Annotated in this window: 56 protein-coding genes, 1 tRNA gene and 3 pseudogenes (1 of these 60 running past the window's edge); 34 read left to right on the top strand and 26 right to left on the bottom strand. The window is 54.1% G+C overall.

Features of this window, described 5'->3' with window-relative positions:
• On the top strand, window positions 1–323 hold the 3' portion of the coding sequence (locus AB4N33_RS12110; RefSeq protein WP_476457423.1) for a DUF2214 family protein. 130 nt of this gene lie to the left of the window's left edge; only the last 323 of its 453 coding nucleotides appear in the window; its start codon lies off the left edge, out of view; the stop codon is at window positions 321–323.
• 115 nt (window positions 324–438) lie between these two features.
• On the opposite strand, the gene csrA is transcribed toward AB4N33_RS12110, so the two are convergent.
• Window positions 439–630: a carbon storage regulator CsrA gene (csrA, locus tag AB4N33_RS12105; RefSeq protein WP_008028241.1), complete on the bottom strand. Its 192-nt coding sequence runs from the start codon at window positions 628–630 to the stop codon at window positions 439–441.
• 250 nt (window positions 631–880) lie between these two features.
• On the opposite strand from csrA, the gene AB4N33_RS12100 reads away from it, so the two are divergent.
• Window positions 881–1,246, top strand: a complete 366-nt coding sequence (locus tag AB4N33_RS12100) for an SPOR domain-containing protein (protein ID WP_476457422.1) — start codon at window positions 881–883, stop codon at window positions 1,244–1,246.
• A gap of 95 nt (window positions 1,247–1,341) precedes the next feature.
• Here the strand turns inward: AB4N33_RS12100 and AB4N33_RS12095 are convergent, their stop codons facing one another.
• Both AB4N33_RS12095 and AB4N33_RS12090 read right to left on the bottom strand, forming a co-directional pair.
• On the bottom strand, window positions 1,342–2,031 hold the full coding sequence (locus tag AB4N33_RS12095; RefSeq protein ID WP_476457421.1) for an endonuclease: 690 nt from the start codon (window positions 2,029–2,031) through the stop codon (window positions 1,342–1,344).
• 4 nt (window positions 2,032–2,035) lie between these two features.
• On the bottom strand, window positions 2,036–2,326 hold the full coding sequence (locus tag AB4N33_RS12090) for a DUF1654 domain-containing protein (RefSeq protein ID WP_476457420.1): 291 nt from the start codon (window positions 2,324–2,326) through the stop codon (window positions 2,036–2,038).
• 160 nt (window positions 2,327–2,486) lie between these two features.
• Here AB4N33_RS12090 and AB4N33_RS12085 point away from each other — a divergent pair, with 160 nt between their 5' ends.
• The 8 genes from AB4N33_RS12085 to AB4N33_RS12050 all read left to right on the top strand — a co-directional run bounded on the left by AB4N33_RS12085 (window position 2,487) and on the right by AB4N33_RS12050 (window position 10,207).
• Window positions 2,487–2,945 (top strand): hypothetical protein, encoded by a 459-nt coding sequence (locus AB4N33_RS12085; RefSeq protein ID WP_460139720.1) that lies wholly within the window; start codon window positions 2,487–2,489, stop codon window positions 2,943–2,945.
• Between the two features lie 309 nt (window positions 2,946–3,254).
• Window positions 3,255–4,211, top strand: a complete 957-nt coding sequence (locus tag AB4N33_RS12080; RefSeq protein WP_460116674.1) for a sugar ABC transporter substrate-binding protein — start codon at window positions 3,255–3,257, stop codon at window positions 4,209–4,211.
• Window positions 4,212–4,266: 55 nt separating this feature from the next.
• A complete protein-coding gene (locus AB4N33_RS12075; RefSeq protein ID WP_476457419.1) occupies window positions 4,267–5,820 on the top strand; it encodes a sugar ABC transporter ATP-binding protein in 1,554 nt (517 codons plus the stop codon).
• Entirely contained in the window at window positions 5,817–6,794 is a 978-nt protein-coding gene (locus tag AB4N33_RS12070; protein WP_460116671.1) for an ABC transporter permease, read from the top strand. Before AB4N33_RS12075 ends, AB4N33_RS12070 begins: the two co-directional genes overlap by 4 nt.
• 3 nt (window positions 6,795–6,797) lie before the next feature.
• Window positions 6,798–7,817 carry a LacI family DNA-binding transcriptional regulator gene (locus AB4N33_RS12065; RefSeq protein WP_476457418.1) on the top strand — a complete coding sequence of 340 codons (1,020 nt, stop codon included), beginning with the start codon at window positions 6,798–6,800 and terminating at the stop codon, window positions 7,815–7,817.
• Between the two features lie 18 nt (window positions 7,818–7,835).
• Entirely contained in the window at window positions 7,836–8,747 is a 912-nt protein-coding gene (rbsK, locus tag AB4N33_RS12060) for a ribokinase (protein ID WP_476457417.1), read from the top strand.
• Window positions 8,744–9,148: a D-ribose pyranase gene (gene rbsD, locus AB4N33_RS12055; RefSeq protein ID WP_460116666.1), complete on the top strand. Its 405-nt coding sequence runs from the start codon at window positions 8,744–8,746 to the stop codon at window positions 9,146–9,148. The genes rbsK and rbsD overlap by 4 nt, the downstream gene beginning before the upstream one ends.
• 36 nt (window positions 9,149–9,184) lie before the next feature.
• The gene (locus AB4N33_RS12050; protein WP_476457416.1) at window positions 9,185–10,207 is read left to right on the top strand and encodes a nucleoside hydrolase; all 1,023 of its coding nucleotides are present in this window, start codon (window positions 9,185–9,187) and stop codon (window positions 10,205–10,207) included.
• A 30-nt stretch (window positions 10,208–10,237) separates the two neighbouring features.
• Here AB4N33_RS12050 and AB4N33_RS12045 read toward each other — a convergent pair whose 3' ends face one another.
• A complete protein-coding gene (locus AB4N33_RS12045; RefSeq protein ID WP_460116663.1) occupies window positions 10,238–10,450 on the bottom strand; it encodes a hypothetical protein in 213 nt (70 codons plus the stop codon).
• Between the two features lie 130 nt (window positions 10,451–10,580).
• On the opposite strand from AB4N33_RS12045, the gene AB4N33_RS12040 reads away from it, so the two are divergent.
• Complete coding sequence (locus tag AB4N33_RS12040) at window positions 10,581–10,880, top strand: hypothetical protein (protein ID WP_476457415.1); 300 nt, start codon at window positions 10,581–10,583, stop codon at window positions 10,878–10,880.
• 164 nt (window positions 10,881–11,044) lie between these two features.
• The gene (locus AB4N33_RS12035) at window positions 11,045–11,365 is read left to right on the top strand and encodes an I78 family peptidase inhibitor (protein WP_460139715.1); all 321 of its coding nucleotides are present in this window, start codon (window positions 11,045–11,047) and stop codon (window positions 11,363–11,365) included.
• Window positions 11,366–11,438: 73 nt separating this feature from the next.
• On the opposite strand, the gene AB4N33_RS12030 is transcribed toward AB4N33_RS12035, so the two are convergent.
• Both AB4N33_RS12030 and AB4N33_RS12025 read right to left on the bottom strand, forming a co-directional pair.
• Window positions 11,439–11,651 carry a cold-shock protein gene (locus AB4N33_RS12030; protein ID WP_003179963.1) on the bottom strand — a complete coding sequence of 71 codons (213 nt, stop codon included), beginning with the start codon at window positions 11,649–11,651 and terminating at the stop codon, window positions 11,439–11,441.
• A gap of 291 nt (window positions 11,652–11,942) precedes the next feature.
• Window positions 11,943–12,245, bottom strand: a complete 303-nt coding sequence (locus AB4N33_RS12025) for a hypothetical protein (protein WP_460116658.1) — start codon at window positions 12,243–12,245, stop codon at window positions 11,943–11,945.
• Window positions 12,246–12,617: 372 nt separating this feature from the next.
• Here AB4N33_RS12025 and thrS point away from each other — a divergent pair, with 372 nt between their 5' ends.
• The 9 genes from thrS to AB4N33_RS11980 all read left to right on the top strand — a co-directional run bounded on the left by thrS (window position 12,618) and on the right by AB4N33_RS11980 (window position 20,074).
• Window positions 12,618–14,540 carry a threonine--tRNA ligase gene (thrS, locus tag AB4N33_RS12020; protein WP_460139714.1) on the top strand — a complete coding sequence of 641 codons (1,923 nt, stop codon included), beginning with the start codon at window positions 12,618–12,620 and terminating at the stop codon, window positions 14,538–14,540.
• The gene (infC, locus tag AB4N33_RS12015; RefSeq protein WP_476458813.1) at window positions 14,540–15,118 is read left to right on the top strand and encodes a translation initiation factor IF-3; all 579 of its coding nucleotides are present in this window, start codon (window positions 14,540–14,542) and stop codon (window positions 15,116–15,118) included. Before thrS ends, infC begins: the two co-directional genes overlap by 1 nt.
• Before the next feature lie 34 nt (window positions 15,119–15,152).
• Window positions 15,153–15,347 (top strand): 50S ribosomal protein L35, encoded by a 195-nt coding sequence (gene rpmI, locus AB4N33_RS12010; protein ID WP_002553160.1) that lies wholly within the window; start codon window positions 15,153–15,155, stop codon window positions 15,345–15,347.
• Between the two features lie 28 nt (window positions 15,348–15,375).
• On the top strand, window positions 15,376–15,732 hold the full coding sequence (gene rplT, locus AB4N33_RS12005; RefSeq protein WP_007905879.1) for a 50S ribosomal protein L20: 357 nt from the start codon (window positions 15,376–15,378) through the stop codon (window positions 15,730–15,732).
• Between the two features lie 109 nt (window positions 15,733–15,841).
• Window positions 15,842–16,858 carry a phenylalanine--tRNA ligase subunit alpha gene (gene pheS / locus AB4N33_RS12000; protein WP_476457414.1) on the top strand — a complete coding sequence of 339 codons (1,017 nt, stop codon included), beginning with the start codon at window positions 15,842–15,844 and terminating at the stop codon, window positions 16,856–16,858.
• 26 nt (window positions 16,859–16,884) lie between these two features.
• Window positions 16,885–19,266, top strand: a complete 2,382-nt coding sequence (gene pheT / locus AB4N33_RS11995; protein ID WP_476457413.1) for a phenylalanine--tRNA ligase subunit beta — start codon at window positions 16,885–16,887, stop codon at window positions 19,264–19,266.
• Between the two features lie 3 nt (window positions 19,267–19,269).
• Entirely contained in the window at window positions 19,270–19,572 is a 303-nt protein-coding gene (gene ihfA / locus AB4N33_RS11990) for an integration host factor subunit alpha (protein WP_002553164.1), read from the top strand.
• Entirely contained in the window at window positions 19,553–19,909 is a 357-nt protein-coding gene (locus tag AB4N33_RS11985; protein WP_093218077.1) for a MerR family transcriptional regulator, read from the top strand. The genes ihfA and AB4N33_RS11985 overlap by 20 nt, the downstream gene beginning before the upstream one ends.
• Before the next feature lie 88 nt (window positions 19,910–19,997).
• Window positions 19,998–20,074, top strand: a tRNA-Pro gene (locus AB4N33_RS11980).
• 1,517 nt (window positions 20,075–21,591) lie between these two features.
• Here AB4N33_RS11980 and AB4N33_RS11975 read toward each other — a convergent pair.
• The 9 genes and pseudogenes from AB4N33_RS11975 to AB4N33_RS11935 form a co-directional block, all read right to left on the bottom strand.
• The gene (locus tag AB4N33_RS11975; protein WP_476458812.1) at window positions 21,592–22,185 is read right to left on the bottom strand and encodes an AAA family ATPase; all 594 of its coding nucleotides are present in this window, start codon (window positions 22,183–22,185) and stop codon (window positions 21,592–21,594) included.
• 143 nt (window positions 22,186–22,328) lie between these two features.
• On the bottom strand, window positions 22,329–23,765 hold the full coding sequence (locus AB4N33_RS11970) for a transposase (protein WP_476457412.1): 1,437 nt from the start codon (window positions 23,763–23,765) through the stop codon (window positions 22,329–22,331).
• A gap of 16 nt (window positions 23,766–23,781) precedes the next feature.
• Complete coding sequence (locus AB4N33_RS11965; RefSeq protein ID WP_476458811.1) at window positions 23,782–24,048, bottom strand: helix-turn-helix domain-containing protein; 267 nt, start codon at window positions 24,046–24,048, stop codon at window positions 23,782–23,784.
• A 67-nt stretch (window positions 24,049–24,115) separates the two neighbouring features.
• Window positions 24,116–24,388 (bottom strand): DNA-binding protein, encoded by a 273-nt coding sequence (locus AB4N33_RS11960; protein WP_476457411.1) that lies wholly within the window; start codon window positions 24,386–24,388, stop codon window positions 24,116–24,118.
• 90 nt (window positions 24,389–24,478) lie between these two features.
• Window positions 24,479–24,916 (bottom strand): hypothetical protein, encoded by a 438-nt coding sequence (locus AB4N33_RS11955; RefSeq protein WP_476457410.1) that lies wholly within the window; start codon window positions 24,914–24,916, stop codon window positions 24,479–24,481.
• A 712-nt stretch (window positions 24,917–25,628) separates the two neighbouring features.
• Window positions 25,629–26,861: a hypothetical protein gene (locus tag AB4N33_RS11950; RefSeq protein WP_476457409.1), complete on the bottom strand. Its 1,233-nt coding sequence runs from the start codon at window positions 26,859–26,861 to the stop codon at window positions 25,629–25,631.
• Between the two features lie 148 nt (window positions 26,862–27,009).
• Window positions 27,010–29,383 (bottom strand): annotated as a pseudogene (locus AB4N33_RS11945) (TOTE conflict system archaeo-eukaryotic primase domain-containing protein).
• Between the two features lie 328 nt (window positions 29,384–29,711).
• A complete protein-coding gene (locus tag AB4N33_RS11940; RefSeq protein WP_476457408.1) occupies window positions 29,712–30,194 on the bottom strand; it encodes a hypothetical protein in 483 nt (160 codons plus the stop codon).
• Window positions 30,195–30,243: 49 nt separating this feature from the next.
• On the bottom strand, window positions 30,244–32,049 hold the full coding sequence (locus AB4N33_RS11935) for a DUF262 domain-containing protein (RefSeq protein ID WP_476457407.1): 1,806 nt from the start codon (window positions 32,047–32,049) through the stop codon (window positions 30,244–30,246).
• A 343-nt stretch (window positions 32,050–32,392) separates the two neighbouring features.
• On the opposite strand from AB4N33_RS11935, the pseudogene AB4N33_RS11930 reads away from it, so the two are divergent.
• A pseudogene (locus AB4N33_RS11930) lies at window positions 32,393–32,621 on the top strand (hypothetical protein).
• A gap of 11 nt (window positions 32,622–32,632) precedes the next feature.
• On the opposite strand, the gene AB4N33_RS11925 reads toward AB4N33_RS11930, so the two are convergent.
• Window positions 32,633–33,679 carry a hypothetical protein gene (locus AB4N33_RS11925; protein WP_476457406.1) on the bottom strand — a complete coding sequence of 349 codons (1,047 nt, stop codon included), beginning with the start codon at window positions 33,677–33,679 and terminating at the stop codon, window positions 32,633–32,635.
• Window positions 33,680–34,161: 482 nt separating this feature from the next.
• Here AB4N33_RS11925 and AB4N33_RS11920 point away from each other — a divergent pair, with 482 nt between their 5' ends.
• The 8 genes from AB4N33_RS11920 (at window position 34,162) to AB4N33_RS11885 (ending at window position 44,066) form a co-directional block, all read left to right on the top strand.
• Window positions 34,162–35,823 carry an N-6 DNA methylase gene (locus AB4N33_RS11920; RefSeq protein ID WP_476457405.1) on the top strand — a complete coding sequence of 554 codons (1,662 nt, stop codon included), beginning with the start codon at window positions 34,162–34,164 and terminating at the stop codon, window positions 35,821–35,823.
• Window positions 35,824–35,983: 160 nt separating this feature from the next.
• Window positions 35,984–38,053 carry an HsdM family class I SAM-dependent methyltransferase gene (locus tag AB4N33_RS11915; protein WP_476457404.1) on the top strand — a complete coding sequence of 690 codons (2,070 nt, stop codon included), beginning with the start codon at window positions 35,984–35,986 and terminating at the stop codon, window positions 38,051–38,053.
• Complete coding sequence (locus tag AB4N33_RS11910) at window positions 38,050–39,333, top strand: restriction endonuclease subunit S (protein WP_476457403.1); 1,284 nt, start codon at window positions 38,050–38,052, stop codon at window positions 39,331–39,333. Before AB4N33_RS11915 ends, AB4N33_RS11910 begins: the two co-directional genes overlap by 4 nt.
• Entirely contained in the window at window positions 39,330–39,560 is a 231-nt protein-coding gene (locus AB4N33_RS11905) for a hypothetical protein (RefSeq protein ID WP_476457402.1), read from the top strand. The genes AB4N33_RS11910 and AB4N33_RS11905 overlap by 4 nt, the downstream gene beginning before the upstream one ends.
• A gap of 22 nt (window positions 39,561–39,582) precedes the next feature.
• Window positions 39,583–40,245 carry a type I restriction enzyme HsdR N-terminal domain-containing protein gene (locus AB4N33_RS11900; RefSeq protein ID WP_476457401.1) on the top strand — a complete coding sequence of 221 codons (663 nt, stop codon included), beginning with the start codon at window positions 39,583–39,585 and terminating at the stop codon, window positions 40,243–40,245.
• Window positions 40,202–42,307, top strand: a complete 2,106-nt coding sequence (locus AB4N33_RS11895; protein ID WP_476457400.1) for a type I restriction enzyme subunit R domain-containing protein — start codon at window positions 40,202–40,204, stop codon at window positions 42,305–42,307. Before AB4N33_RS11900 ends, AB4N33_RS11895 begins: the two co-directional genes overlap by 44 nt.
• Window positions 42,304–42,561, top strand: coding sequence for a hypothetical protein (locus tag AB4N33_RS11890; protein WP_476457399.1), 258 nt, complete (start codon window positions 42,304–42,306; stop codon window positions 42,559–42,561). Before AB4N33_RS11895 ends, AB4N33_RS11890 begins: the two co-directional genes overlap by 4 nt.
• 899 nt (window positions 42,562–43,460) lie before the next feature.
• Complete coding sequence (locus AB4N33_RS11885; RefSeq protein ID WP_476457398.1) at window positions 43,461–44,066, top strand: hypothetical protein; 606 nt, start codon at window positions 43,461–43,463, stop codon at window positions 44,064–44,066.
• Between the two features lie 140 nt (window positions 44,067–44,206).
• On the opposite strand, the gene AB4N33_RS11880 is transcribed toward AB4N33_RS11885, so the two are convergent.
• The 5 genes from AB4N33_RS11880 to AB4N33_RS11860 all read right to left on the bottom strand — a co-directional run bounded on the left by AB4N33_RS11880 (window position 44,207) and on the right by AB4N33_RS11860 (window position 49,327).
• A complete protein-coding gene (locus AB4N33_RS11880) occupies window positions 44,207–44,953 on the bottom strand; it encodes a hypothetical protein (protein ID WP_476457397.1) in 747 nt (248 codons plus the stop codon).
• Between the two features lie 65 nt (window positions 44,954–45,018).
• The gene (locus AB4N33_RS11875) at window positions 45,019–45,531 is read right to left on the bottom strand and encodes a ComEC/Rec2 family competence protein (RefSeq protein ID WP_476457396.1); all 513 of its coding nucleotides are present in this window, start codon (window positions 45,529–45,531) and stop codon (window positions 45,019–45,021) included.
• Between the two features lie 312 nt (window positions 45,532–45,843).
• Window positions 45,844–47,232, bottom strand: a complete 1,389-nt coding sequence (locus AB4N33_RS11870) for a DNA-processing protein DprA (RefSeq protein ID WP_476457395.1) — start codon at window positions 47,230–47,232, stop codon at window positions 45,844–45,846.
• Window positions 47,232–47,945 carry a ComF family protein gene (locus AB4N33_RS11865; RefSeq protein WP_476457394.1) on the bottom strand — a complete coding sequence of 238 codons (714 nt, stop codon included), beginning with the start codon at window positions 47,943–47,945 and terminating at the stop codon, window positions 47,232–47,234. The genes AB4N33_RS11870 and AB4N33_RS11865 overlap by 1 nt, the downstream gene beginning before the upstream one ends.
• 134 nt (window positions 47,946–48,079) lie before the next feature.
• Window positions 48,080–49,327 carry a RecQ family ATP-dependent DNA helicase gene (locus tag AB4N33_RS11860; RefSeq protein ID WP_476457393.1) on the bottom strand — a complete coding sequence of 416 codons (1,248 nt, stop codon included), beginning with the start codon at window positions 49,325–49,327 and terminating at the stop codon, window positions 48,080–48,082.
• A gap of 158 nt (window positions 49,328–49,485) precedes the next feature.
• Here AB4N33_RS11860 and AB4N33_RS11855 point away from each other — a divergent pair.
• Window positions 49,486–49,690, top strand: a pseudogene (locus AB4N33_RS11855) (IS3 family transposase); the annotation flags it as partial.
• 69 nt (window positions 49,691–49,759) lie between these two features.
• On the opposite strand, the gene AB4N33_RS11850 reads toward AB4N33_RS11855, so the two are convergent.
• The gene (locus AB4N33_RS11850; protein ID WP_476457392.1) at window positions 49,760–50,722 is read right to left on the bottom strand and encodes a hypothetical protein; all 963 of its coding nucleotides are present in this window, start codon (window positions 50,720–50,722) and stop codon (window positions 49,760–49,762) included.
• A gap of 404 nt (window positions 50,723–51,126) precedes the next feature.
• Here AB4N33_RS11850 and AB4N33_RS11845 point away from each other — a divergent pair, with 404 nt between their 5' ends.
• The 3 genes from AB4N33_RS11845 to AB4N33_RS11835 all read left to right on the top strand — a co-directional run bounded on the left by AB4N33_RS11845 (window position 51,127) and on the right by AB4N33_RS11835 (window position 52,572).
• A complete protein-coding gene (locus tag AB4N33_RS11845; RefSeq protein ID WP_476457391.1) occupies window positions 51,127–51,549 on the top strand; it encodes a hypothetical protein in 423 nt (140 codons plus the stop codon).
• 87 nt (window positions 51,550–51,636) lie between these two features.
• The gene (locus AB4N33_RS11840) at window positions 51,637–52,206 is read left to right on the top strand and encodes a hypothetical protein (RefSeq protein ID WP_476457390.1); all 570 of its coding nucleotides are present in this window, start codon (window positions 51,637–51,639) and stop codon (window positions 52,204–52,206) included.
• A 69-nt stretch (window positions 52,207–52,275) separates the two neighbouring features.
• Complete coding sequence (locus AB4N33_RS11835) at window positions 52,276–52,572, top strand: hypothetical protein (RefSeq protein WP_476457389.1); 297 nt, start codon at window positions 52,276–52,278, stop codon at window positions 52,570–52,572.
• Between the two features lie 817 nt (window positions 52,573–53,389).
• Here the strand turns inward: AB4N33_RS11835 and AB4N33_RS11830 are convergent.
• The 4 genes from AB4N33_RS11830 to AB4N33_RS11815 form a co-directional block, all read right to left on the bottom strand.
• A complete protein-coding gene (locus tag AB4N33_RS11830) occupies window positions 53,390–53,782 on the bottom strand; it encodes a hypothetical protein (RefSeq protein ID WP_476457388.1) in 393 nt (130 codons plus the stop codon).
• The gene (locus AB4N33_RS11825) at window positions 53,749–54,063 is read right to left on the bottom strand and encodes a hypothetical protein (protein WP_476457387.1); all 315 of its coding nucleotides are present in this window, start codon (window positions 54,061–54,063) and stop codon (window positions 53,749–53,751) included. The genes AB4N33_RS11830 and AB4N33_RS11825 overlap by 34 nt, the downstream gene beginning before the upstream one ends.
• A 13-nt stretch (window positions 54,064–54,076) precedes the next feature.
• A complete protein-coding gene (locus AB4N33_RS11820; protein WP_476457386.1) occupies window positions 54,077–54,376 on the bottom strand; it encodes an AAA family ATPase in 300 nt (99 codons plus the stop codon).
• A gap of 1,232 nt (window positions 54,377–55,608) precedes the next feature.
• Window positions 55,609–56,046, bottom strand: coding sequence for a hypothetical protein (locus tag AB4N33_RS11815; protein ID WP_476457385.1), 438 nt, complete (start codon window positions 56,044–56,046; stop codon window positions 55,609–55,611).
• Between the last annotated feature and the right edge of the window lie 36 nt (window positions 56,047–56,082).

Below are 56,082 nucleotides of genomic sequence, written 5' to 3'. Positions count from 1 at the left end.
CGGACAATATCTGGGGGATTTGCGCCCTGGTTCTGTTGGTGACCGGTGGGATGCGTGCTTTCGGCGGATTTGAGAAAGGCACGGATTATTACCTGCAGCAGCCGTTGTTTCACCTCAAGATGACGCTGTTCGTGTTGATTCTGTTGCTGGAGCTCGCACCGATGGTGACATTGATCAAGTGGCGAATAGCGCTGGCCCGTGGCGCGACAATCGATACCGCACGCGCGAAGTTGTTTGCGCGGATCAGTCATGTTGAAGGTTTGATGATGTTGCTGATGGTCGTCGCTGCAACGGGTATGGCGCGTGGCGTTACGTTTGGTTAACGGTTACCCACAAAAGCAGCGAGCAGCCTGACGCGAGGAATAGGGCGTGGAAGCCTGCGAATCTTTAGCCAGCCATCGTCGTCGAGTACGGGCTGGCTACTGACTGCAGCAGGATTCAGGACTGCGGTTTGTCCGGGGCGGTCAAACCGGCTTGAATGCGCTGGTAAATTTCTTCGCGGTGCACCGCAACGTCTTTCGGGGCATTGATACCGATTCGGACTTGCTGGCCGCTTACGCCCAGGATGGTGATCGTAATGTCATCGCCAATGTTTATGCTTTCACCGACTTTGCGGGTGAGTATCAGCATGGTCTTCTCCTTGATTGCTTTGTTGGGCACCTGATTCGGACAGTGCAGAGGTCGGTGGTATGTATAGATTAGTGCGAAGTCTCACGGTTTGGGTGCCTCTTTCTGACGCGCAGATGCTGCATTAATTCCCAAGGCGTAACTATACAGAGGCCGCATCCATCATTCTCGTTGTTTTCAGTCCATTTTGTGGGGCTCAACAAGTATTCATGGATGATAAAATCCCCGCTTTGAGTCTTCAGAGGGAAGCGTTGTGCGCAAATTGGCCTTGGTAATCGCAGTACTGGCGTTGGCGGGATGTGGTGAGGGCAAGCGCGTTGAAGCGGCAAAGCCGCAACCTTCGGCGGTCTCGACGCCGGCAGTCGCTTCTGCACCTCAATGGGATCTTGAGGTGCGGGGTGAAATAACCCAGGCCGTCAGCGATTTGAGTGGCTGGTTGATTGAGCACAGCTTCATCGCCAATGTGGTCAAGGAAAACGGCAAGACCCGCATCCTGATGGGGCCTTACAGCTCGAAAGCCGAGGCTGAGGCCAAGCAGGACGAGGTGCGCGCGGCGCTGACTCGTGCCAAGAAACAGAATATTGAATTGCTGGTCATCGATCGGCCGGCGGCTCAATAAAGGCGTCTTCGCTGTAGCCAGGCGATCCTTCGATTGGGTTGAAACAACAAAGGCCCCGGATTTCCAGTCCGGGGCCTTTGTTGTTTCAATCGTGTTTAACCGCAAGCTTTCATGTCGACCGGTCCGACGAACTCATTGCCGCGCCCCATCACGCACGCCACGCTCTGGTTGCGCTGCCGCTCCCAGGCTTGCACCGGGTAGGTTTTGTTCCAGGCGTCATACAGTTGCCGATCCTGTTTGGACAGGCGTAAACCGTATTGCTTGCTCATGTAGAAATAAGTTCGAGCAATCATGCCGCGAATGGATGGGCGTGGCATGACCTTCTTCGCCTTGAAATCAATCTGAGTCAGGCACGAACCATACTGGCCCGATTGCTCCGGCAGCCAGCCGAAGCTGAAATTGCTGCGGTCTCCGTTCACCTCGCCAATACTCGGCACCAGGTTGTGCAAGTCGGCTTCGGCCCTTTGATACGTCGGGTCGTGTCGCGTGCAATTCTTGCGTCCGCCTTCCTGCCAGCATTGGCGCTGATGGCCAATCTGCCAGGCCGGGACGATGTGCTCCCACTCGATTCGCGAGGCGCGTTTGGCGTTTTTACGCGGTATGTAACCGCAGGCTGAGAGGTTCACCTTGTTGCCGGTGTACTTGCACCCGCAATAGAACTCGGTGGACTGCGGGGCATACAGCTTCCAGGCGACTTTCTTGGCTTCGTTGAAGGTGCGGGGGGCGTCGGCCTGGGCGCCCACGGAGAAAAACATCAACAGCAAAACAAACCAGCGGACACTCATTGACTCAGTCTTCCTTCGGCACAACCCAGAAAATCTGCACACCACCATCGTCGCGATAAGCGAGGGTGACGTTATCGTTCTCGTCGATTTCCTCGAGTAACTGCTCCCAGTCATCCACGGGCTCGTCCGGCAAACGGAAGATCAGTGCGGCCCTGGCTTTCTGGGCGGTGGGGGAATTGATGATTTTCTGAACGCGAATGCCCATGCGTTGATAGGCTTCAGGAGAAGCGGAGGTGGTGTCCACGGAATTGTCCTTATTAAGCTGTACGTGCATACAGTATTTAACCGTAAGCATTTTCGCAACTGCTTAAAATTCAAGAAAATCCTCTGACAGCGTTTTTTTCCGTTTGGTGTAGGAAGAAGGAATTTTTATCCGCCAGTGTGGCTGTGAGCGTCGCTAAAGAATTCCGTACTCAGGTCGATGCCCTTCAAAGGATTTTTTTCCAGGAGTTCCCATGTCCCTTTCGATTGGCTTTCCCCATCCGAGCGCAATCACCATCGGCGGTAAATCCACAGCCACGATCGACGCCCTGAGCGAATCGACTTCAGGGACCTCCGCCTTGGCCCTGGGTAAGGACGAGGAGGGGGATGTCACTCAAGTGCGAACCGGTGGCGGCCCACTTACCGAGAATAAAAAAGCCGATAGCGACAGCGGGAGTGACCAGAGTGTCGCGGTGAAGACGTTGCTCAAGCGCATGCGCGAGCTGCAACAGCAACTGCGAGAGCAACAGCAACAATTGGCAGCAGCGCAGGCCGCTCCTTACCCCACGCCGGAAGCGAAGCAGGCAGTCGTGATGTCGATTCAGGGACAAATCGCCGACACCAGCAGCGCACTGCTGCAAGTGACGGCCAGCCTGGTCAAGGAAATGGCAAAGGGTTCCAGTACGGGCAACATCGTCAGCACCACGGCTTAGGTTGCGTGGTGTTCAGAGCGAGTGTAGCTCTCAGGGTCGTTGACAAATGACTACAAGGTTCGCATGTAAGATGCCGGCCGCTGTTCAAGGGAATGAGCAAAGGTTCCAGCACCACCACGGCGTGGGTTTCATAGGTTGTCGCTACGAACGCAACTCTCAGGGTCGTTGACAAATGACTACAAGGTTCGCATAGTTCGGTCTTCGCAAACGTTTGCGGGACTCCGTCGATCGCTTATTCCCTGGCGCTGGCGGTGAAGCTTACACCAGCGCAAGCGTTGCTCAGAATAATCATAAGATCGGAGTGAACCCATGAAGCTGCCATTCGCTGGACGTCTTCTTGCTGTCGCTATGCTGGCTGCCGCATCCGCCGCGCTGCCTGTCTCCTCGGCTTTCGCCGAATCCCCTGAAAAGCCCAAAGTCGCGCTGGTCATGAAATCCCTGGCCAATGAATTCTTCCTGACCATGGAAGATGGCGCCAAAGCCTACCAGAAAGAACACTCCGGCGATTTCGAACTGATTTCCAACGGCATCAAGGACGAAACGGACACCGCCAACCAGATCCGTATCGTCGAGCAGATGATTGTTTCCAAGGTCAATGCACTGGTGATCGCCCCGGCTGACTCCAAAGCCATGGTGCCAGTGATCAAGAAGGCCGTGGATGCCGGCATCACAGTGGTCAACATCGATAACCAGCTCGACCCTGCTGTGGTCAAAAGCAAAAATATCAGCGTTCCGTTCGTAGGCCCGGACAATCGCAAGGGCGCACGCCTGGTGGGCGAATACCTGGCCAAACAACTGAAGGCCGGTGACGAAGTCGGCATCATCGAAGGCGTGTCCACTACCACCAACGCCCAGGCCCGCACCGCAGGCTTCAAGGATGCAATGGAGGCGGCGCAAATCAAGGTCGTGTCCCTGCAATCCGGTGATTGGGAAATCAACAAGGGCAACCAGGTTGCCGCCTCCATGCTCAGTGAATACCCGAACATCAAGGCGCTGCTGGCTGGCAACGACAGCATGGCCGTCGGCGCGGTGTCCGCGGTGCGGGCGGCGGGCAAGGCCGGCAAGGTGCAAGTGGTCGGGTACGACAACATCAATGCGATCAAACCGATGCTCAAGGACGGTCGCGTCCTCGCCACGGCGGACCAATACGCCGCCAAGCAGGCGGTGTTCGGCATCGAAACGGCGCTGAAGATCATCAAGGGTGAAAAGGTCGACAGCGGCGCCAACGGCGTCATCGAAACGCCGGTCGAGCTGGTAACCAAGTAGTCCTTCTGGCGGCACAATGGTGCTCGCCCGTCCGGGCGAGCGCATGGAGATTCTTATGTCAGTTTCCGCACCGAACGCTGTCCTCTCGGTCAGCGGTATCGGCAAGACGTATGCGCAACCTGTCCTCACCGGCATCGACCTGACGTTGATGCGTGGCGAGGTCTTGGCGCTGACCGGCGAGAACGGCGCCGGCAAAAGCACGCTGTCGAAGATCATCGGCGGGCTGGTCACGCCGACCACTGGCCAGATGCAATTCCAGGGTCAGGATTATCGTCCTGGCAGCCGTACCCAAGCGGAAGAGCTGGGCATCCGCATGGTCATGCAGGAGCTCAATCTGCTGCCGACCCTGTCCGTGGCGGAAAACCTGTTCCTCGACAATCTGCCGAGCAATGCAGGTTGGATCAGTCGCAAGCAACTGCGCAAGGCAGCGATCGAAGCCATGGCTCAGGTCGGGCTGGACGCAATCGATCCGGACACCCTGGTTGGCGAGTTGGGTATCGGTCATCAGCAAATGGTCGAGATTGCCCGCAATCTGATTGGTGATTGCCGGGTGCTGATCCTCGACGAGCCGACCGCGATGCTCACCGCTCGCGAAGTGGAAATGCTCTTCGAGCAGATCACCCGTTTGCAAGCGCGTGGCGTGTCGATCATCTACATCTCCCATCGTCTTGAAGAGCTGGCGCGGGTGGCGCAGCGCATTGCGGTGCTGCGCGACGGCAATCTGGTGTGTGTCGAGCCGATGGCCAACTACACCAGCGAACAACTGGTCACCCTGATGGTTGGGCGTGAACTGGGCGAACACATCGACATGGGGCCGCGCAAGATTGGCGCGCCAGCGTTGACGGTCACGGGCCTGAGTCGTGCCGACAAGGTGCGCGACGTGTCCTTCGAAGTGCGTGCCGGCGAGATCTTCGGCATATCCGGACTGATCGGGGCAGGGCGCACCGAGTTGCTGCGCCTGATTTTTGGTGCCGATGTCCCGGACAGCGGCACGGTTGCGCTGGGTTCGCCGGCGCGGGTCGCGACTATTCGCTCGCCAGCGGATGCCGTTGCGCACGGTATCGCCTTGATTACCGAAGACCGCAAAGGTGAAGGCTTGCTGTTGACGCAATCGATCAGCGCCAACATTGCCCTGGGCAACATGGCGGAAATTTCCAGGGCGGGGGTCGTCAACAACGCAGATGAGTTGTCCTTGGCCCAGCGCCAGGTCGACGCCATGCGCATCCGCAGTTCCAGCCCGACGCAAACGGTATCGGAGCTGTCCGGCGGGAACCAGCAAAAAGTCGTGATCGGTCGCTGGCTGGAGCGCGACTGTTCGGTGTTGCTGTTCGACGAGCCCACACGCGGCATCGACGTAGGCGCCAAATTCGACATTTATGCACTGCTCGGTGAGCTGACCCGTCAGGGCAAGGCGCTGGTGGTGGTGTCCAGCGACCTGCGCGAACTGATGTTGATCTGCGACCGCATTGGCGTGCTGTCGGCGGGGCGTCTGATCGAGACATTCGAGCGCGACAGCTGGACCCAGGATGATTTGCTTGCTGCCGCTTTTGCCGGTTACCAAAAACGTGATGCGTTGCTCAACGAAGCAACGCCTAGGGATCTCCCATGAAAACTGCAACGCCTGGCGGTAAACGTAGCGGCAACTTCTACGGTCTGGGCACTTATCTGGGGCTGGCCGGTGCCTTGCTGGCGATGATCGTGCTGTTCTCGATCCTCAGCAGCCATTTCCTGTCGTATGACACCTTCAGCACCCTGGCCAACCAGATCCCGGACTTGATGGTGCTGGCGGTCGGCATGACGTTTGTGTTGATCATCGGCGGCATTGATCTGTCTGTGGGTTCGGTGTTGGCGCTGGCGGCATCGACTGTCAGCGTGGCCATTCTTGGCTGGGGCTGGAGCGTGCTGCCGGCGGCACTGCTGGGCATGGCGGCCGCGGCATTGGCCGGGACCATAACGGGTTCGATCACTGTGGCCTGGCGTATTCCGTCGTTCATCGTTTCCCTGGGTGTCCTGGAAATGGCGCGAGGCGTCGCGTATCAGATGACCGGTTCGCGCACCGCCTATATCGGCGACGCCTTTGCGTGGCTGTCCAATCCGATCGCGTTCGGTATTTCACCGTCATTTATTATTGCCTTGTTGATCATCTTCGTGGCGCAAGCCGTATTGACCCGCACCGTGTTCGGGCGTTACCTGATCGGTATCGGAACCAATGAGGAAGCGGTGCGTCTGGCCGGGATCAATCCCAAGCCCTACAAGATCCTCGTCTTCAGCCTGATGGGGTTGCTGGCCGGGATCGCTGCGTTGTTCCAGATTTCGCGGCTGGAGGCAGCGGACCCGAATGCCGGTTCCGGCCTGGAGCTGCAAGTGATCGCAGCGGTGGTGATCGGTGGCACCAGCCTGATGGGCGGGCGCGGCTCGGTGATCAGCACGTTTTTCGGGGTGTTGATCATTTCCGTACTGGCGGCTGGCCTGGCGCAGATTGGCGCGACCGAGCCGACCAAGCGCATCATTACCGGTGCGGTGATCGTCGTGGCGGTGGTGCTGGACACCTACCGCAGTCAACGCGCAAGTCGGCGGACCTGAGCCATGGCAACCATCAAAGATGTGGCAGCCCTTGCAGGGATTTCCTATACCACCGTTTCCCACGTGGTAAACAAGACGCGTCCGGTCAGTGAAGAAGTACGGGTCAAGGTCGAGGCGGCGATCAAAAGCCTCGACTACGTGCCCAGTGCGGTGGCCCGCTCATTGAAAGCCAAGACCACGGCCACCATCGGCCTGTTGGTGCCGAACAGCCTCAACCCGTACTTCGCCGAGCTGGCGCGCGGTATCGAAGATTACTGCGAGCGCAATGGCTATTGCGTGATCCTGTGCAACTCCGACGACAACCCGGACAAGCAGCGCAGCTACCTTCGCGTACTGCTGGAAAAACGCATCGACGGGCTGATCGTGGCCTCCGCCGGTGGGGATGCCGGTTTCGCCGAAGGGCTGGCGGGCGTGCGTACGCCGATGGTCATCGTCGACCGTGGGCTGCAAGGCGTGAGTGCCGACCTGGTACGCATCGACCATGAATACGGCGCATATCTGGCGACCCGACACCTTTTGGAGTTGGGGCATCGCGACATCGCCATGATCGGTGGTCCGGCGGACACCAGCGTCGCGCAGATGCGTCTGGCAGGTTATTGCCGTGCCTTGCAGGAGGCGGGCGTCGAAGTGGTTCACGAGCGTGTGCTGCAAAGCGACTTCACCAGCACTGGCGGTTACGGTGCTGCCGCAACCCTGCTGGAAAACAACCCGCCCACGGCGATTTTTGCCGGTAACGACATGATCGGCTTCGGTGTCCTGCGAGCCGCCGCCGAGCGCAACATTCGCGTGCCGAGCGAACTGTCGGTGATCGGCTTCGACGATATCCAGATGAGCCGCTATGTCTATCCGGCGCTGACCACCGTGGGCCAATCGATTCTGCAATTGGGCGAGATGGCGGCCGGTGTGCTGTTGCGCAGGATCGCCAAACCGGAAACGGCTATCGATCAACGGATCGTGACGCCGAGTATTGTCTTGCGTGAATCGACTGCGCCCCTGGCCGGTCTGTTCGCGCAATTGCGTTGAAACTTTGAGTAGCGATGTATGCCAGCAAAAGTAGTGGTGATAGGCAGCCTGAACATGGACCTGGTGACTCGTGCTTCGCGCCTGCCCCGGGGCGGCGAGACGCTGATCGGTGAGTCGTTTACCACGATTTCCGGTGGCAAGGGTGCCAACCAGGCAGTGGCTGCGGCACGGTTGGGTGCGCAGGTATCGATGGTCGGTTGCGTGGGGAGCGATGCCTATGGAGAGGTGCTGCGCGGGGCGTTGTTAGCCGACGGCATCGATTGTCAGGCCGTCAGCACCGTTGATGGCTCCAGTGGTGTGGCGCTGATTGTGGTCGATGACAACAGTCAGAACGCTATCGTCATCGTGGCTGGCGCCAATGGTGCGCTGACGCCGGCGTTGATCGATCAGTTCGACGCGGTGCTGCAAGCGGCGGACGTGATCATCTGTCAGCTGGAAGTGCCGGATGCCACCGTCGGGTACGCGCTCAAGCGCGGCCGGGCGCTGGGCAAAACGGTGATTCTCAATCCGGCACCGGCCAGTCGGGCGCTGCCGGCGAACTGGTATGCGGCCATTGATTACCTGATTCCCAACGAGAGCGAAGCATCGACCTTGACAGGGTTGCCGGTGGACTCACTGGCAACCGCCGAAACGGCGGCAACGCGGCTGATCGCCATGGGGGCGGGCAAGGTCATCATCACGCTCGGCGCGCAAGGCTCACTGTTTGCCGACGGCCAACGCTTCGAGCACTTTGTCGCGCCGAAGGTGAAAGCGGTGGACACCACGGCCGCAGGCGACACCTTCGTCGGTGGTTTTGCCGCTGCACTGGCCGGCGGCAAAAGTGAACGCGAGGCCATCCACTTCGGTCAGGCTGCCGCTGCACTGTCGGTCACCCGCGCGGGGGCGCAACCCTCGATTCCCGATCTGTCTGAAGTGCAGGCCACAGCATGAAAAAAACACCGCTACTCAACGTCGCCTTGTCGCGGCTGATTGCATCCCTGGGGCATGGCGACCTGGTCGTGATCGGCGATGCCGGACTGCCAGTGCCGCCGGGTGTCGAGTTGATCGACCTGGCCCTGACCCAGGGTATTCCTGATTTCGTCAGCACCTTGAGCGTCGTGCTCAGCGAAATGCAGGTCGAGCGCCATGTACTCGCCCGGGAGATCCTGGATAAGCAACCATCCGCTCTGGTTGCGCTGGACAGACTGCATGCCGAAGGTGCGCTGGGCCAGCGCGAGTTGCTCAGCCATGAGCAGTTCAAGGTCTTGAGCCGACAGGCGAGGGCGATTGTGCGCACCGGCGAATGCCAGCCGTACTGCAACATTGTTCTGGCGGCCGGGGTTACCTTTTAAGTTGCTTGATCTTTCCCCCTGCACAAGGAGTGCACCATGTACCGCAATGTCCAGAAACTGCTGCTTCGGAGCCTGCTGCTTTTGTCCCTGATATCCGCAACGAGCGCCCACGGGGCACAAAAGATCGACCTGATCATCGACACCGATCCCGGTGCCGACGACGTCGTGGCCTTGCTGTTTGCCCTGGCATCACCGCAAGAGTTGAACATCCGTGCGTTGACCACCGTCGCTGGCAATGTGCGCCTGGACAAGACCTCGCGTAATGCGCGGCTGGCTCGTGAATGGGCAGGGCGCGAGGAAGTGCCGGTGTATGCTGGCGCGCCAAAACCACTGATGCGCACTCCGATTTATGCGGACAACATTCACGGCAAGGAAGGCATGTCGGGCGTCACCGTGCATGAGCCTGGGAAGGGGCTGGCGCAGGGCAATGCCGTTGATTACCTGATCGATACCCTGAAAACGGCCAAGCCCCATAGCATCACCATCGCCATGCTGGGGCCTCAGACCAATCTGGCCCTGGCACTGATCCAGGCGCCGGAGATCGTTCAGGGCATCAGGGAGGTGGTGATCATGGGCGGCGCGCACTTCAACGGCGGCAACATTACCCCGGTGGCTGAGTTCAATCTGTTCGCTGATCCGCAGGCTGCAGAGGTTGTGCTCAAAAGCGGCGTCAAACTGACCTATCTGCCGCTGGACGTGACGCACAAGATTTTGACCAGTGAAGAGCGCCTTAAGCAGATCGCCGCACTGAACAACAATGCCAGCAGGCTGGTGAGCGATATTCTCAATGAATACATCAAGGCCGATATGGAGCACTACGGTCTGACGGGTGGGCCGGTGCATGACGCTACCGTCATCGCCTATCTGCTCAAGCCTGAGTTGTTCAGCGGTCGTTCGGTCAATGTGGTGATCGACAGCCGCGAAGGCCCGACCTTCGGCCAGACCATTGTTGACTGGTACGACGGCCTGAAGGCGCCAAAGAATGCTTTCTGGGTTGAGAGCGGTGATGCCCAGGGCTTTTTTGACCTGCTGACCGAGCGTCTGGCTCGCCTGAAGTAAGCCAAAACCCGCAGGCGACGGCCTGCGGGTTTACTCCCTTTCGTTGATTTCAGCGCCCTGGTAGCCCGCCGGGTATTTCTCGAATACTTGTGCGATGAAGGATTGCGCGGCCTCGGTTCCCAGTTCCTTGACCAGCAAGTCGACACTGATGATCGCCAGTTCCTCCGGGCTGCCCGGGCTATACGAACTGTGGCCCAGCGGCCATTTGGCCTTGATGTCGGCGTCTATGTTTACGGTGGTCATGATGGCGCTCGTGAATGGGGTGAAGTCTGCATGAAGTTAATCATTTTGCCGCTTGTTTGGCACTCCGACTTAGGCATGAGGGCAGGGCTGTGCCACACTGCCTCATTGATGATTTTTCAAGGACCGTGTTGTGCAGATCGATTTGAATGACGGCCTGACCCTGGAGGCCGTGCGCCAATTGCTGGCCAGTGCCAGCGATGATGAGCATACGCAGTTGCGGGTAACCAAGGGCGGCATTGCCTACATTTCTTCGGGTGTCGTGGGCGGCACCGACATCGATGGCCTGCTGTTTCGCCTCGAGACCTGGGCCAAGGGCTCCGGATACGTGGGCCGGGTTGCAGCCAGTGATGATGTCTGGGTCACGCAGATTTTCAACGCATTGAAAGACAACTGGCCGAAGCCACCCTTCGATTACATCGATATCTATTAAGCGCCATTCATATCCGGTCACGATTGAGAAGTGAACGACGGGATTGGCTCAGGCAAACTTGTCGATCGACCGGATCGAAAGCAAGGTGCTGGCACCTGGTGAAACCAAACGCCGGATTGGCGGTCGCACGATCTCAGCTCAATCAATTGAATAAAGGAGGCTTCATGCCTTGGAAGCTCGCGTCATTGGGTACTTTGCTGGCCGCTAGCCTGCTGGCTGGTTGCAGCAATACATCCACCGACTCGGCCACGGACCCTGTTGCGGCGACCGACACCGGTCATAGTCGCTGCGAAGCAACGGCGGCCGAGTTCGCAATTGGCAAGAAGGCTTCGCCTGAGCTGCTGGAGCAGGCACGCGTTCGCGCAGGCGCGCAAAACGCCCGAATCCTCAAGCCCAACGATATGGTGACCCTGGAGTACCGCTCCGATCGCCTGAACCTGAGCACCGATAACAGCCTGGTCGTCAATCGCGTCAATTGCGGCTGACACCGCACCCGCTTTTTCATCACCCATAAAAAACCCCGTCACATGGACGGGGTTTTTTTAGTGCGCCTGGAAATTACTCTGGGCGAACTTGTGCAGCTTGCATACCCTTTTGGCCTTTCTCAGCCACGAAGGAAACGGTTTGGCCTTCTTTCAGGCTTTTGAAACCGTCGCTTTCGATAGCTTTGAAGTGTACGAACAGGTCGTCACCGCCACCTTGAGGAGTGATGAAGCCGAAGCCTTTTTCATCGTTGAACCATTTAACGGTGCCGGTTTGGCGATTAGACATGGTGTATCTCCAAGAAACATATATTTTCAGTAGTACTGTGTTGCTCAGGCCAACTGGGCACACCCGGGTATCATAGTCGAAATGTTCGCTTTGGGAGCCCCCGCAGGTGCTGTTTGCCGCGCAGTCACACTTTCTTTGTTGCCTGATAAGCCTGGAAGCCCCGATTTAAAAGGCTTTCAGGTGAAAGTAAAGACGATAAAAAAAGCTGTAAAACCTACATGAATTGTTGAAAAAAACGCCATTTGCGGCCTTTTCAACGACAGTTGCGGCCTTCGCAGCCGGTTTTTCGCTTTATTTTTTGGCCTTGTTATCAGCCTTGCACGCCGAAATCTGGGTCAGCGCTTTCTGTTTCAGAGCATCACTGGCCTTATTGTCCATCAGCGCCTGAAGGTCGCTGGCCGGGTAGGACTTGATGGCATCCGCGCCACAAGCGCAGTGCGCCTTGGCGGCCGCCGCGCCGATCTGCGGGGTGGCCGCTTCGGTGCACTGGGCCATGTACTTCTCGCGTTCGCCCTTCGGCCAGTCCGCATGGGCCGTCAGCGGCAACAGGAGGACGATGGGGGCGACGACTGCGAATAAACGATTCAGACGCATGCTGAGATGCTCCTTTTGGGTCGATGTCTTTTTATCTGAGGGGTTAACAGGGTTCAAGTTCAGCACTCTGGCACAAAATGGCTGATTTGCCCCGACGTAAAACCCAGGCCCGCGACAACCGTTCATCTGTGCTAGCATGCCCGGCTCGGGTGTTTGCAGGCTGCGCAGGACCTCCCGTCCCGTTGGCGGCAGATGTCCGAATAACCCTGATTTGAATCCCAGTCACTCTGGTTCGGTTTTTCCGGTTGGCCGCAAGGCTCCTGCCGCTGTAAGGCAGGCGTTCGTCATTGAATGGCCGGGACTGGATCTTGTACTGGCTCATCCCAACCCACGTGACCTTTGGTAGGGGTCACCACTAGGAGAGGAGGCGCCATGCCAACTATTACTCTTCCCGACGGCAGTCAACGTTCATTCGATCACCCGGTTTCCGTAGCCGAGGTTGCCGCATCCATCGGTGCAGGCCTGGCCAAGGCCACCCTGGCCGGCAAGGTCAACGGCAAGCTGGTCGATGCCAGCGATACCATCGACAGTGATTCCACGCTGCAAATCATTACGCCAAAGGATGAAGAGGGGCTGGAGATCATTCGCCACTCTTGCGCGCACCTGGTTGGCCATGCGGTCAAGCAGCTGTACCCGACTGCCAAGATGGTCATCGGGCCGGTCATTGATGAAGGCTTCTATTACGACATCGCCTTCGAGCGTCCATTTACGCCGGACGACATGGCTGCCATCGAACAGCGCATGCAGCAGCTGATCGAGAAAGATTACGACGTGATCAAGAAAGTCACTCCGCGCGCCGAAGTGATCGAAGTGTTCAAGGCCCGCGGCGAAGACTACAAGCTGCGCCTGGTCGAGGACATGCCGAACGAGCAGGCCATGGGCCTGTACTATCACGAAGAATACGTCGACATGTGTCGCGGTCCGCACGTACCGAACACCCGCTTCCTGAAGTCCTTCAAACTGACCAAGCTGTCCGGCGCCTACTGGCGCGGCGATGCCAAGAACGAGCAATTGCAGCGCGTTTATGGCACGGCGTGGGCGGACAAGAAGCAACTGGCGGCTTATATCCAGCGCATCGAAGAAGCTGAAAAGCGCGATCACCGCAAGATCGGCAAGCGCCTGGGCCTGTTCCACACCCAGGAAGAAGCGCCTGGCATGGTGTTCTGGCATCCGAACGGTTGGACCCTGTATCAGGTGCTCGAGCAGTACATGCGCAAGGTTCAGCGCGATAACGGTTACCTGGAGATCAAGACACCTCAGGTGGTTGATCGCAGCCTGTGGGAGAAATCCGGGCACTGGGCCAACTACGCCGACAACATGTTCACCACTGAGTCGGAAAGCCGCGACTACGCCATCAAGCCAATGAATTGCCCTTGCCACGTGCAAGTGTTCAATCAGGGCCTGAAGAGCTACCGCGAGCTGCCGATGCGACTGGCCGAATTCGGTGCCTGCCACCGTAACGAGCCATCGGGTGCGCTGCACGGCATCATGCGTGTGCGTGCATTCACCCAGGACGACGCCCACATCTTCTGCACCGAAGAGCAGATGCAGGCCGAATCCGCTGCATTCATCAAGCTGACCATGGATGTCTATGCCGACTTCGGCTTTAAAGACATCGAGATGAAGCTGTCCACTCGTCCGGAAAAGCGCGTCGGATCCGACGAGCTGTGGGATCGCGCCGAAGCTGCATTGGCCGCAGCGCTGGACAGTGCGGGCCTGCCGTACGATCTGCAGCCGGGAGAGGGCGCTTTCTACGGTCCGAAGATCGAGTTCTCGCTGAAAGATTGCCTTGGCCGTGTGTGGCAGTGTGGTACCCTGCAGCTCGATTTTAACCTGCCTGTGCGTCTGGGCGCTGAATTTGTCTCCGAAGACAACAGTCGCAAGCATCCAGTTATGCTGCACCGGGCGATCCTCGGATCGTTCGAACGCTTCGTCGGAATATTGATCGAGCACTACGAGGGAGCATTCCCTGCGTGGCTCGCTCCGACCCAGGCTGTAGTGATGAATATCACTGATAAACAGGCAGATTTTGTCAGCCAAGTGGAAAAAACTCTCAACGAAAGCGGGTTTCGTGCCAAGTCTGACTTGAGAAATGAAAAGATCGGCTTTAAAATCCGCGAGCATACGTTGCTCAAGGTTCCCTATCTTCTGGTTATCGGGGATAAGGAAGTTGAGACGCAGACTGTCGCTGTGCGTACTCGTGAAGGTGCTGACCTGGGCTCGATGCCCGTCGCCCAGTTCGCCGAGTTCCTCGCGCAAGCGGTTTCCCGGCGTGGTCGCCCAGATTCGGAGTAATTATTATTAAGCGTGAAATGAGACAAGATAAACGAGCTGCACCGAAAGCCCCGATCAACGAGAATATCTCGGCACGCGAGGTTCGGTTAATTGGGGCTGAAGGTGAACAGCTTGGGATTGTGTCAATTGAAGACGCGCTTCTTAAGGCTGAAGAGGCCAAGCTGGATTTGGTGGAAATTTCCGCCGATGCAGTACCCCCTGTTTGCAAACTGATGGACTACGGCAAATCGATCTTCGAAAAGAAGAAGCAGGTTGCCGCGGCCAAGAAAAACCAGAAGCAGATTCAGGTTAAAGAAATCAAGTTTCGTCCAGGGACGGAGGAAGGGGATTACCAGGTAAAACTGCGCAACCTGGTACGTTTCCTGAGTGACGGGGACAGGGCCAAGGTATCCTTGCGATTCCGCGGCCGTGAGATGGCCCACCAGGAGCTGGGGATGGAACTGCTCAAGCGAGTTGAAGGTGACTTGCTCGAATACGGTTCGGTCGAACAGCATCCTAAGATGGAAGGACGCCAGCTGATCATGGTCATCGCCCCGAAAAAAGAAGAAGTAATCAACAGGGCACGGCAGGCCTTCTGATTATGTTTATCAACTGAATGCGGAGTATCCGAACATGCCAAAGATGAAAACCAAAAGTGGTGCTGCTAAGCGGTTTCTGAAAACTGCGAACGGTATCAAGCACAAGCACGCTTTCAAGAGCCACATCCTGACTAAAATGTCGACCAAGCGTAAGCGTCAACTGCGCGGTAGCAGCTTGCTGCATCCGTCCGACGTGGCAAAAGTCGAGCGCATGCTGCGCCTTCGTTAATTTTAGTCAAGAATAGAGGAAGTAACTCATGGCTCGTGTAAAGCGTGGCGTCATTGCCCGTAAACGTCACAAAAAAATTCTGAAACTTGCTAAAGGCTACTACGGCGCTCGCTCCCGCGTATTCCGTGTTGCCAAGCAAGCGGTAATCAAGGCAGGCCAATACGCCTACCGTGACCGTCGTCAGAAAAAACGTCAGTTCCGCGCTCTGTGGATCGCTCGTATCAACGCTGGTGCTCGTATCAACGGTCTGTCCTACAGCCGTTTCATCGCCGGCCTGAAAAAAGCGTCCATCGAGATCGACCGTAAGGTTCTGGCTGATCTGGCAGTGAACGAAAAAGCGGCGTTTGCTGCGATTGTCGAGAAAGCTAAAGCCACCTTGGCTTAAGTACCCCCGACAGTCACCCGGCCTCACCTCAGTGGGGCCAGGTGTTAAACGTCATAAATAGGGGAAGAGCCTTCAAGCTCTTCCCCTATTTTGTATCTGGAGTCTGTACATGGAAAACCTGGATGCGCTCGTCTCGCAAGCTCTAGAGGCTGTGCAAAGCGCTGAAGACATCAATGCCCTGGAGCAAATCCGGGTTCACTACCTTGGCAAAAAAGGTGAATTGACTCAGGTGATGAAGACCCTGGGGAATCTGCCGCCAGAGGAGCGTCCACAAGTCGGCGCCCTGATCAACGTTGCCAAGGAGCGTGTTACAGAGGTTCTCAATGCTCGCAAGGCAATGTTTGAAGAGGCCGAGCTGGCCGCCAAACTGTCTGCCGAGTCCATTGACGTGACCCTGCCTGGCCGTGGCCAGACCTCGGGTGGCTTGCATCCGGTGACCCGCACTCTGGAACGTGTAGAACAATTCTTCACCCGCATCGGCTACGGCATCGCCGAAGGCCCTGAGGTCGAAGACGATTACCACAACTTCGAAGCGCTCAACATCCCCGGCCATCACCCGGCCCGGTCGATGCATGACACCTTCTATTTCAATGCCAACATGTTGCTGCGCACCCACACCTCGCCGGTACAGGTCCGCACCATGGAATCGAAACAGCCGCCGATCCGCATCGTCTGCCCAGGCCGCGTGTATCGCAGCGACTCCGATATCACCCACTCGCCGATGTTCCACCAGGTCGAAGGGCTGCTGGTTGATCGCGACATCAACTTCGCCGACCTCAAAGGCACCATTGAAGAATTCCTGCGTGTGTTCTTCGAGAAAGAGCTGGCCGTGCGTTTCCGCCCTTCGTATTTCCCGTTCACCGAGCCATCGGCTGAAGTGGATATGGAGTGCGTGATGTGCAGCGGCAAAGGCTGCCGCGTCTGCAAGCAGACGGGCTGGCTGGAAGTCATGGGCTGCGGCATGGTCCATCCGAACGTGCTGCGCATGTCCGGCATCGACCCGGAAGAGTTCTCCGGCTTTGCCTTCGGCATGGGCGTGGAGCGTCTGGCCATGCTGCGTTACGGCGTGAACGACTTGCGTCTGTTCTTCGACAACGACTTGCGGTTCCTCGCGCAATTTCGCTAGTCGTAATGAATTCTTAGGAGAGCAGGATGAAATTCAGTGAACAATGGCTGCGCGGCTGGGTTAGCCCGCAGGTAAGTCGCGACGAGCTGGTTGCTCGTCTGTCGATGGCCGGTCTCGAGGTCGATAGCGTGACCCCGGCGGCCGGCGAATTCAGTGGCGTGGTGGTAGGCGAGGTGCTGAGCACCGAACAGCACCCTGACGCTGACAAGTTGCGTGTTTGCCAGGTCAGCAATGGCTCGGAAACTTTCCAGGTCGTCTGCGGTGCGCCGAACGTGCGTCCGGGCCTGAAAATCCCGTTCGCCATGATCGGTGCCGAGCTGCCGGGCGACTTCAAGATCAAGAAAGCCAAGCTGCGTGGCGTCGAGTCCAACGGCATGCTGTGCTCCCAGGCTGAGCTGCAAGTCGGTGAAGGTAACGATGGCCTGATGGAACTGCCGGTCGATGCACCGGTGGGTCAGGACATCCGTGAGTACCTGAACCTGAACGATGCCAGCATCGAGGTCGACCTGACTCCTAACCGTGGTGACTGCCTGTCCCTGGCGGGTCTGGCCCGTGAAGTCGGTGCGCTGTATGCGGCCAAGGTCAATCGCCCCGTGGTTGCCAGCGTTCCTGCCGTGCACGACGAAGTGCGTTCGGTTGAAGTGCTCGCGCCAGCCGCTTGCCCGCGTTACCTGGGTCGTGTCATCCGTAATGTCGACCTGTCCAAGCCTACGCCGCTGTGGATGGTCGAGCGTCTGCGTCGTGCCGACGTACGCAGCATCGACGCTGCCGTCGACATCACCAACTACGTGATGCTCGAATTGGGTCAACCGCTGCACGCATTTGATCTCGCCGAAATCAATGGCGGCATCCGCGTACGTATGGCCGAAGAAGGCGAGAAGCTGGTATTGCTCGACGGCCAGGAAGTCAGCCTGCGTAGCGATACGCTGGTGATTGCCGACCACACCCGCGCCTTGGCCATTGCCGGCGTCATGGGTGGCGAGCACAGTGGCGTCAACACCGCGACCACCCGCGACATTTTCCTGGAAAGTGCGTTCTTCGATCAGATCGCCGTGGCCGGCAAGGCCCGTTCCTATGGCCTGCACACCGACGCCTCGCACCGCTATGAGCGTGGCGTGGACTGGAAACTGGCCCGTGAAGCCATGGAGCGCGCCACCGGCCTGCTGCTGGAGATCACGGGTGGCGAAGCGGGTCCGATTATCGAGACCGTCAGCGAACAGCACCTGCCGTCGATCGCACCGATCACCCTGCGTGCGCCTCGCATCACCCAGATGCTGGGCATGGAAATGGATTCGGCCGAGGTCGAGAGCCAGCTCACTGGCCTGGACCTGACCATTACCGCCGAAGGGGCAGGGCAGTGGCGTGTAGACGTGCCAAGCCATCGCTTCGACATCAGCCTTGAAGTTGACCTGATCGAAGAGCTGGCGCGCCTGTACGGCTACAACCGCCTGCCGGTTCGTTACCCGCAGGCTCGCCTGGCTCCTCAAGCCAAGGCCGAAGCGCGTAGCGACCTGCCTGAGCTGCGTCGCCTGCTGGTGGCTCGTGGTTATCAGGAAGCAATCACTTACAGCTTCATCGATCCGAAACAATTCGAGTTGTTCAGTCCGGGCGTGGAGCCGCTGTTGCTCGCCAACCCGATTTCCAACGACATGGCCGCGATGCGTTCGTCCCTGTGGCCAGGCTTGGTCAAGGCGCTTCAGCACAACCTGAACCGTCAGCAGGACCGTGTGCGCCTGTTCGAGAGCGGCCTGCGCTTCGTCGGTCAGCTCGACGGCTTGAAGCAGGAGTCGATGCTGGCGGGCGTCGTTTGCGGCAGCCGCTTGCCGGAAGGCTGGGCACAAGGTCGCGATGTCGTGGATTTCTTCGACGTCAAAGCCGATGTGGAAGCGGTGTTGGGTTTTGCCGGGGCGCTGGATTCGTTCACGTTCGTGCCGGGCAAGCACCCTGCGTTGCATCCAGGGCAGACTGCGCGCATTGAGCGCGAGGGTCGCCTGGTCGGCTTCATTGGCGCGATTCACCCTGAATTGTCGAAAACCCTGGGCCTTGATCGTCCGGTATTCGTGTTCGAGTTGGTTCTGGCGGAAGTGGCAACCGGCAAAATGCCTGAATTCCGCGAGTTATCGCGCTTTCCTGAAGTGCGTCGTGACCTGGCATTGATCGCGCACCAGGACGTCGCTGCTGCGGCTGTACTGGACGTAATCCGTGAAAATGCAGGCGAATGGCTGACAGACCTCAGGCTATTTGACGTGTATCAGGGTAAAGGCATTGATCCTGATAGAAAAAGCCTCGCAGTTGGCTTGACCTGGCAGCATCCATCGCGCACTCTTAATGACGATGAGGTGAATACCGCAACGCAAAATATCCTCACCTCGCTCGAACAAAGGTTGAACGCCACGTTAAGGAAGTGACGTATGGGGGCTTTGACGAAAGCTGAGATGGCGGAACGTCTGTATGAAGAGCTGGGCCTGAACAAACGGGAAGCCAAGGAATTGGTCGAACTGTTTTTTGAAGAAATCAGGCACGCGCTCGAAGACAACGAACAAGTCAAATTGTCCGGTTTCGGCAATTTCGACCTTCGGGACAAACGCCAGCGGCCTGGCCGCAATCCGAAAACGGGTGAAGAAATCCCGATCACGGCTCGCCGTGTGGTCACCTTTCGTCCAGGGCAGAAGTTGAAGGCCCGAGTTGAGGCTTATGCTGGAACCAAGTCATAACGACGAACTACCCGTCATCCCGGGCAAACGCTACTTCACCATTGGTGAAGTCAGCGAGCTGTGTGCGGTAAAACCACACGTGCTGCGCTACTGGGAGCAGGAGTTTCCTCAACTCAACCCCGTCAAACGACGCGGAAACCGCCGGTATTATCAGCGCCAGGACGTGCTGATGATCCGGCAGATCCGCGCACTTCTTTACGATCAGGGTTTCACCATCGGCGGCGCACGCCTGCGCCTGTCCGGCGATGAAGCCAAAGATGACACCACCCAGTACAAACAGATGATCCGGCAGATGATTGCCGAGTTGGAAGATGTGCTGATTGTCCTCAAGAAATAAAATCATTCGTTTGAATACTTCCATTTTTCAAACGCTTGCGATACATTCTTGAGCGTTCTTCGAAGTGAAGAACAGTTTCACGCCTAGTCGGGGCGTAGCGCAGTCCGGTAGCGCACTAGCATGGGGTGCTAGGGGTCGAGTGTTCGAATCACTCCGTCCCGACCATATTATTCAATGACTTAGGCCAATGTTCGCAGCATTGGCCTTTTTCATGTGCGTGACTTTTGCGTGACTCCCAGTTTTTTCACGCCTGTTTCCTTTTCAGAATTGTCAGTACCGGTCCACGTGAATCGGTTGCTGATACCTGTGAGTTCACGCCGTTTTTGGCCCTTTTTCGCGCTGTCTTTGGCACCAATCCTGTCTGATACTTTTCTTCCTCTCTCCGCTTTCTCGCATGTCAGATAGCCTTGCCAAACGCCCTGTTTCCGGGCGATTAGGGCGTTTTTCCTCGGGCCCGCGGCGCTAAACCCTGGAAGCTCAGTTCCGATTCTTCGTTCTTAAAGGTCACCACCCCAAATCATCGAAACCGGCTGTACGTCACGCGGGCCGTGCCTTTGAAGACAAACGGAAGCAGCGAAAGCACCTTTAGGCCGGACTTCCGATTGTGCGCTAGGGAAACGGAACAGAGCGCGGGAGGGCGCATCTATTCGAACTTATTGCTGACGGGCTGTGGGCCTCCTGAAGACCCTTTGATCACAAGACCCAGGGGCCGATTTGGAATCAAACCATCGCGTCTGAGAGCCTGCCTCATACCTCCAAATTCGACGTTTTTGGGCCCAAACCGCAGTGCCAAACAGACCGCAAATTCACCCGACTTCTTGCTGTTTTGGTGACAAACCATTTTGCAGGTAGTTGGCACCGATTGAGTGCCGCTGAACCCTCGAAAGATCCGTCGGCCGCGGCTTCTAGCGGTCAACTCGGAATCTCTTACAAGGTCCTGGTCGGTGCCAAATCCGCTGCTAACTCACATAGAAAGGAATCAGAAATGATTTTTTGCGGTTGAATTGGCACTAGATGGGGTACAGCGACGAAGAAGGCTATAGGGCGTGGGTATCGAGGATTCAGAACAATCGGAACTTACAACTCATGGTTTGAGCGTTTGGAGGGAAGAACGTAAACGACTGTCCCGAGATTCGGATCAAAAAGCTGCCCGCTACGCTGAATTACCGGTGGTAACGGTCCGGTATACATTCCGTATGCTAGGCGATAACGTGCTTGTCTTCCGGGTTGCGCTGGTATCGTTACGTCTAGATACCCTGCCCAACTTAGCCACTTAAGGAAGTTCTTGGCTGTTGAAATGCTGGTGTACGTTGCATGGCTGGCGTGGGCCGCAAGCTCCGTGGCGTTGATGTCCTTGAGCATACGTAACGTTCTCCACATAGCCTCTGTGCCTTGCCCAACCTTGCTCGGGCTCCCATCTATTTTGAGCCGAGGAGCCTCGACTCCAGTATCAAGCATCAATCTGTATATTTTCTGAGTACCAACCCCTTCTCCTCGTTCAAGGTAGCCTCCCTTACGAAGAGATTCGATGTAAGTCTTAACTGTTTCGTCTGAAATGCTGGTTAGGCGACTGATTGTATAAATACTTATGCCCTGCGGTTGGTTCCTCAGTGTCTCCCAGATTCTCTGTCGGTTATCTCGCCCCTCTAAGATGGTCAGATGCGCGGGCTTGCGGCCATTGCTCATTTAGCGGTTTTCCTCAACGGCGGCTCACCGGTAAACCAGCCGCGCTGTCCCCATTCCACAAGACCGACAGAAGACCAACCTTGCGTTTGGGCTTCAGAGAATACGCGATGGAGGTTGACGACCACTCGGCGTAAACAACCTCTTACGGTCAGCCTCAGGCTCTCTAAAAGGTCATCGTCAAAGCGGAGTTCGGGATAGCTCTGTTGCGTTAGAGCCCTAATGTCATCTTTAGAAGCTGGCTGGGCCGGCACCCACTCTAGAACGCGGTTATGAAGCCGCTCCAGCTTCGCTAGGCTTGCTGGGATTCGTTCTTCTCCAATGAGAATAATCGTGGCTCTGCTTGAATTGTAGATATCTGTTAGGACGTTTGCAGCAGCCTTGTCTAAGAGATATTGGGCGTCATCAATGATAAGAGGTCTACCGCTGCGGGATAATTGGTCTGAAATCTGGTCAACCATTTCTGATGTTGTACGGCTTGGCATGACGGCCATCTCCCTCAGAACTGCGGTCAAGAAAGCTTTTTTCGTCCAAGTATCTAGACATTCAATGTAATAGGCGCGATATACGTTTGCTGCGAAGGTGGCTCCCACCGTTTTCCCCAAGCCTACTCGCTCCGTACATGACAACCAGCCCTGGCAAGTTTTTCGGCCTAGCTAAAGATTTTTCAATTGCACTTGCGATAAGGCCAACATTTGTCAAAGGCGCTATTTTTGTCACACTCATATTCAGTCTCCTATTTGTTTATTGTTTGAGGTGGTAGAAGCTCGCTTTCGATATGTTCAAACATACGGCGCATAGCAACAAACTCCATATTTGTTTGATAGCTTGAGTGCCAGAGGGATTCATCTTTTGTTAAAGGTAAACTATTGCATATATCTGCGTTCAATTTTTGCCACAGTTGATATTTCGCTATTGGGTCGGGTGGCAGGGTAAATGGGGTCGGCTCCGAATCGATAAGTGCTTTAGCGACTCGTTTGGCCTCGGCAAGCCGGGCGGCGTCAAGTATTGGTGCGGAAGAGTGCTCGACTATACTCATGTGATTATTTTTATCACTAAGCATTCTAAGTTTTTCTAATGTTCGCCTTATTTGACCATGTTCCCGTTTTCTGTACGCTTGTTCTACCATCGATTTCGGCATGTACGGACTGGCGTTTCCATCGAGATGTGCCTCACCTATTAATTCACCGCTGAGATTTCTGACCCATACCTTCGAAGCATCACGAAGGTCATAGCTGATACAAACATCCGCACCATGGAAGTCCCGCAAGTTGTCTAGAAAATATTTGTTCCCAGCCCAACTGATTTCGCCACGACGAGTGGGGCGAATTACTTGAGGGCGCATTACATCATTCAAGACATCCGAAGGAGCAATAATTGCCTGCCAGCCCGTTGAGATTGCTCTCGCCCAAGCTTCATTTGGACTTAAGTGTCGGCGTTTTCCTGTAATGGGGTCGCGAACTTTGGTAAGTCCTCGATGAGGGGCGTTGTTATAAGTTTCGATCTCGTACTCAATGCCTGCCATAAACGTTTCGAAACTAGGTATGAGAGTGGTTCCGCCGTTTTCTCGAATCTGCTTGCGGCTGATACGAAATGCTTTGGCGCCAGCCTGTCGATCCATGTCCGCGCCAATGTAGCTAGTAAGTTTCTTCGCGGCGTTAACCCAGATTGTTTTATGGGCGCGTTCAATTAAACCACGTGCCTGGCTATTGTATGGTAAGGCATGGGTAAGAGTTCCTCCCAATCGCTCAACTATCTCTCGGACAGTATCGTTTACAAAACCGGATCCGTTGTCGACATATAACAATGCAAACATACCGTGCTGTACCGCATTTCTTAAAGCATCGATGACTGCGATTGAGGATTCTGACTCTCCAATAGATATTCCGACTACCTTTCGGGTTGCCACATCAATCACTGTGGTAGCTTCGGGTCTATATGGTTTTCCCGTGCGAGGATTAATTATCTCTGCGTCGAATTTATGACCGTCAGCAGTGAATACGTCACAAGGCATTAGATCTTTGGTTGTGCGGCGTCTAAATGGTTGAAGAGCTTTGAGCTGTTGAGCAGTATGACGTCCTATATTACGAGCCTCTGGACTGAGCTTGTCCAGGAATCGGCGTACCTGATGAATACTCGGTTGGTCAGAGGTGTATTTTTCGCAAAATTCCATATAGCTGGCCTCAACGCTAGGCTTTGTCGGCCGCTGATAGCAACGTAAAAAATCGGTACTCCAGAGCGGCATAGTCAGATTTTTTTCTGCGGCGGCCCGGTGCTAATCCAACCTCCCCATGCTCACGGTACTTGCTTATCCAACGCTTGAGCGTTCTTTCTGACAAAGTTGAAGTTGGCGTCGAACGATCATTAGCGACCACTAAGCGATCATGTAGAAAGAGATCCAGCCTGTGCTCCTTGGATAGAGCTACTATTGTTGCGATAGCTTTTTTTTGAGTCATCTCAGCGGTCATTCTTTCTATTTCTAAAACGAATGAAAGACGAGCGCCCATTGTTAAGCGTTGATCATCATTTAGCGTTGTAGCGGCGAAAGGGGTGACTTTCCTTTGCTGGAAAACATTGTTTGTTGCCAGAAAAGTCTGAGCGAGATTGAGACTGCGCTGTAATTATCGCTATTTGTGTCTCCGTTGGTAGTGCGTCGAGAGAATACTCAATTGCTTTACTATGTGAGCGGCGTTGGCCCGGCCAGTTTTCGCGAGCGGCTCGTGCTTTTACGCCTCGAACAGTATTGGGCATGCCTGTTTTTCCTGACAGTTCTTTTGCTGTGTACCCGCGCTTCATGGGAGCCTCTGATATTTAATCAGCGAGGAGAAAGTATTGCTTCGGGATGGCGATTATTGTCGGCCACTCTAGATGGTGATTTTGTTTGGGCTAAGGTTCAGATATAGACTGGTGAGAACCATCTGCGTTACCCAAGAGCGGGATAAACTTTTCGTAATTTTCCTTAAGTAGTGTTGTCAGATATAAATTTACTGCAAGCCTTGCATTATAATTCTCGTGGTATGACGGACAGATATCTTGTATTGAGGGGAGTCCATAATTAAGCTCGTCATCAATTTCGGCGGGGCGCAGATTAATGCTATCATTGAATTTGCCCTGGTCATAAAATCGGCCAGCATGGTACCTGCTAATCATGTGGCGCGTGCTTCCGATTATTGTGGCTTCAATTGCAACTTCGGTATAGGGCGTTTCATTTTCGGTGTAATGGTATGGCCCGGAAAGTTCGTATTTGACTGTCTTCAATTCGCCTACGAATGGCTCAAGCGGGCTGTAATTTGTTAGCGGAGTGGTTTTGGTTTTGATAATCATATTTGAGTCCTCTACGATATGTATGAGGAATATAGGACTCGAATTTTGATCGTCAATATCAAATGATTAAATATTTTTATTTCTGATGTGTGGTGTAAGTTTTTTTTGCGGCTGTACCTCTAGGTCAGATGAGTGGCTCGATATCGAATTGACTGTGGTAGACAGTCCAGAAAGATACCTTTCCTTTGCTGACACGTTTTTACTATTGGTTTTATGATCGGAGCTGATTCGAAACGTTTGTAATAAGGAGATTCTTATGTCTAGCTCGATTTACAGTGCGATTTCGTAGGTTCACGACCGAAGCTGCACAGCTTCCAAGGCACGATGTTGTTTGCTTGTATCTTCGGAGCTGTCCGCTACCGGCCGAGTTCAGTCGATGCGGTCTCTCTCAAGCCTCCTAACGAAGCCGGCTTGGCGCCGGAATATATCCAGAGGAGGGCGGAGTTTGGCCGATTGTCGCTAGTCTTTTGAGATGGCCGTTGTAGAAAGGTAGGTAAGCGTCTATGGGATCGCGTCCAACGCGGTTTGCCTCCAGATCATTGCGTCATAATCTGCCACACCTGTTTAGCTGAGCGGTCGGAAACGCCTGGACGGGCCAAATTGCGCCGCGATGGCCTTGCAGCGCGCGTCGATGGGTTCATCTACCGCGGCTTTTTGCTCCTCGTCCAAGGCGGCGTACCACCGCTTCCACGCTTGCAGCGCCTCGCTTTTCTCAGCCTGATGCTGGGCCTTTAACGCCATCAACTGTCGGAACGTGCGGCCGTTCTCGCTGGCGTGTGGCCGATCTGTTGGCACGTCGGTCATGGGGCTGCTCGCTAAAAAGGACCTTGATCTCTTCGTCCAGTATATCCACGACCTCGTGGAGCAGTGGATCCAGCCACGCAGCTTTGGCACGGCCCCACTGTATGAACGCCTGCTGATCCACTACCGACCCGCGTGCATCCAACGTTTGCTCCAGCGCATCCAGATATTCACGTATCGCCTGCGCACGTCGCCAATTGTGTGCATCCGTTTCAAGCTGGCCCAGTCGTTGCCTTTCGCTGTCCTGCAAGCGCTTGCGTTCCAAGGCCGCCTCACGCAGCTGTTGGCGTTTGGCATCGATGACGGCCTGACGCTCAGCGTTCACTAGGGACTCGACCGCCGTGGTCGCCATCTGCTCCAACAGTTTGTTGAGTTGTGCCTCGACGGGTAACCGATCCGAGTCCATCACCTTGCCGGCGTACCCCTCGTTGATCAGGACCTGAAGGCGGCCGGTGGGGACATAGTGCGACTTGGGCCAATAACTCCAAGCGCCCTTGGCTTGGTCCGCCAGTTGTTTCGCGGTGGGCACATAGGCGGCCTTGGTGCAGGCCTCAAAGAGTCGCAGGTGGTAAATCCGGCCGAGCATGCAGACGTTCACGTCGTGCTGGCCTTGCGTAACCGGATAACCTCGGGCCTCGAACGCTTTGAGCAGCACGTCGGCGATTTTTAAGGCGCGGGCTTGCTGCGCCGGCGATACCGAAATGCTCAGCGCTGGACGTCGTGTGCTGGGCATGTCGCGTTGATCAATCACCGGCTTTTTCAGCGATTGCTGCGCCGCGACAACCAACGGATGCCAGTGGCGGATGTGGTCAGGGACGACGATGTGATTGGCCGGGTCGCGCTCGAAGGCCAGTAGCACGGCCAGCCGCTCATCCAGCGGCAGTGGCGTCGGCGGTACAGGCGGTGCGGGAGTGCGAAACAGGTGCATCGGGTGCCCAATGTATTCACGCAGCTTCGGACGCGGTGCAACCGGCTTGCCGGCTTTGAGCCGGGTCCAATAACCTCGGGGCGGCGTGGGAATCTGAAGGCGGCGACAGAGTTTCTGAAGCCCAACGTCGGACAGTTGGTAACGCGGCGCGACCACCGTGACGGCGTCCGTCCACACCTCATCGAGCAGCTTGGCCCGGTCGTACTTTTCGAGCATCGGCGCAGTCCTCCGTCAGCAGGGCGAACCCTTGTCGCAAACCGTATCAGGGGCGCCGGATTTCTCGCCGCGCCGCCTGTTTGAGCCCGTGGCCCAGTGAACGTTGTCCCTTTGGCGCATCGTGCCAGGGGGGGCCGCCCCACGATGGCTAGAGCAGTGCCATCGTGGCCGACGTATCGTTCAGCCGGTACCCCATCGCCTTGTAGCCGGCCTTGCGCTTTTCCCACATCCGCAGCAAGGCGACCTGGCCCTCGTCCACGAAGTCGATCACCTGGATGTCGGCCTTGGCGGCGTGCGCTCGATGCAGGCGCCCGGCGTATTGCTGAAGGATGCCTCGCCAGGAAATGGGCATGGCCAGCACCAGGGTGTCCAGCGGTGGGTGGTCAAAACCCTCGCCGATGAGCGTGCCGGTGGCCAGGAGCACCCGAGGGGCGGCTTCGGGCAAAGATTCCAAGGCGCTGATCAGCGACGTCCGCATTTTCTTGGGCAGGCGGCCATGCAGGGTAAACAGATTCGCGACCTGCTCCCTGAGCGCGACGTCTAGCGTCTCCACATGCTCGGTGCGTTGAGTGAGCACCAGCACTTTGCGGCCCTGGTTGTAGGCGTGCACCACGTCCGCCACGATGGTCGCCGTGCGTTCTGCGTCAGCGGCCAGTCGTTTGAAAATTTCCTGAATCCCAGCGCCCTTGGGGACGAGGAGTGGGCCGGACAGCAGGCGAGGGCTCACGGACAAGTCGTGAGGGGCGCTGGCCGGGCGCGCGGCGGTATGGCGGATCGGTCCGCACTGCATGAAAATGATGGGCTGTTGCCCATCGCGGCGGATCGGGGTCGCCGTCAGCCCGAGCACGTAACGCGCGGGCGAACTGCGCAACAGGGCTTCGAAAGACACCGCCGACAGGTGATGGCATTCGTCGATGATGATCTGCCCGTAATTTTTCACCACGTCACTGATCTCGCCCTGGCGCGACAGCGATTGCATGACGGCGATATCGATCTGGCCGGTGAGCTTGGGCTTGCCGCCACCCAAGGTGCCGACGACTTCTTTGCCGACGCCGAGGAACGCCTGCAAGCGTTCTTGCCACTGCCGGAGCAGTTCGGTCCGGTGCACCAACACCAAGGTATTCACACGCCGCCTGGCAATCAGCGCCGCGGCACTCACGGTTTTACCGAACGCTGTCGGCGCGCAGAGGATGCCGGTGTCATGCGCTTGCATGGCGGTGACGGCCGTTTCCCTGATCAGGACGCAGCGTGCCGAGAAAACTGACATCCAACGGATGGCCCGCGAAACGCTCGTCTTCCACCAATGGCGTGATCTGGTACTGCGCCAGCAGCGCCTGCACGGCGTCCCAGCAGCCACGGGGCAAGGCGATATGTTGGGGGAAATTCTGCGCGCAGCCAATGACTCTGGGTTTGTTCCACACCGACAGACGCAGGGCCTGCGCTTTATAAAACTCGGGATTCTGAAACGCCGCGAGGCGGATCAACTGGTTGGCCAAGGGTTGGGGTAGCTGGGCCTTTTCGAAGTAAATCAAATTCGCCAGCGTGATGCTCAGGGTGGCCGGCATCCGGCCCCGGAGCCTTTGTGATCGAGGCGAGGGGGCTTTCCATGGCTGGGCACCTTCGTCTTCATCGACGTAGGCCACGCCAAGGGGGTCGCGGTTACCCATGGCCTGAGTAATGACGGTGTGGATATGCTCGGGGTCCATGCGCTCAAGATTCGCCAGGAATGCCCACTGATCGACATAGGGCTCCAGCGCATCGTCGACAAACACGCTGTGATGCTGGGCCCTGGCGCGTTTTTGCAGCGGCAAGGCGATCAAGTTGCCAAAGCCGCCTTTGGGCAGGGTGTCCTGGTTGGGAAACAACCGGTCGTAGGAACTGAGCGACAATTGCCGCGTGCGTTCACAGGCATGGCTGATGATGGCGGCCTCGAGACGACGGGCATCGCTGGCAAGCACCTTGTCCTCGAAGAAGATCCAGGCATGCGCGCCGTTGCCCGAGCGTGAGACTTCCAAGGCGACGGGCACGTCGAGCGCCTGGCAGGACTCCACGAATGCGCGGGCGTCATCGCGCCATTCGGCCTCGTCGAAGTCCGCCGCCAGAAAGTAGCAGGTATCGTCCTTCAGCAGGGGGTAGACACCGACGACGAGCGCGCCGGCCAAGTGGCGAAAGATGACGTCGTCGGTCACGGCCAGCAGTTGGCGCTGGTGGCAGTCGCCGCATTTAATCCGAGGTTTCTCGCAAATCCCCGGACGCCACTCGTTCGCGCAGGCGGGCGCATAGCCAGACTTGCCGCCTTTGCTTTCCCAGCGCAGCGGGTAGATGTCGGTACGGCCTCTGAACAAGCTACGAAAGAGGGCGAGCTTGCTGCGGGTGTCCAGGGCGGACGACGAATCAACGGGCGTTAGGGGGATCAGCGCCGGTTCGACAGGCGGCTGCCAATCGATGCCGTGCGCGTCGAGCAAGGCAATCAAGCGCGCGTTCTCCGCCTGGAGTGTCGCCAACAGCTGGGTGTCGGTCACCGCATCGAGCCTCGGTGTTTGGGAATGACGTGTGGGGTTAGCCACTTCGTAAGGCTATCAGTCGGCGGGGGGCGGGATCAAACCGGTGGGCCGGGTGCGGGCTGGTGGCCGCGCAATGCCGGGGCGTCGTCCGGCGGTTTAACCAAAACCGTGTAACGCGCATAGCGGTTCGAGTCCCCCCGCGTAGCGCGGTGTGGTTCATACCGTCTACCAAATGTTTAGCGTAAACAGGCGCCTTTACGCTAAAAACCGCTTTACCTAGCGTGTCGGTAGCACCACGCCGCTTGAGGCAGGCTCTTGAGGGTTTTCTAGCGTGTGTCAGACCTTATTAACCTCGTTTACCCGCCCCGAAACTGCCCGGCAGTCGAGCCCAGATGTCTAGCATGTCGACGCGCTTGGCGGCTTTTTTGGGCTTCTTAGTGGTGATTGTGGTCGTGGTTTGGGCGGCTTGATTTGCGGGCTTCGCTACGTTGGTCTGCCGAGCAGGCTTGGCGTTAAGAAAGTCATGGAGCTGCACCTGGGGGTTGGGCGGCATACCTGAACGGCGATAGGAGCGTTGCCCCAGTGTCTCCTGAATGTCCAATCCGGTCCGGAAGCTGAACCAACTCGCCATTTGCAGGGCATACCGGGTGTTTTTGAAGATATCCAGAATTTTATCGATATAGCTGCTATCACCGTGCTGAATCGCATGCAAAGCGGCCTGTGTCGTCAAGTCGCGCATCACGGACGAGAACGCCAGTTTCCTGAAATCAATGAACTCGATCACGTGTGTAGTTAGCAATGCCGACAGCAGAGCTTTGCTTTGGTCCATCATTCACTCCGTGCTGTTGATGAGCGAAAAGGCGCTAGGTATGTAGGTGTCATTCTCCCTTTGGCCAAATTCTCAGAGCCACACCTGCAAACAATTCGCCTCGCGCTGCAATTTCTAGCTCGTTCCACTTCAGTTTCGCTATCAATGGGATGTTGAGGCGAAGACTCGTGTTGGCAATCAGCTTGTCCCGCTTCACCAGAAAGTCGCAGTGTTGCGCTGACCGGTTCACGCTCAAATTCAGTAGCGTCAGGTTGCCCAAGGTTGGAATGGTATCGTGTCGTTCGCGAATCAATTGCTGCCTGGGGGTCAGCGAGCCTCCAGAACGCAGGATAATTTCGATATCCGCTTCATCATTGTTCGCTGCGGCACTGCCGTCATTTAGAGGCCAGTTGGCGTGCCAGCTACGTGGCATTATGTGATCAATATCGAGGTTTGCCAGATCCGGAAGCCCAGGCTCCTCACTCTTGACGGATAGTCGTAACGCCCCTTCCAACTCGGTCAATAACGAGCGCATTTTGGCTGCATCAAGTCGGCCAGGGTAAAGCGGGGCGCAGATACACGCATTGCGAAACTCTGAGTTTTCGGGCCAGCGGGAGGCATCTCCTTTGAGCATACCAAGGTAGCTTCTCAGTTCCTCGCTCGATATGCCAGACTTCGTCAAGTGGCGTAGAGCGCTCAAAAAAACGTTGTTGTAGTTCTTTGGGGTAAGCCCACATATCGCTCGCCGCACGACGTAGGACACGAGGTCATTGAACATTTGTGTCTTTTCCGCATCACCCACCTCCGCCACTGAAATCAACAACGTCAGTGGGTGCAGCGTGGTGACATCATAGGCCGCGATTCGACGACCAAGACGGGCGATAGGTGATGATCCAGACATGCTGATCAAATCGCGATAGTGCTCAGCGTATTGGTTTAAGGTCACCAGTTGCCGGCCAGCTGTTTTGGGTGGAGTGCTAGTGGCAGCGTAGCGTCTGTACTCGTTGTACAGGCGCGACAGGTCAATCTCACTACCCATCTCCGCTTGAAGTGTCGAATGGATCAACCATTCAAGCCGTGGCTTATTGATGCGGCCGCGTCGCTGCTTGGTCGACCAGTAGTCTGATTCGAATGGCAACCATTGACTATCGTAAAGCGCCCCCGCATCCACACCGTCGTGGTCTGCACGCATGAAGATATAGTTGCGAATCAGATCAGTAGCGTGCAGCTCAGCCCCACGGCCGTTGAGGGTCTCAAAGATAACCTGAGCGTCGTCCTCGGCTTCCAGTGAAATACTGACCAGCTTTAGATCTTGCAGAACGGCCATGATGAGCGCTTCGGCGTAATTTAGTTCTTGGCCGACACCAGAGCGGATCCACTGGCTGAACTCTGCGGTAAAGAACCAGATGGCTGCCAGTGAGGGGGGATGGTCATAGTGTTTTCGCAGCGTGCCGTGCTGCGTGAAGTGTGCTGAAAACTCTTTTCGAAAATCCTCAAGGTGCTGGATCGCCAGGCTCTTTTCGAAGTGCGGGCGATCCCGAAACGTCGGCCACAGCTTGAAGCGCTCCATCTGCGGATTGCGCATGGTTTCTTCGTTGGTGTTTTGCATGCAGGCGATGACGCTGGGCTCAAACACTTGCATGCCGGTTTCGCGCAGGGCGAGCAGCAGGGAGGCCAGGATGTATTGGAGCGTCGTCAGGCGCTGTTGGCCATCGATGATGTGCAACGTGTCGACCCCCATCAGCCCGTGCTTGACTTGAGGCTCCAGAACAACCGCACCTAAAAATGTGGGGTGATGTTCATGCCCGACACACGGGCATTGGCTTTCTCTTGAATGTCCTGCCACAGGCCGGTCCATTGGTTCCGCTGTGTCCATACATACGCTCGCTGGTAGAAGGGAACACAGTATTGGCGCCTGTCCTGGAATATTTGGCGCACGGTGAGCGTTTCGGATTTCATGGCTTCCCCTTTTGGTTGTAGCCGCATTCTGCCGTGTGTCCCCTGTGGTGTCACTTGGTCTACATGCTTGGCCGGGAGCGCTGGCGGCCTCTTGGCTGAGCGCTTTTGCGGAGTGCGGACTACGTGTAATTTGACGTTCTGGTCAATCAGCCCTCTCACCTGACTCGGTAGCGGCAACCAGTTGATCCCCAGCGGTGGCCAGTCTCTACCTTTGAGCTATATCAGAAGCCTGGGGACTGGCTTGATGGGAGAGCAGGGGCATGAGAAAAGCAGTCGAGCAGGAACGTTACAGCACTGGTGCAGGCCGGGGCGGCGCGGGAATTTCGGGTGCTACGTGAGGGGGAGGCCTGGCGACTGGGGCTACGCCTCGGCGTAAAATGGCTGCCAGTGCTCTCGCGGCGGGAGCCGGTGAGACACTGGCGCTCGCTGACGGCAGTCGGGCGGTTTTGCGGAGGTGTGGGGATCAAGGTTCTAACCGTGGAGCTATGAACCAACAACGCCTAACGGGGACGTGCCCGCCAGAGTTCGTCGATATTAAGGTTATCCAAAGCCTCGCGCATGCGTCGAAAGGCGTTATCAGAAAAGCGGGAAATCCGCGTCGATTCAAATTCGAAGACATGATGGCAGGTCACGTCCTCGTCGACTCCCAAATGCGCGCGTAATACTTTAGCTTTCGGCTGCGTTAAACCTATCTTCGCAGCAAGCGCTGATGCCCCGAGATAGAATTTCTTCTGTAGATCTAATTCCCGAACCGCTGCTGCGTCAGCAGGGTCGTCACCACCAATATAGCGGACAGGAGCGCCTTCCTTCTTGGTGATGTGGACAACGAGGTTGACCCCTTCACCATTCGTGCTAGAACCGACAGTAGACAGCCGAGGAAAGACCTCTTGAATCTGTTGCCCTGCACGCACAGCTTTCTCGATGCGGTCGATATCGCGTTCGGATACTCCTACTTCATCGACTGCAATGGCCTCCATCGCCAGCAGGGAGCGTATACGCGCCCGCGCTTCATTTCGCTGCCGCCGCCCAGGCTCCAGTAACTCCGCAACCAACCGGTACTCCCTATCAACCAGAAACTCAAAGTCACCTGGAGGCATGGTCGATACGGGCAATACCCGAGCGGGGATGTGGTTAATTAAAGAGTCTTCGAGCGCGCGCTGAAGGTAGCCGTCAAAAGCAGTAATCAGCGCACGAGTGTTGAGGTACAGCAGATCTTCGGCGACGACAACTAACCAGTGCTGAGCCGCATCGCGCAGGCTATCGATAGCACGCATTACCCCCGCCTCCTCAGCCGTCAGTCCATGGTTCGCCATGCAAAGCCGGACGCTTTTCTCAAAGGTGATAGACCTTCCGGTTACCTTGTCGAATACCTTGTCTTTGTTCTCCACCAACACAGCCTTCAGCAGCATCTCGCAAGAATGCTGGAGATGCAGCAAAACTGTGGTGATTCGCCCATCGTCATCAAAGCTGTTAAAGGCCTGCATTCCGGTGCGTAGGGAGCTGATGGACTTGTTTTTTAAGGTTCGAGCATCCCGGACTAGCTTCATAAGCAATCCCTTCAAAGTTCTGACAAAGCTCTAGAGCGTCTCAGTCTTCCTTTAATCCGAGAGCCCTTACGACAGTGAGCCCAGCATACGCAACAGGCGTAAAAAATCAATACATCATAATAAAAGGATTTAATCCTTATTGACGAATAATAATCCGTAGCCTATCTTGAGTTACAGATTCGAATTCATCGGGGGTTCGCCATCATGCACACCACCCATCACTGCAAGGTCAGACAGTCACAGCGCGGGATCACGCCTAGCATGGTCGAATATGTGCTTATGCATGGCACTAACTGAACGTAGGACAGAGTTGTTCTTGGTAAGAATAATGCTCAGAAACGACGGATAGAGCTTGACGCTGAGAAGAGCCTGCTGATGAAAATTACTGATAAAGGTGACGTTGTCGTCATCCAGAAGGGGATGCCCTAATCACTACCTACAATTGCTCTGGCTATCACTGAGCCAACATCACCGGAATGAACATGAACGAGAAAATTTTCTACCAACTGTTGGACACGGCTCGCGGATACGCCACCGCTTCCAACGACTCTGCCCTGTCGCTGATCCTCCAGCTGCTGTGCTGGTGGAAGCTGTCAAAGGAGGAACGTATTCCAGAGAATCTCCGCTTTGAAACTTGGGCCTTCGAACCGATCGCAGCGCAGCTGGATGCACTTCGACAAGCTCAAGATTCACTTCCCTATTCGTTCATTAATGAAGGTGCATGGCAGTTCGCATTGCAAACACCAAATGGCCTACGCCCGGTATCGGAAAAAATCTTGCAGCTGGAAAGTCAAGGCTTTCTCGACAATCTAGACCTCCGGGACGCAGGCTTCTGGATGGCTAGCGAGCCAAGCAGCGATATGGCGATTTCGCCCAGTCTGGCGGATCTCGTAGTAGCATTAGCCAAAGTAAAGGGCGACAACGACGTCTACGTCCCTTGGGATCGCTCGGGGCAACTTGCTGCACGCATCATCCAAACCGGAGTCAGCACTTGGGTAGAAACCCAAAATCCAACGCTACTTTCCCCCCTGCTTTGTGCAGCGGCAAGTAAAGGCTGGACACTCCATGTCACAGAGCCCCTTGCCAATCCTTCAGCGCTGGAAAAGGGCCAACTCAAAAGCTTCGGGTGCGCGGTATGCTTTCCTCCAATGGGCCTTCGCTATCGTCCCGAGGTCATTAGCAACGACCTGCTGGGACGGTTCACGGAAAAGTCTCCGGTTGGCGACGTTCTTCAAATCCGTCATCTCCTTGCACAAGTGAAAGGTCGAATCGTTACCGTGGTATCCAAAGCTCTATTATTTGGCACCGGCTCCGAACGCCAACTCAGAGAGTACCTCGTAGAGTCTGGCCTGATAGAAGCAGTGATCTCCATGCCTGCGGGCCTCTGTACCCAAACGAATATCCCAGTAGCCATTATGATATTGAACACCGCCAAGCCGTCGAAGCAGGTTCGCTTCGTGACTGCCGACGACGATGGATACAGGACAACCGGTGCCAAAAGAAAAACTACGCTCATCAACCTAGAAAAGCTGATCGATCTGGTAGAGTCATCCGAGCAAACGGAAATATCTGCCTCCGTATCTTTATCAGTAATCTCTGCCAATGATTACAACTTAGAGGGATCTCGCTACATCTTGGACGACAAGGCACGTCGTTTAGCAGTTGCACTTAGGGAGTATTCCTTTTCTCTATTAGGCGATCATTTCGAGATCATCCGCCCTAGGCAACATGTGACCGCCTCTAGTGGTTCTAACGTCCTTGAAGTGCAAACCCTCGACTTGCCCGTGTTTGGCTATCTCACTAAAGCCAGCAAAGAAGCACTGTTTGACCTAGATTCTCCAAAAGCCAATACTTATTTTCTGCAAGAAAAAGACATCCTACTTAGTTTTCGGGGGGCCATTGGTAAGGTGGCTATAGCCAACGATGTACCTCCAGCAGGAGATGGCGGATGGATTGCTGGTCAATCCTTTGTGATATTGAGAGCTAGCAAACAAGCGAAGTACCTACCTGAAGCGCTAGTCGTGTACCTGCGTTCGGAAATTGGTCAGGTTCTACTCAACCGCATGGCGGTGGGGGGTAACCATGTCTTCCATCCAGCTCTCCACCCTCAAGGAGCTGAAGATTCCAATCTCCTCGCCAGATGAGATGAATAGGATGGTTCAAGTGTTCAAGCAGGAAGCGCAGATCCAAATCGATATTCAGCATTTACGAGACAAGCAATCCACATTAGCCGCAGGCTTCTGGCACCTATAAGTCACTTAGCAACAGAACTGCACACTTATTGAAATTAATCGAGACAACCCAGTGAACATCCTCCAATACGAATCAAAAATATGGGCCACAGCTGACCTATTGCGTGGCTGCGGTATTAAAGAATCTGAATGGCCATCTTTCATGATGCCTTTTTTTGCACTGGCCATGATTGAAAGCCGGTTGGTACGGATGTTCGATGACCTCAAAACCGAGATTGGCGAAGAGGCGTTTGCAAACATTCATAAGGATGATCTCTACGACCTGATCAAAGACAAAGGCCAGGGTTACAACATTTTTATTTTTGAAAAATCCCAGTCTCTGACGGATATTTGCAAAAACGATAAATCATTTGAAATCGACTTCGATGCCTACCTGAAAGGATTTGATGGCGAAACCAAAGATTTACTGGGAGTCGATGCCTCCGAGGGTGAAAAATTCCTCGATATCAAAGGTGTAATCACCAAACTCAAAGCAAAGAAGGTGCTGTTTAGTTACACCAAGCTCTGGGCAGAGATCGATCTCAAACCTTTTAACAACTCCGAAATCACCACGCTGGAAGAACACATCAAACGCAAGTGGGCGGACATTTCTGCCGAAACCGCAGGAGAGCAATACACCCCAGACGACGTGATCGCACTGATCGCCGAAATCATCGCCTCCAAAATCGAAGAGTCCGACAGGCTCCTCAAAATCTACGATTGCACTTGCGGTGGCGGCAATATGTTGTTTGGTGTCGAAGACCGCATCAACCAGAAGTTCAAGCGCCTCACCCAAACCTACGGTCAAGACTGGAACGATGCGTTGTACGCGCTGGCTAAAATTGAAAGCCGTTTCCGTCCAGATTCTAAGATCGAGCACGGCAATACGCTGGTAGAAGACAAATTCGACAACGAAGAATTCGACGTCGTCATCGCCAACCCGCCTTACGGGGTTAGCTGGAAGGGGTACCAAAAAGACATTGAAAACGACAAGACTGGCCGCTTCAAATACTTACCCTCCATTTCGGATGGACAACTGTTGTTCATGCAGCACCTCATCTCCAAACTTGACAGCGTAGGTATGGGCGTGGTGGTTCATAACGGCTCTACCCTGTTTAGTGGTGATGCTGGCTCCGCTGAGAGCAATATCCGTAAATGGATGTTGGACAGCGATATCGTCGAGGCAGTGATCCAGTTACCTACCGACGAGTTCTTCAATACCGGCATTTACACCTATTTGTGGGTGCTCAATAAGAACAAGCAAGAACATCACAAAAACAAGGTGATGTTGATTAACGCCAGCGAGAAATTTAAACCCTTGCAGAAAAGCAAAGGCTCTAAGAAAAATGAAGTGGATGAACTCAGTCGCGTGGAAATCGTAGCCACTCTTTCAGCCTACCAAGACAACGATTACGCCCGCGTGTTTGACAAAGAGTTTTTCTACTTCAACAAACAAGCCATTATGCTTACCAATGTCGATGAGCAAGGAAAAACCTTTGAAACACATTTGCCGCTGAAGGAAGACAAGTTCGGCGAAATGAAGCGCGTTAATTCAATCCAACTTACTCCCACCAAGATCACGCAGGGCGAGATTGAACTGACTGAATTCAGCATCACAAAGTACGACACAAACAAGTATCCCGCTCTTGATAGCTACTGTATGGTTGCTATCAAACCTCTGGTTGATCAGTTTGACTACAAAGAAAAACGTTTAGTAATCACCACGGCAGATGCCAGATACTATTACGACGCTGATAAACAGACCCTGGTCAAAGAAGCTGGCGGCACCAAAGAAGCACTTGGCTGCGGGAAAATTATCGTTACCGCTAGCTACAAAAAGGCCACCAAGAAATTAGTCGAGCGCATTGAAATTTGCGTCGAACTGACGGCGGACTATCAAAAAGACTACGAGATCGTCCACTTCCATAAAGATGGGGCGAAAAACCAAGCCGCCATTGAAGCCTTTTTGGCGCGCTACATTAGAAAGCCGTTTGAGTATCTGGAGAACGTCGTCGGTGTTGAACTGAACTTCAACAAGATTTTTTATCAACCGGAAAAGCTGCGTGATATAAGTACAATTTTAAGTGATCTCGCGAATATTGACGGTCAGTTGAAACTTCTTGAGCAGGAGATATTGCTGTGAATCTCCGCTCCCAACCGTATGAATCGTACAGGGCTAGCAATAGTGAGTGGATCGATCAAACGCCTTCCGAATGGCAGGAGCTAAGAGTCAAAGACCTTTTTAGGCTCGTCACAGACAAAGCTCCCTTGGATAATGACCACGAGCTATTGTCGCTTTACGCAAGCATAGGCGTCAGGCCACGTAAAGATTTGGAAGCGAGAGGCAACAAAGCCAGTTCCACCGATGGGTACTGGCTAGTAAAAAAGGGAGACATTGTCGTCAACAAACTCTTAGCCTGGATGGGATCTGTCGGCTTATCTGAATACGACGGCGTTACCAGCCCTGCTTATGATGTTTTGCGAAAAACTTCGAAGCTTGTTGATGTGCGATATTTTTCGTATTTGTTTAGAACAGAAATTGCCAAGCAAATATTCAAGAGAAATTCCCGCGGAATCATGGATATGCGGCTGAGATTATACTTTGACAAGCTCGGCGCAATTACTGTTCCCGTCCCGCCGTTTTCCACGCAACAAGCCATTGCCACTTACATTGATACCAAGACAGCACAGATTGATCGTCAAATAGATTTGCTCGGTAAGAAGGCGAGGCAGTACGGAAAGCTCAAACAATCACTGATTAACGAAACCGTCATTCGTGGGTTGGATAAATCCGTTACGTTGAAAGATAGCGGCGTTGAGGAGATAGGAAAAATTCCTTCTCATTGGAGCGTAAAGCGAATAAAAGAGGTGGTTGATGTCCATATGGGGCAATCACCGTCTTCTTCTGATTACACCGATGAGGGATTTGGCTTCCCATTTCTCCAGGGTAACGCAGATTTTGGAAGTTACTCTCCTATTCCAAGAGTTTGGTGCTCCTTAATTAAGAAGTCCTGCCAAAAAAATGATGTTTTGCTCTCCGTTCGCGCTCCAGTAGGTGCAGTTAATGTGGCATCCGCCGCTTACGGTATTGGACGTGGGTTGTGCGCAATAAGATCGAAAGCAAATTACCAATATTGGTATTACTTTATATCGACTATGAGTCCTTATTTAAACAGCATTGCAACTGGCTCAACTTATGTAGCGGTATCGGTTGAAGATGTTAGAAACGCAATGACCGTTTGTCCTCCAAAACACGAACAAGAAGAAATTGCTAAATATCTCGACGAAATGACAGCACATATAAATCGCAACGTCATTGAAATTAGCAAAAAAATCGATAAGCTCAAAGATCTGCGCAAAGCGCTGATTAACGATGTTGTTACCGGAAAAATTAAAGTGGTGAGCGAAGGGCGAACTATATGAATGAACTCCATCTGCAAGACAAATTCCTGATCCCGCTCTTTCGTGAGGGCTTGGGGTACAAGGAAGTCAAAGCAAACACTGTTACCCAGTCGCTCATTATTGAAGAAGACTTGCAGGAGTTTATTGCAGAGAGTTCGCTCAACCAAAAGCCCTACGAAATTTTACTCAGGAAATATAAGGGCGACAAAAAAAGCTTTGTTGCAAGAGTTAATGACATTGATTGGTGAGCGCATCGCTAGTAGTCGCAATATGGCTTTGTTCATCAATGCTAATAAGTCTATTACCTTGCAAGGAATCAAGCTTCATTTGTTTTACCCCAGTGACAGCGTGATTCACGGCAATGCCCTGTTTGAAGAAAATATCTTCTCAGTGGTGCAAGAACTTCCGTACAAGTTCAACCATCAGGGCACGCAGATCTTCTCGTTTCGCCCTGATCTGGTGACGTTTGTGAATGGTATTTACCTCGGCTACAGCGAATTAAAAAGCAACTACACCAGCCAGAGCGCCAGCAAGAACGGGCGTGGCAAGGTGTTGAAAGATTATTTCGAAGCGGTGAAAGTGTATCACCAGCACATCGACAACAATGACATGCTGAGTGACAAAGAAAAGCAGAGTTACCGCAAGGACTTCCTCAAAATTTTCGAGAGTGCCATTCACATCACCACCACCGACATTGGCGAAACCTATGTCATTCGCACCATTGCCGATTACTTTGACGAGATATTGGCCACCTGCCGCGAGGGAAAGTTTGACAGGGAAGAAATTGAGAAAAAAGCCCAAGGCGTATTCAAACTCTACCCCTTGCTCAAGTCCGATGCCGAAAAAGTACAAGCTAAAAGAGCTGTTTTCCGCTTTATACGGCAAGCTAATGATCGAGAAAGAGATCCTCTATTACAACTTCATCGAGCGTGACGTCTACGTCAACAAAGGGATTAAGGAAGTAAAAGATCAGGCAGGACATTTGATTTCACCGCGCCCGAAACAGAAGTTTGGCACTGACAAAATCATGGCCAAGATCGACGAGTTTTTGGCTCATGAGCGAGAACCAGACTATTTTGAAAAACTGCTAGAGCTGCAATTAGTCGGCGTTGGCGAAGCCAAAAAGAAAGAGCTGCTGGATAAGCGCAAGGCCTACTCCAATAACAAAAATGTCTATTCACTGTTAATGCAGTATGCCGCCGGGTTCGGAAAATCCAATATCATCGGCTGGTCAGCCTTGCAGTTAAAGGACTTACGCCACTTAGATAGCGACGGCAAAGCACAGTATGTGTACGACAAAGTCATGATCGTGGTGGATCGTCTGCAACTGCGCAGCCAGATTGATTCGCTCATGCTGAACATGAATATCGACAAGCGCATGGTAATCGAGGCAACCAACAAGAAGACTTTTCAAGAAGCGCTGGCATCCGACACCCGATTGGTGATTGTAAATTTGCAGAAGTTTGGTGCGGTAAGGGAAATGCTCGACGCTGAGGTACTGAAAAAACTTGCGGGGATGCGTATTGTTTTCCTAATTGACGAGATCCATCGCTCTAACAGCGGCGACCAGCATGAAGAGATGGTGAGCATTTTTGACGAACTGCAAACGCCATTTGATGGTGAGGCCTATACGGGGCAGGCCGCCAAGAAGAACCTGATCATCGGTTTTACCGCCACACCAGATGACCACACCCTGGCCCGTTTTGGTGAGTTCAGTGGTTATGCCGAAAGCGAGAAACTTTGGCGGCCCTTTGATAGCTACACCATGAAGGAAGCGATAGAGGATGGCTTCATTCTGAACCCGCTGAAAAACATTGTGCCAGTCGCCTCCAAGATGCTGTTTGATTTACCCGCAAATCCGCTCGAAGGATTTACCGAGAAAGAATACAAGGACGCGCAGAAAAAACAGGTCTATGAAAATAGGGAGCGTATCGACGCAATCGCTAAGTATGTGGCCGACTTATTAGTCAAAGATGTGTACCGGCAAATACGCGGTACCGGCAAAGCGATGCTAGCTGTGTATTCAATCAAGGCGGCCATAGCGTATCAAGGTGCGGTGACGAAGCACTTCAACGTATTGGTGAAGGATCCAAAGTATGCAAAGTACGCCGACGCGCCGATCCATGTGGTGTACTCCAGCAACCAGGATGAACAAAGCGCTACTGGACTCAATGGCGGCTTGACGGAAGAAAAGGTGCTGGAGAGTTTCGCGCTCAGTAAAAATGGTTTGATGATCGTTGTCGCTAAGTTACAAACCGGTTTCGACGAGAAAAAATTGCACACTTTATTCCTGGATAAAGAAATTAAGGGAATTAGCGCCATTCAAACCATTTCTCGCGTGAACCGTACCACGAAATACAAGAACGACTGCAAGATTGTCGATTTTTCCTATAACAACGTGAATGTGCAAAACATCAAGGATGCTTTCGAGCATTTTTCTGATGTTGTGGTGAGTGACTTCGATCCGTTTGGCGACAAAAAGGTACTGGACGTACTGCTGAGCGAATTGAGGAAGTCTGATACCTACGACAAATTCTTTGCCGTATTCATGGGTATCTACAATGACGCGGCTAAGCGCGACGAACCAGAGAGCTATTTGGACTTTGAAAGCAGCCTGAAAAAATACATCGATGCCAATCCGCAGCGCACTGCCGATACCAAAGCCAAGGCATCGCAGTATTTCACCATTCTCAATCGCATTGAATACGTGATTGAGTTGGATGCGAAGTACAGCGAACCGAGCTTTTTATTCTTCTGGCGCAAATTCAATACGCTCTACAATATGCTGCATAGAAGCGAGGACATTAAAGACCCGATTGAAGTGTATTTTGACAACCAGATTGGCATGATTGAAGTGCTGCCAGATGATCAAAAAAGAAGAAGAAAAAGCCAACAGAACTTGCTGTGGGCACACCACCGGGCCCTGGTGGCCAGTTTGATATTTTGGCTATCATTGCCGCCCGTAACGAACAGGAAGCAAAGACGGGAACATTGATCAAGGACTTCGAAACCAAGATCGTTGATTTTTTCCGCTACGTGCGTGAGTCTAACGAGGGCGAACGGTTGATCATCAAGATCAAATCACACGTTTCCGAGCACGAAATTTACGACGATTTTGCCAAAATTTATCGTCGGTACAAAGCGCTTTATAGGCAGACTGTTGGCGACTATTTTTTCAAGGAAACTGAAGATCTGGTTGAAAAGCTGTGTGATGACTTTGAAATCACCGTGCGTGGCTCGCAGTGGTGAGTTAAGTGGTTATATGTTAACCCCTAAATGTTGCTCGGGTAAACCTAGATAGCCTGTGCAGTCCATGGAGTACATCCCATTTGCTGGACCGTCACCATAACGAACGCGCTCAAGCTCGGCTTAATCAGTACCTACCGCAATAGCAGGCTCAACGCGCCAAACTCAATACAAGCATGTTGGCTGAGGAGCGGTTGGGCCACTAAATACCAACTATCTATCTGTAATAAAAGAAAAAACCCCGGCACTAGACCGGGGTTTTTTGCTTCTTTCAAGGGACAATAACCTGCCCACTTCTGACATTAATGTGCCCCGCGGCAGTAGCCAAGCAGCTAAGCAGCTAAGCAGCTAAGCAGCTAAGCAAGGGTGCAATTCGTTTCGATGAAGCCGCAACCATGTTCCATCGCATGGCCCATAAAAACTCCAAACAAGGGCTGCAAGCACGGGGTGTATCCTTGGGGGTAGGCTAGAGCCACAAAGAAAAACCCGCCGCAACGGAAGAGGTTTTCTTTAGACGGCGACAGTAACTCGCCCACTTGCGACACTTAATGTGCCAATCGACACCACCTGTCGATGGGCACATTAAGTGTCATGGCTACCCCCAGTAGAATGTGGGTTACACGTGGAACATGGGCGCCATAAGTGTCGCCTGCGGAACCTAAATCGTGTCGTATTGCGGTTTCCTGGCCCAATTAAATGTCGTTTCCGAACCAGCCTCCTCACGCTGCTGAAAATGCGTACTGGCTAAGTCTAACGCCCGAGTCCAAAAAGACGGCTGGCCCAAGCAAAAAACCTGCTAAGGGCAGACTTTTACGAAAATTGGCTCCGTGAGTTGAATTATGGCTCACTGAGCGACTGTTACTCGCTCAGTGAGGACCATTCACAAGCTGGAGTCATCAAGCATGAACCATCAATTTATCCTGGGGGGAAACCAGGAAGCCCTCTTCGCCGTCATTCCGTACTGCGAGTATAAGCAGGTCTTTGCGCCGAAAGAACATGTCGTGCAAGAAAGCGAAAAGCCGCAGCACATTCCTCTTTCCATCCGCCTGCCTAACGGTGGTCCGAGCGCCGCTATTGATCTGCCGCGCTTCGTCGATTACTGGTGCCGCAAAGGTATCCTTAGCATGCCGATCAACCAGCGTGCCAAGCCCTTCAAAGACTTTGAGAGCCGCGAGCGCTTCTCTATTGAGGCCATGGTTCGCTTGTGCTTCGTGCCGGAGTCCTATCGCAACACCATGCAGGTGATCACGGAGGTTACCGACCAACTGATGGAAACCGGTCTGTTCCGACTGGTGAAGTTTGATAGTGCCAGAATGGTCAACGGTGAAATCTTTTTCCGCTCTAAGGCGCTTGTCACGAGTGAGGATGAACGCCTGGATATCGAAAAATACAAACGCGCAGTCAAATGCCTGGAGATCGTTGAAGACGCCGCAGTTCAGTTCGTGGCAGCGAACGAACATATTAAGCCCATCAGCGACGATTGGTGGCTCAAGAATCCTCAACTGTAACCCGAACACTTTCTTCCAGTACCCTCGTCAGCGAACGCTGGCGAAGGTATTCCTTTTCGTCAGAAGAGGGCTGGATGCAGCCTTGATTCCCTAACCTCCGCATCCGACTGAAGAAGGGCCTCCTGAACAGCGTGAGACCTCTACTTCCGCCGGTCACCAGACCAGGCGCATCTCAAAATCAACCCCATTGTTCTTATCAACCTGAACAGGTCCAAACCCCCAAAATCTCTCAGCACCTCTGCATGAGGATGTTTGTAGCCACGGTGAGCCGGGTCGGAGCAGAACACACTGTTTTGGGGCTTAATCTTTGCGGCAATACCCGGGAACCAGTTGCTCCTAGAGCCGTGATGCATCACCTGAAGTACGTGAATACTTTCCATGCGCTCCTCGCCTAGGTACTCACGCAGCGCATCAAATCGATACTGACTGTTTAGGTACCCGTCTCCGGTATACAGCACTGCACCAAGCGTGTCGCAGACGCGACTGGCTCGACGCACGTAATCGTGCCATCCGTACCTGTGCTCGTAACTTGTGCTGCTGCTCCAATAGGGGGCCCGGTTGATCGGACCGGTATAGAGGAAGAGAGAAATCATGTTCCGCTCCTCCGAGCCGAAGCCAAAAGTCTTTATATATGACTTCTTCAGTCCGTAGAGAGCTAAGGTTTTATCATCCGGGTCGGGCTCATTCAGCAGGTCGTACCGGAGCTTCTCTACACTAGCCTTAAAGCTTTTGGATACCTTACCCGCGAGACTAGCATCGTTATACGGTACGAATTCCCAGAAGCCAGACACTGTAATCGCAGAGCCCGCTCTCAGGTACAGTACTTCAATGCCCGACCTCACCTCTTCCTTATAGCGGCGCCTCTCATCTTCAGGTGGAAGGCTCACATCATCGATGACCTCGATTTCAATCTCTAGCGTATTGCGCCCATTGACGGGTTCTCGCGTTTTTCTTATTTGCTTTGTCCTACTCTGTTCATCAAGCGGCGGGCGTCCGTCCGGGTCTGCTTCAGGAAGGCCAGCTGGTCCCCCCCATGACCTGGCGGCATAGCAAATAAAACGCGCCTTACGTTCGCATTCGGAATTTCTGAGATGAATCCAACAGGGTCCAGGAGGAATCGGGCTAAAGGCGCTCTGAACGTAATGTTTGCCTCAATAATCAGGACGATCCGCTGCCAGAGTGGCATGTACGGCAACAGCAAATCTTCGACCGAAACCCTCGTTAGTAGCTTGACCATGCCACTGACGTGGTCCTTGTCAAAATGCGAAATAGTAACGAGATCGACATGTTGGACCGCCAAGAACCTGCTCAATGCCTCATCTAGGTATGACTGCGAAGAAGTGGTTCCACAGTCGTAAACCCAGGTAAACGAGGCTCGCTCGCGGTCCGCGGAAGAAATCTCCCCGAAGCTAAAGAGCCCCTGGCCTACCGGATAAAAACTATGGTTCACGATAATGTCGGACATCGGGTAGAAAACTTCCCTGTTGATTTTTCCGGTAGCAGAAGGCACCTAACCCGCCCACCCATTCCCAGTGGGCACAGGTGAAAACCACTGCTAGTCGATTCTCGACGTGATACATACCGTAGATGGGGTAGCCCAACAACTAGCTCTTCAACCAGCAATGATTAGCCAAAGACAGATACACCCAATCCGGTACTGGGCACATAGTGCCGTCGTATTTGTCGGCATGCCCCTTAAGCTTCAACAGCCAGAAGGCAGTTCGAGGAGACTTCAAGGGAAGTAGTACCAGACAGGAAAAAGCTACGCATCAGTGCCTCAATCAATTCCCAACCCTAACTGCTTAGCTGGTTGGAACTGAAAGCGAACTGGTTTACTGAGCTTTCTTACCATCCCCTCATCAACACCTCGACTCAACCATTGAGTAAGCAGTGACTTGGGTAGCTCGAAGCATTCGGCGAGAGCCTCAGCTGTAAGAGGCTCGTCCAGCCCCTCCAGCTTATGGAGGAACAAGCGATAGAAACTTAGCCCGGACAGCTCCTCCATCAATAGGGGAACGCTCTTACTATCGGGTTCGGCCTGGCGTTCGCTTTCTGCGTTTACCGGTACTCTCGTCTGTGAATGGGGCACATCATCACTGGCAGGGCCTTCATTAGGCTCAGCGAGGACGACCTGCCGAAGAGGGAGCATCTGTACAGAGTCTTCTTGGTCAGCTGCATTCCCAAGGTCTTCCATCTCCGAAGAACTGACGACGGTCAAATCATCACTGGGTAGCGAAGTGGTCGGCTGAGGCGCTGACAACGAGATAACAGCTAACTCATCTGCATTATCGCTACACCAATTCCCGCCCTTGATCACAAGCTCTGCATTACCAGCATCAGGATCGGTGGTTCTCTTAACCCACAAAGGTACCCATCCATTCTTGAGGTTTTCTACAGCCCCGTTCCAAGTACCACCTTTGAGGCCAGAGTGAACCACCAATGCAGTTTGGCTGAGGCAATAAATATATTTATTACGGGCCATAGCATTACCCGCATTGAAGCCTGCCTCCGGATGGAAGGGTGAAATGAGCACCAGATTGTTGCTCATCAGACCACTACGCCACTTCGAGGAGGTCACCGCTTTCAACAGGCTATCGGCCATGACACCACAAGCCGTACCATTGATCTCCAAACAACCAAGCATGGCCGCTTCATCGACACCTCTTGCACCGCCGGAGATTACGGACATGCCCGCATCGGCGAATGCTTGCCCGGCCCTTCGGGTGAAAGCCAGATCTGCATCCACCGCATTGCGCGAACCTATGATGGCAATGCCTCTCTGGTTTAGTAACTTAGCGTTACCGCAGCCAAACAAAACCGGCGGAGCATCCGTGCGCAGGTATTTTTTCAGTCGCCAAGGGTAATTCGGGTCTGAGCGAGTCAGGACCCAAATACCTGCTCGACTCCACTTTTCGATCGCCAACGCCAACGCATGACCGCGACCAAGCAGTTGTACGATCCGAGCAATTGGAATTTTGGTATCGGACCAACCTCGCAACAGCGCAAGCGAATCGACTCCGAGCAACTGTGCAGGGGTGTTCCCCTGCTCATTTAGCCAAAGAGCGAATCGACCCCATTCACCAGGTGAAAGAGGCTTGGCCTCTCCCGACGCCTTAGAGAAATGAGCAGTCAGCAACAAAATTGCTTGGGTATTAGGGCTAATCATTAGTCATGCGATGCCGTAGAAGAGAGTGCTGTCGGGTAAACCGGACCGCTTCCGGCTTGGCGGAGCAATGCTGCGATGACCGTTAAAGTCCACCCAGAATCGACCATGTCATCGAGCAGCAGTACTGGCCCGTTTGGTACTGCGCCTACGATTTCAAATACTCCATCGAGATTCTGACATTGATGGAAGCTATTTCGTTGCAGCTTTTGTGCTTGATTATGACGTGTCTTGTGTACGGCATCGAGAAACGGAATATTGAGTCTCGCCGCGACTCGGCGCGCAAAATCGGGTACAAGATCAGGGTGGCCGAAGGAGGGGACACAGCATACCCACGTAGGAGCCGGCTCTGGTCGCCAGCGGTTGGCAATCATGTCCATCATCGCGTCTACTAGCGTGTCGTCAAAATGATTTGATGTCTTCCCGTCAGCGACTCGCTGCCCCCATCCTGCATCACGCCAGCGCGACAACACTCGACCTTCTTGAGCCTGAATCTCAGGGGGGAGTCTATAAGGGAAGCCGTACCGCTGAAATGCACCTGAAGCTGTCTGTTTTCTGGGAGTAATCGGCATTTCAGCTTGGCGTGTATAGGTCGCAGCGGCGTGCACCAATCCAGCGTCAGTTACACCCGGTGCAATTGCCTCGCCAAGACAATTGGCACAGCGCCCACAGGCCGCTGTTTCTGGGTCATCCAACGCCTCGCTCAGAAACGCCATCAAACAACCACGCTCTTGCAGATACTCCTGAACCTGCTGCCACTCCTGCTCGCGCAACTCTGTCAGACGAAGAATCCGCTCTTCGTCTAACTGATAATGAACAGGGGTACGACGCCACTGGGATCCCACCTTGATCAGAGGTGCAGGACTTTCAACGCTGAGGTATCTGAGTACCTTTTCAATTTCCCCTGCGCAAGGTTGGTGTGCCTCTCCAACGCTGGCACGCTTAGCCCATCAAAGCGGGAGACCGCCTCAAGTACTTCCTCAACTTGCTCTGGCGAAGGGAACGCCGAGCGCCGGAAAAACGCATGAATATCTTCATCTTCCGATCCAGAGAGCAGGACTCCCAGTGCGTGATCAATCGCTCTCCCGGCCCTCCCAACTTGCTGGTAGTAGGCAACAATGGATCCTGGCGCCTGATAATGGATCACAAAGCCCAAGTTGGGCTTGTCATACCCCATACCCAACGCGCCGGTAGCGACCAACACCTTAAGGTCATCTTGCAGCAATCGGTCCTCTAGGTGATGGCGATAGCTGCTGGTATCGGGGAAATTAGGATGCGTGATCTTGCTGTGGTACGCAGCTGCCTCGATTCCGTTCCTCATGAGCCAATCGGCGACCTGCTCGGCATCGTTCTGGGTAAGGGCGTAGACAATCCCAGTCCCATTCAGGTGAGGGATGTGCTGGGCCAGCCAAGCCAACCGCGATGCCTGATCGAGCTGGGGCAGCGTTTGCAAAGCCAAGCTCTCGCGCACTAAAGGTCCGCGTTGGATCACGATCTCACCCAACTGGTCGAGAATGTCGGTTACTACCCGGTCGTTAGCGGTGGCCGTGGTACCCAAAACAGCCGTATTCACCGGTAGCAAGCGCAGGATATTGACGATTCTTCGGTAGTCGGGCCTAAAGTCGTGACCCCAGTCGGAAATACAGTGGGCTTCATCGACAACCATCAAGCCGATCCGCTCTGCAATTGGCTGTAGAACCTCATCCACAAATCCGTCATTGGCGAGTCGCTCGGGCGAGATCAACAAGCAATCCACCCGATCAGCCAGGACCTCCTGCTTCGCTTGCTCCCAGTCGTCGCGGTTACTCGAATTCATGGTGATGGCCCGGATGCCCAAGCGATTGGCAGCCTCAATCTGGTTACGCATTAGGGCTAGAAGGGGAGAAATAATGATTGTTAGGCCCATACCAAGGTCGCGCAGAATACGCGTGCTGATGAAATAGACCGAGCTTTTCCCCCATCCCGTACGCTGTACAACCAAAAGCTTCTGGCGCTGATTAACCAATGCATCAATCGCTTCCCACTGCCCATCGCGAAACTGTGCAGTTGGATCACTTAAAGCCGTCTTGAGCAACTGTTCTCCATCGTTGCGAGTCATCTTCGTCGTTCCTTCGTATGCTGGGGGATTTCCGTAGGCACTGATTACCATCCCAACGGGGGAAGCAATCCAGCAGTTCCTCGATTGAGTCAGGCAGAGCCCAAAGGTTGTGATAAAGGCGCAGCAGAGCACATCCTGCATCCACAATGCAATTGAATGGGCGGCCACAAAACGTGCTGTTTCATTCGAATCAGGGCAGCCAATATGGTAGCCGCAACTTCCGTCAGCGACTGTGACGCTATCGCTTCAAGCAGAGCATTTTTGATGCAGCGGTACAACTGGCAAAGGCCACACCAATTTAACAGCGGACTGACGCCCGCCGTGGCCGAGGAAAAACTTAACGCAGTGTCTGGGATTAGTTAATAGAATGCTGAGGGCCCCTCGCTGCAATCGAGTCGTTGCCCTCCGACAAAACGCTCAGCACCGCAGCAGCTATCGAAGAATCACAATCTCTTCATCTAACACGTCCACCACATCCGGTTTGAGCGGATCGATCCAATCTGCTTTGGCACGGCCCCAACGGAGCAGTTCGATTTGCTCCATAGAATGCTCGTGCCGTTCAACGCTCTGTTCCAAAGCATTGAGATACTCACGAATGGCTTGCGCCCGCCGCCAGTTCTGCGCATCGACTTCAAGTTTCGCCAGCCGCTGTTTTTCCGCGTCTTGCCGACGTTTTCGTTCCAGCGCGATGTCGCGAACTCGTTGGCGCTCGGCGTCTTCAATCGCCTGACGTTCATTACGGACTAAAAAATCCACCGCTCGGGTGGCCATTAGCCCCACCAGTTTATTGAGCTGCAATTCCACTGGCCGGCTCTCTGAGTCAACAATTTTCCCTCCGTAACCTTCATTGACTAGAACTTGCAGCCTACCGGAGGGGGTGAACTGCCATTTCGCCCAATAGCTCCATTCCCCTTTGGCCTGGGCCGCTAGCTCCTTGGAGGTAGGCTCATATTGGGAGCGCAGTGACGCTTCAAACAACCGCAAATGCACGACATGGCCAAACATTAGAATTTCAACGCGGTGCTGCCCTTGTTGAACGGTATACCCCCGCTTCTCCAAGGCTTTTAGCAGCGTGTCCGCCACCTTCAGTGCGCGAGTTTGTAATGCGGGAGAAACTGAAATATTCAGTCCGTTGCCGCGCGTCTGCGGCATGCCGCGCTGATCGATGATCGGTCGCACTAATGCCTCGCGAGCAGCCGCAACCACGGGATGCCACACCTTGATGCGCTCCGGTACCACAATCTGGTTTTCCGACTGCTGCTCAAAGGTCAGCACGCGCTGAAGTCGGCCGTCGACGACTTCAGCGACCGGATCCTGAACAGAGGGTGGTGCGGCGGGACGATACAAATAACCGGGATGACCGGTATATTCGCGCAGCTTAGGGCGCGTGGACACGCCTTGACCTTGGCCCAATGACCCCGTGGAGGCGTGGGAATTTGCAGGCGCGTGCAGAGCTTTTTCAGCCCCACATCGGACAGGCCGTAGCGGGGCGCTAACGCCTGGACCGGCTCGGACCAGACTTCCTCCAGCAGCTTTGCCCGGTCATAGAGTTCCACCATTTAACTCATCCTCGATTATGCGCAGTGCGGTTCGACTCCCCCTGTTCCGCGTCCTAAAGCGCATCGAGTCCAACGATCGAGTCCCCCGGATCCCGCGCCAGCGTCCCATGCGACCTCGTGCAGCAGAAGGTGAGCACCGCACAGGTGTAAACCAAAGTGTTGGCAAACAACTATTGACAGCTCCCAACAGCTGACGTACCGTACAGACTATGCCAACCGTTTACCAAACAGGACATAACCATGGTCGACACCATCCAAGCCGCACTGAGCCAACTCACCACCGAGGGCGATCTGATCCACGGCACCGCCGCCTTGGTCGAGAGCATCAAAACCCACACCCACCTCTCCTACAAAAAAATCGGTGAAGCGGCCGGCGTCACGGAGCAGGGCGTGCGCCGCTGGCGCGAAAACAACTCGGGTCAGGCCTCACGGGTTCAAGTCCTGGTGAACTTTGCCCAGACCCTCATCGCCGCCCCGGCAGGGGCTGCCGTCCGACCCGCTGGCAACGCCGCCGATGCCTTGCGCGCCGTGACCCCACTGGCAGTACAAGCTTGTGTGAAAGAGGGGCTGGAGGCGCTGCTGGGCATCGGCCTCAGCGCGTGCACTATCGTAAAGCTTGAAACCTCCAATGGTAAAGTCACCATCGAACTGGCCCTGGAATAAGCCCCGTCGCTTTCAGCCAGGTGACCCGCCCACGCTAAAGCACGGACGAACCGTGCGCCCCCCTCAATAACCTCAATGGAATGCGCCATGGCCCGCACCTTGCTGGATGTCCAACTCGCCCGTCTGCTGTATCCGCTGCTCATTGAGCTGGCCACCGCAAGGAAGATCCTGACGTATGGCCACCTGATCGAACTCGCCCAGGCCCGTTACCCAGATGATCAACGGGTGGCCAACCTGATTCCGGTGCGCATGGGGCGCATTCTATGGGTGATCTATGACTTCGTGGCAGAGCGCGACCTGCCGCGTTTGACCCTAATCATTGTCAGCGCCGGCGATCAGTATCCGGGCAGTGCCATGTGGCAGCACGATTGCGCTGCCGAACAACAACGGTGCTTTGCCTTTGACTGGTCTAAGGTCGATCAGGCATTTGACCTGTACGGCCAGCACAGTGAAAAAGCCGTCACGCCCGTTCAGCGTGTGCCCCGTGAGCAAGCGAAACAGCTGATGTCCGCCCACTACCATGACCCAGCGCACCAATATCCCAGCGGCATTCGAGCCCTGCGGGAAGCCATTATCGAGAACATCATGAACGGCCTGTCCGTGCAGGAAGCGTTTCAAGTCGAAGCGCAGTTGCTGACGCACTCGACTCAAGCGTGAGCCACGTGTGTTCACCGTCCGTTTGACCAACCCAGACCGTCCTCACCACGCTTCAATAGGAAACACGCGATGAACTCTCTCCAATGGAATGCCGACATCCTCGCTTCGCTGGGTCGTATTTTTTTGCGCAAGGTGATGGAAAACCTGCGATCCGTTGAAGGCGCGACTGTGCAGTTTGGTGAAATGGGGCAGGGGATCCAGCCCAACTACCAGGTGTGTTTCCCCAATGGCAACGTGAATCCCTATCGTGGCGCCAATCACAAACCCTTCATGCCCCGTGGCACCTTTAATCGGGAACACATCTCCCAGCCTTTTTCTTCAGTGGACCTTCAGCGTGCATTTGACGCCGCGGTTGCCGTGCGATAGAGGCAGGGTAGGCGTCAAACCGTCGCATAACGGAGGCACCAGGACAATCGAAACCCTGTATGTGGTCGAGCTTGAGGCGCGCCGCAGGTGTGCCGTCAGGGCAGTAGCACTGCTTGCGTTTTAAAGAGAAGCGTACAAGTTTTCGAGAGTTGGTGGGGTTCACTGCTGTAGGAGAGCTAATGGTCAGCGATGGTCGTGCAGGGCTTCCGTCTGTGAGCGTCGAACATCGTCAATATTAATTTCCGAAACCCGTATTTGCGCATACAGGTAGGGGGGCTGTTTTTTGGCTGCCTGTAAACGCGCAGATGGAGCTTCCTTGAGTGTAGGGGGCGCAGGTCAGTTCCACCGCTCCCTGATCACCTCGTGCTCATCATTGACTTAGCACTCTGTGTATCACCAAATTTTTTCGACCCTCTCCGCCAGAGCCGGCTTTGCCGGAATGTAGCCAGTGGGGTGATTCTATGGGGTTGTCCATTAGTATTGGGCTTTAGTATCTTCAACTAGGATCTGTTTAAATACTATATTGGTTCTTTACTGATAAGCTCCCTCAGCTAATTGGCTATGTCACAGTGCGCCCACTGGATCCCTTCCAGCACCTAGGGTGCGGTTTTTTTTTGCAAACAATAAAAAATAGTTTTTTTGTTTTTTTCCCGTCCCCATTTTTAACGGGGGGAGAGTTTTAGAGAGGGGCGACCTTAGACAGTCCGCTCTTTAGGGGAGGCGTGTCGTATGTCCATTGACAGTATTCGATAAGCCAATATCGGACGACAGTCATAGCTATAAGGGAATCGTGTCGAATGTCCGCCCTGTTCCACACCTAAACAGCATAAGCCTGATTCGATTTGAGATGTGTGTATTCGACTTCTTTGCCTACGCGTTGGCTAGTCAGCAGGCCTTTCGCTACGCCTTCTTTGAGCAGCCTGTCGGCAGTCCTGCTCGACTGGTTTCCTTTCAGCGCATCTATCAGAACCGTCTTTTTGAGTGTGTTCTCAACCCCGAAAGCAACTGACAATTTTGATTCAATAGAGACCTTTTGTGGTGGTAGCACAGCCGAAAAAGACAAGTCGTCGTTGCCGACCAAATGCATCCGTTCTGGCATATTGACATCGCGACCGGAAAGACTCAGCCGATAATCGTTTTTTGCTTCGTTTGGACGTACGATTGAGAGAACGCCATTTACTTCGCCGTGGATTGCGGACGCGCCACGCATTGCACCGGCACCAGTGGCACCACCTTGAAATTGAGGTTTTTGTCGTGGTGGACCACAATGTGTGCGACTCCTGCGCACAATTTTCGAAACGCGAGCATTACCTGGGCCATTTCGCCGTTGTCATTTTCTTTGGCAATGTGGCACCTGGTGAGTACGTCCCAAACGATCAAATCCGGCTTGATTGTATTGATATAGGGGGTGACCTTTGCTAGATCATCTGAGTTAAGTACGTTTATGTTCATGAAGTCTTTACATATGAAAAGATTGGCGTTGTTGGACATTTTTTCACGATCGTTACCATGAAGCCGTAGGGCCTCTGCTACCGCAACTACGTTCCGACATTTCCATGTCCATATAAAGCACTTTTTGGTGGCCGTTAGCTTTGAATCCAATACACTCTGAATTCAAGCTTGCTGCTACAGCGAGTTGTAGAGCGAGTCTTGATTTTCCGGTCTTTGGGGCGCCGGATATTACCCACTGCTCTCCACGCTCGATGAGGCCTTGAATGATCCATTCGGGTTTTTTGTCTGCGTCTTTGAGCACTTTTCGCATATTGCAGCGTGCAAAAATTTCTTCAGCCGTCATCATGGTCATGGAATGTCCTGAAAAGAGTGTCGAGTGTCGTATGGATATGCCAAATGGCAATTGTTTAAAGTGATTTAAATGTGGTTGGTTATGTAAGTGTCTTGCAGGAACCCGACACCTAGGATTTAAAATCAAAGGCCAACGAGCGCCCTTCAAATAGTCAAATTATAAGTATCCGAGGCGGGCTGAAAAAAGTCGAAAGGAGCCCGATTTTCGCAGTCACTTGAATACGAAAATCGGGTCGATTAAGGACTGAAGATGACTATAAGTCTTTGGGTAAACTGAGTTTTGAAGTGGGGCTTTGCTGGATGCTTAGAAGGCTTTTTGGTACTGACATATGACTTACCTCATTTGCTTGAGGTTTCCCATAATAAGCCGCTCTCATATGGCAGTCAATAAAATTATTTTTTTGTCAAGCGTTGTTTTGGTGTTGTTTTTTCTAAAACTCCCGGCGGGCTTGGTCATATTTGAACCCTTATGAAGGAAAAAAATTCTAGCTTCCAAGTGTCGTTGAAATTTGAATGGTTGGAAGGGCAGGTTTTCGTTAAAAAACGGGGTTGCGAAGATGAAGCTGTTAGCCATTCGGTGGACTCTTTGGTGCTGGAAGCTCATCGCCCGGTGGCATTGCACATTTTTGCGCAGCTTTCTCATTGCACGCTCGGTGGCAGAGTCTCGTGAATACACCCAACGACTCAATGAGGCCGCACGATTTTGAGGAAGCCACGATCCGTAATGATGACTGTTGCTGCGCTGCGCCCTGAAACGACTGTCGCAGTGTCGGGCTACGAAGCGTTGCTGCCGTAGAACTGCTCGCGAGAGATGCCACGGTAAAAACTATGCGCTTCTGGCGGTAGGTTTAGGTAATGGAGCGCGTACGGTGGTTCTTGATCCTTCGGGGAGGAGGGGGCTCTTCAAAGGGAAGGGCCTTGCTCGTGACGTTATCTTCGCGTAAATCCGCGATTGCACCTTTCTTACCTGGACCTGAGACGGCGATATTTTGAGCTGCTGCTGCGTTGGCATGAACGCTGTGTGGACGCTGACATCCTTTTGAGCCCGGTCTTTGCCGAAAACCTAGAGAACCCGCGTAACTCATTCAGGATAGCTGTGAAAGGGGCTTACGAGATTAATGATTCCGTATTTTCAGCGAATACTATCAGTGCTATCGAGCTAGAGAACAAACCCAAGCGAAAGGTAAAGCCATAATCTGTAAAGCCGAAAAAGCCCCTTGAAGGTGCTTTCGATTATGCCTTCTCAGAGCTGATAGCCCGCCAGACCTTCGTCCAAAACCCCGCCTTGGCATTCTCCAATTCGCCCTTCAAGCTTTTGATCTCGTTGCCCCTGCTCGTATACGCCGTCTTGTATTTCCCCAGCTCGACATTCAGTTGTTCCACGATTTGCGTCAGACCATCATTTGAAGCCACCAAAGTGGCCTTGTCCTTTGCCAGCAAACCTTTCGCTTCAGCAATACTGTCTCGCTGCTTGGAAACATCAGCAGCAAGAGATTCCGTCTCACGGCGCTTCTCTACGCGGGAATGGGTACTGAAGAAGGTAAGCGCGCTGAATTCGGCAGGGTTCAGGCGGCGCATCTTGAGGACTTGCCAAATGAAGAACAGCTTGTACCGACCATCCTCGCGGTTGATGAAGCCGTTAGCACCCTTCGCACACGCCCAAATCTTCATGCCTCTCCCTTACCATGAAACGCTCTAGATCGGACC

This window comes from Pseudomonas sp. S1_E05, assembly GCF_056337105.1.
Note: the sequence above shows the minus strand (reverse complement) of the source record. Positions and strands in the feature narration are given on the sequence as shown.

Coding starts and splice junctions, on each gene's coding strand:
- AB4N33_RS11870 (WP_476457395.1), bottom strand. CDS start 47,232: ATGATTAGCCCTAATACCCAAGCAATTTTGTTGCTGACTGCTCATTTC.
- rplT (WP_007905879.1), top strand. CDS start 15,376: ATGGCTCGTGTAAAGCGTGGCGTCATTGCCCGTAAACGTCACAAAAAA.
- rpmI (WP_002553160.1), top strand. CDS start 15,153: ATGCCAAAGATGAAAACCAAAAGTGGTGCTGCTAAGCGGTTTCTGAAA.
- AB4N33_RS11835 (WP_476457389.1), top strand. CDS start 52,276: ATGAACTCTCTCCAATGGAATGCCGACATCCTCGCTTCGCTGGGTCGT.
- AB4N33_RS11900 (WP_476457401.1), top strand. CDS start 39,583: ATGGCTTTGTTCATCAATGCTAATAAGTCTATTACCTTGCAAGGAATC.
- AB4N33_RS11925 (WP_476457406.1), bottom strand. CDS start 33,679: ATGAAGCTAGTCCGGGATGCTCGAACCTTAAAAAACAAGTCCATCAGC.
- AB4N33_RS11825 (WP_476457387.1), bottom strand. CDS start 54,063: ATGTCCAACAACGCCAATCTTTTCATATGTAAAGACTTCATGAACATA.
- AB4N33_RS12095 (WP_476457421.1), bottom strand. CDS start 2,031: ATGAGTGTCCGCTGGTTTGTTTTGCTGTTGATGTTTTTCTCCGTGGGC.
- AB4N33_RS11830 (WP_476457388.1), bottom strand. CDS start 53,782: ATGCGTGGCGCGTCCGCAATCCACGGCGAAGTAAATGGCGTTCTCTCA.
- AB4N33_RS11885 (WP_476457398.1), top strand. CDS start 43,461: ATGAACCATCAATTTATCCTGGGGGGAAACCAGGAAGCCCTCTTCGCC.
- AB4N33_RS12050 (WP_476457416.1), top strand. CDS start 9,185: ATGTACCGCAATGTCCAGAAACTGCTGCTTCGGAGCCTGCTGCTTTTG.
- AB4N33_RS11985 (WP_093218077.1), top strand. CDS start 19,553: ATGCTGGAACCAAGTCATAACGACGAACTACCCGTCATCCCGGGCAAA.
- AB4N33_RS12025 (WP_460116658.1), bottom strand. CDS start 12,245: ATGCGTCTGAATCGTTTATTCGCAGTCGTCGCCCCCATCGTCCTCCTG.
- AB4N33_RS12080 (WP_460116674.1), top strand. CDS start 3,255: ATGAAGCTGCCATTCGCTGGACGTCTTCTTGCTGTCGCTATGCTGGCT.
- AB4N33_RS11950 (WP_476457409.1), bottom strand. CDS start 26,861: ATGCTCGAAAAGTACGACCGGGCCAAGCTGCTCGATGAGGTGTGGACG.
- AB4N33_RS12070 (WP_460116671.1), top strand. CDS start 5,817: ATGAAAACTGCAACGCCTGGCGGTAAACGTAGCGGCAACTTCTACGGT.
- AB4N33_RS11860 (WP_476457393.1), bottom strand. CDS start 49,327: ATGACTCGCAACGATGGAGAACAGTTGCTCAAGACGGCTTTAAGTGAT.
- AB4N33_RS11920 (WP_476457405.1), top strand. CDS start 34,162: ATGAACGAGAAAATTTTCTACCAACTGTTGGACACGGCTCGCGGATAC.
- AB4N33_RS12075 (WP_476457419.1), top strand. CDS start 4,267: ATGTCAGTTTCCGCACCGAACGCTGTCCTCTCGGTCAGCGGTATCGGC.
- AB4N33_RS11815 (WP_476457385.1), bottom strand. CDS start 56,046: ATGAAGATTTGGGCGTGTGCGAAGGGTGCTAACGGCTTCATCAACCGC.
- AB4N33_RS11905 (WP_476457402.1), top strand. CDS start 39,330: ATGAATGAACTCCATCTGCAAGACAAATTCCTGATCCCGCTCTTTCGT.
- AB4N33_RS12085 (WP_460139720.1), top strand. CDS start 2,487: ATGTCCCTTTCGATTGGCTTTCCCCATCCGAGCGCAATCACCATCGGC.
- AB4N33_RS11845 (WP_476457391.1), top strand. CDS start 51,127: ATGGTCGACACCATCCAAGCCGCACTGAGCCAACTCACCACCGAGGGC.
- AB4N33_RS11865 (WP_476457394.1), bottom strand. CDS start 47,945: ATGGCGTTTCTGAGCGAGGCGTTGGATGACCCAGAAACAGCGGCCTGT.
- AB4N33_RS11895 (WP_476457400.1), top strand. CDS start 40,202: ATGATCGAGAAAGAGATCCTCTATTACAACTTCATCGAGCGTGACGTC.
- rbsD (WP_460116666.1), top strand. CDS start 8,744: ATGAAAAAAACACCGCTACTCAACGTCGCCTTGTCGCGGCTGATTGCA.
- rbsK (WP_476457417.1), top strand. CDS start 7,836: ATGCCAGCAAAAGTAGTGGTGATAGGCAGCCTGAACATGGACCTGGTG.
- pheS (WP_476457414.1), top strand. CDS start 15,842: ATGGAAAACCTGGATGCGCTCGTCTCGCAAGCTCTAGAGGCTGTGCAA.
- AB4N33_RS12035 (WP_460139715.1), top strand. CDS start 11,045: ATGCCTTGGAAGCTCGCGTCATTGGGTACTTTGCTGGCCGCTAGCCTG.
- AB4N33_RS11940 (WP_476457408.1), bottom strand. CDS start 30,194: ATGGACCAAAGCAAAGCTCTGCTGTCGGCATTGCTAACTACACACGTG.
- pheT (WP_476457413.1), top strand. CDS start 16,885: ATGAAATTCAGTGAACAATGGCTGCGCGGCTGGGTTAGCCCGCAGGTA.
- AB4N33_RS12065 (WP_476457418.1), top strand. CDS start 6,798: ATGGCAACCATCAAAGATGTGGCAGCCCTTGCAGGGATTTCCTATACC.
- AB4N33_RS12045 (WP_460116663.1), bottom strand. CDS start 10,450: ATGACCACCGTAAACATAGACGCCGACATCAAGGCCAAATGGCCGCTG.
- AB4N33_RS11970 (WP_476457412.1), bottom strand. CDS start 23,765: ATGGAATTTTGCGAAAAATACACCTCTGACCAACCGAGTATTCATCAG.
- AB4N33_RS11965 (WP_476458811.1), bottom strand. CDS start 24,048: ATGACTCAAAAAAAAGCTATCGCAACAATAGTAGCTCTATCCAAGGAG.
- csrA (WP_008028241.1), bottom strand. CDS start 630: ATGCTGATACTCACCCGCAAAGTCGGTGAAAGCATAAACATTGGCGAT.
- ihfA (WP_002553164.1), top strand. CDS start 19,270: ATGGGGGCTTTGACGAAAGCTGAGATGGCGGAACGTCTGTATGAAGAG.
- AB4N33_RS11820 (WP_476457386.1), bottom strand. CDS start 54,376: ATGACCATGATGACGGCTGAAGAAATTTTTGCACGCTGCAATATGCGA.
- AB4N33_RS11955 (WP_476457410.1), bottom strand. CDS start 24,916: ATGATTATCAAAACCAAAACCACTCCGCTAACAAATTACAGCCCGCTT.
- thrS (WP_460139714.1), top strand. CDS start 12,618: ATGCCAACTATTACTCTTCCCGACGGCAGTCAACGTTCATTCGATCAC.
- AB4N33_RS12030 (WP_003179963.1), bottom strand. CDS start 11,651: ATGTCTAATCGCCAAACCGGCACCGTTAAATGGTTCAACGATGAAAAA.
- AB4N33_RS11875 (WP_476457396.1), bottom strand. CDS start 45,531: ATGTCCGACATTATCGTGAACCATAGTTTTTATCCGGTAGGCCAGGGG.
- AB4N33_RS11960 (WP_476457411.1), bottom strand. CDS start 24,388: ATGAAGCGCGGGTACACAGCAAAAGAACTGTCAGGAAAAACAGGCATG.
- AB4N33_RS11840 (WP_476457390.1), top strand. CDS start 51,637: ATGGCCCGCACCTTGCTGGATGTCCAACTCGCCCGTCTGCTGTATCCG.
- AB4N33_RS11935 (WP_476457407.1), bottom strand. CDS start 32,049: ATGGACACAGCGGAACCAATGGACCGGCCTGTGGCAGGACATTCAAGA.
- AB4N33_RS12090 (WP_476457420.1), bottom strand. CDS start 2,326: ATGCTTACGGTTAAATACTGTATGCACGTACAGCTTAATAAGGACAAT.